This window comes from Pseudomonas sp. MF5691, from assembly GCF_016405645.1.
Taxonomy (GTDB): domain Bacteria; phylum Pseudomonadota; class Gammaproteobacteria; order Pseudomonadales; family Pseudomonadaceae; genus Aquipseudomonas; species Aquipseudomonas shahriarae.
In genome coordinates, this window is sequence record NZ_JAEKDC010000001.1 from 112838 (window position 1) to 168514 (window position 55677).

Genomic DNA, 55677 nt, shown 5'->3' on the forward strand with positions numbered 1-55677 from the left:
CAAAATTGCCCGGGTTGTCGAGTTGGTCGCGGGTGATCGACTATCGGCTGGATGCCCTGAGCCGCATGGACAGGGTGCAGATCTATCGTCAAAGCCCCCTGGAGGCTCAAGACGTACTGGACTTCGCCGCCGCGCACGTTTTTATTGCGACCGGCGCTCGCTGGCGTCGTGATGGCCTGGGCAGGGCGCTGCGTCAGGCCTTGCCCGGACTGGAAAGCCTGCCGATCCTGACCCCGGATGATGTGATGGGCGGTGCGCTTGCCTCTTCGCCAGTGCTGTTGTTCGACGACGATCATTACTACATGGGCAGCGTGCTGGCCGAGCGGTTGGTGGCCCAGGGCGTGGAGGTTGTCTTCGTCACCCCGGCAGCGGATGTTGCGGCCTGGACCCATAACACCCTTGAACAACATCGCATCCAGCGTCGCCTGCTAGAACTGGATGTCACCATCATCGCTTCCCACTCGCTGATGACGGTGACGTCTGATGGTGTGATTGCCAGCTGTGTCTATACCGGTCGGCCTCGTGTGATTGCTGTGGCCTCGCTGTTACTGGTGACGTCCCGCGAGCCCGAGCAGGCTTTGTTCCGGGCGCTCGACCGGCCTGACGAAGAGTTGCGAGAAGCCGGTATCCAGACTCTGCTCCCGATAGGTGACTGCCTGGCGCCGGGGACCATAGCGGCGGCGGTGTATGGCGGTCATCGCCAGGCGCGAGAATTTGACGCCCCTGCCGGCTCATTATTCATGCGTCGAGAAATTACATGTCTGGAGGTTATGTAGCGTTCTGTTGTTCTACAAATAACGAGGAATAAAACAATGAAAAAAATAGTCCTGATGTTATCGCTGTCTATTATTTTTTTATTCAATGGTTCGGTACTTGCCAAAAACTACGAAGTTATTCGCTTTGGCGTTGACCCCAACTACGCGCCCTTTGCCTATAAAGACAACACCGGTCAACTGGTCGGTTTTGAAGTTGATATCGGCAACGCTATCTGTGCACACCTGGATGTCCGTTGCCAGTGGGTCGAGATTGACTACGACGCTATGATCCCAAGCCTCAAGGCCGGGAAGATCGACGCCATACTGGCCTCGATGAGCATTACTGCCGCACGCCTGAAGGTGATTGATTTCACCTCCGAAGTGTTCTCCAGCCCGACTGCCATGGTGTACAGGCAAGGTACCCGCCTGGAGGCGCCCAGCGGTCAATCTGTCGGCTATTTGCAAGGCTCCATCCAGGAGGTCTATGCCAAGCAAGTGCTGGCCAAGGCGGGCATGAAGGTGGTGGCCTATCCCGACCAGGAGCAAGTCTATGCCGATCTGATAACGGGGCGTTTGCAGGCTTCGCTACAAGACGCACAGCAAGCCCGCAGCGGATTTTTACGCTCGCCCCGTGGTGCCGGTTTTGTCCTTGGTCCTGTGATTGAAAGCGAATTGATGCCAGCAAAAAGTGCCATCGGTCTCGCCAAGGGCAACGCCGCCTTGAAAGGCATGCTGGACCAGGGGTTGGCGGCGCTGCACACGGATGGCACCTATGCCCGCCTGCAAGACCAGTACTTCGACGGCATGGACATGTTCAGCGGCAATTGACCGCTCTTTATCAAGTAAGGAGCGGGCACTTATGTTTGAACCATTATTGCCGGTCGCCGCGCACTTCATGACGAGCCTGCTGGGCTATGGCCCCCTGTTACTGCAAGGCATCTGGCTCACACTCAAGCTGGCGTTGTTATCCCTGCTGCTGGGGCTGGTCTTTGGCTTGATCGGGGCGTGCGCGAAACTGTCCAGAGTGTGGGGCTGGCGCTTCTCGGCCCAGCTTTACACCACGCTTATCCGAGGGGTGCCGGATTTACTGCTGATGCTGCTGATTTTCTATGGTCTACAAACCGGGCTGAGTCGCCTGACAAACGCCTTGGAATGGGCCTACATAGAAATCGACCCGTTTAGCGCGGGGGTTATTACCCTGGGGTTTGTCTATGGGGCTTACTTTACCGAGACGTTCCGTGGGGCCTTGCTGGCGGTGCCCGGTGGGCAAGCGAATGCTGCCAAGGCATTGGGCCTGACTCCCTGGCAGGGCTTTGTGTATGTGGTGTTCCCGCAGATGATGCGGTTCGCTTTGCCAGGCCTTGGGAATAACTGGATGGTCTTGCTCAAGGCCACGGCGCTGGTATCGATCATTGGCTTGGCCGATCTGGTGAAGGTGGCGCAAATGGCGGGCAAGGGCAGTCATCAGCTCTTGGGTTTTCTGCTGTTTGCGGCGCTGATCTATCTCTTGCTGAGCAGTGTGTCCAACGCGCTGTTGCGTTGGCTTGAGCGCCGTTACAGCAGCGAGATCCGGCTATGATCGAGCTGATCCAGGAGTACTGGCGACCCTTTCTCTACTCCGACGGCGAACAGCTCACTGGGCTGGCGATGACCTTGTGGTTGACCAGCCTGTCGCTATGCCTGGGATTCATCGCGGCGCTGCCCTTGTCCATTGCCCGGGTTGCATGCCGGCGGCGGCTGCGCTGGCCGGTGCAATGCTTCACGTACCTGTTTCGTGGTTCGCCGCTCTATATCCAGTTATTGATCTGTTACACCGGCATTTACAGTATTGCTGCAGTACGCGAACAGCCATTACTGGATGCTTTTTTTCGCGACGCGCTCAATTGCACCGTACTGGCCTTTGCCCTCAATACCTGTGCCTACACCACCGAAATATTCGCCGGGGCCATTCGCGCCATGCCCCGTGGCGAAGTCGAGGCCGCTCGAGCCCTGGGGTTTGACGGCTGGAAGCTCTACGTTTACCTGGTCATGCCCGCCGTGGTGCGTCGTTCATTGCCCTACTACAGCAATGAAGTGATTTTCATGCTGCATTCTACGACGCTGGCCTTTACGGCCACGGTTGCGGACCTTCTGAAAGTGGCGCGGGATGCGAGTTCCACGACGTTCCTTACGTTTGAGTCCTTTGCCATTGCCGCGCTCCTTTACCTGTTGACCACGTTTGCCCTGGTGGGGCTGTTCCGCCTGGCGGAGCGGCGCTGGTTGAGCTTTTTGGGACCCGGCCGATAGGAGGTCGATATGCAAATAGAACGACATGAACTGTTGGCGGCGGTGCCGGGCATGTCCCGGCAGATTTACAGCTTTCATTACGGACCGCCGGCGTCCTGCGGAAAAATCTATATCCAATCTTCCCTGCACGCCGATGAGTTGCCGGGCATGTTGGTGCTCTGGCATCTCAAGCAACGGCTGGCCGCCCTTGAGGCATCGGGCGCGCTGCGTCGACACATTGTGTTGGTACCCGTCGCCAACCCGTTGGGTTTGGAGCAGGTGTTGATGGACGTGCCCCAGGGGCGCTTCGATAACGAAAGCCGGGAGAACTTCAATCGGTTTTTCCTCGACCTCAGTCAGCAGGTGGGCGATGAAGTGGGCGCGAAACTGACCGATGACCCTGTCCGCAACCTGCATCTGATCCGCGCAAGCCTGAAAGCCGTCCTGGCCCGTCAGGTCCCCACGACGCAACTGCAATCCCTGCGCCTGACCTTGCAAACCCTCGCCTGTGACGCGGATATGGTGCTGGACCTGCATTGCGACTTCGAAGCGGTGCAGCACCTGTACCTGGCGCCGGACTTCTGGCCACAAGTCGAGCCTCTGGCGCGCTACCTGGGTGCCGAAGCCTGTTTCATGGCGCACGAGGCGGGGGGGCAATCGTTCGACGAGTGTTTCACACTGTTCTGGAGGCAGATGCAGGCGCGCTTTGCCGGACGTATTCAGCCGCCGGGCTTCGCGGTAACCGTGGAGTTGCGCGGTGTGGCCGATGTGGATCACGGGCTGGCGCGCCGGGACAGCCAGGCGCTGATTGATTACCTGACCTATATAGGGGCCATTGAGGGCTTGGTACCGCAACTGCCCCCTCTGCTTAACCCACCCACACCACTGGCGGGGGTGGAGCCGATAGTGAGTCTGGCGCCTGGGCTGATCGTGTTTTGCGCCAGGGTTGGCGACGCCCTACAGGAGGGGCAACGGGTCGCCGAGATCATTGATCCGATCACCGACCGCTCGACACCGGTGGTCTGTGCTCATGGGGGGATGTTGTATGTGCGCTCGTTACGGCGGATGGCGACGGCGGGTATGACGATTGCCCATGTCGCGGGTGTCAGGGCCTATCGACAGGGCGACCTGTTATCGCCTTGACAGGTCAGGGCAGCGGCGAAAAGGGCGAACGCCCGTCCGCACTCTGCAATTCCTGCAGGTAATTGCGGAAAATCTGCCCCAGCACCTGGGTCGCCACTTCCAGCTCGTCGCGCTGCATGTGCTCGGCCACTTCGTCTGCGGTGTCGAGCGCATCTTCGGCGCCGTTGACCGCCGCCATCTTCAGCACGATATACGCCTGCACGTTGTTGGCCGGCACGCCTTCGCCATGGAAGAACATGCTGCCCAGCTTGAATTGCGCCTGGGCATGACCCTGCAGCGAGGCTTTTTCGAAGAAGCTCAAGGCTTTGTTCAGGTCGCGGGCAGGGTTTTTGTCGTCGTAGAAGAATTCGCCCAACTCGTATTGCGCCTGCGCATCCCCGCCATCGGCCAGGGTTTGGCAGGCGCTCAGCGCCTCGGCCTGGCTGTCGGACTGAGTATTGAGGGTGCAACGACCCATCGCTGGGATCAACAACGAGTTGCCGCCCGCTTGTGCATGTGCAAGCAGCGGTTGAAGGAGCAACAGGCAGCCCAGAACCAGGGTGCGGCCGGTGCGTTTCATGGGAATCGACTTACCTCTGACGGGGCGCGTGGAGCCACGTGGGGATCCAATAAGCGCGCATTATGAAATAAGCAGGCCTCTGCTTACAAAGTCTTTACTCGTTTTTCTGCTGCGTGGGCAAGTTATCTGCCGGATTGCAGGTGTTTTCTCGAAAAAACGAGGAAATTTCTGTAAGCAAGGTAACAAATCTGACGCCGCCAGGGGCGACGTCAGGTTGTGGCTGTCTTACTTCAGTGCGGCGAAGGCGCGCTCGGCAGCATCCAGGGTCAGTTTCAGCTCGGCGTCGCCATGGGCGATGGAGGTGAAGCCGGCTTCAAAGGCACTTGGTGCCAGGTACACGCCACCTTCGAGCATCAGGTGGAAGAAACGCTTGAATAGGTTGGCATCGCTGCCCATCACATCGTCAAAGGTCACGATGTCGTCGGCACCGCTGAAATACAGGCCGAACATGCCACCGGCCTGGGTCGTGACGAACGGGATACCCGCTGCATCGGCGCGTTGTTGCAGGCCGTCCAGCAAACGCGTGGTGTAGGCGCTCAGCTCGGCATGGAAGCCAGGGCGGCTGATCAGGCGCAGGGTGGTCAGGCCGGCGGCCATGGCCAGCGGGTTACCGGACAGGGTGCCGGCCTGGTAGACCGGGCCCAGCGGCGCGATGTGCTGCATGATCTCGCGCTTGCCGCCGAAGCAGCCTACCGGCATGCCGCCGCCGATGATTTTGCCGAAGGTGCTCAGGTCCGGCGTTACGCCGTAGTGAGCCTGGGCGCCGCCGAGGGCAACGCGAAAGCCGGTCATCACTTCGTCGAAGATCAATACCACACCGTGTTTGTCGCACTGCTCACGCAAGCCTTCGAGGAACCCCGGGGCCGGCGGTACACAGTTCATGTTGCCCGCCACCGGCTCGACGATGATGCACGCCACCTCCTGGCCGACTTCGCTGAGCATTTGCTCGACGGCGCCGATGTCGTTGAACGGCAAGGTCAGGGTGTGCTTGGCAAACGCAGCTGGCACGCCAGCCGAACTCGGAACGCCCTGGGTCAGCAGGCCGGAGCCGGCCTTGACCAGCAGGCTGTCGGAGTGGCCGTGGTAGCAGCCTTCGAACTTGATGATGCTGTCGCGGCCGGTGAACCCACGGGCCAGGCGAATCGCGCTCATGGTCGCTTCGGTGCCGGAGCTGACCATGCGCACCATCTCCATCGACGGCACGATCGAGCACACCAGGTCGGCCATTTCGGTTTCCATGGCGGTGGGCGCGCCGTAGGACAGGCCGTGTTCCAACTGCTTGCGCACTGCGTCCAGCACGTCGGGGTGGCTGTGGCCGAGGATCATCGGGCCCCAGGAACCCACGTAGTCCACATAGCGCTTGTCATCTTCGTCGGTGACGTAGGCGCCTTCGGCGTGCTTGAAGAACAACGGCGTGCCGCCGACGCTCTTGAACGCACGCACGGGGGAGTTCACACCGCCGGGGATGTGTTTCTGGGCATTGGCAAACAACGTTTCGGAACGAGACATGGGCAGGCTCTCTGAATTCAGGATTTGAGGAGTTCGTTGAAGGCGCGGGCGCGGCGCGTCACGTTCTGGGGGCTGTCGGCACCGAACAGGCCGTGGACCACTGCCAGCAGGTCGGCACCGTGCTCCACCAGGGGCGCGGCGTTTTCCAGGGTGATGCCGCCGATCACGCAGATCGGCACCTGCAGGCGCGCGCGGGCCTGGGCCAGCATTTCAACGGTGGCTGCGGGTGCACCGGGTTTGGTCGTGGAGTTGAAGAAGCGGCCAAAGGCAACATAGCTGGCACCTTCGCGCGCAGCCTGTTCGGCCAGTTCGATCTGACTGTGGCAGGTGGAGCCGATAATGGCATTGCGCCCGAGTAACGCCCGGGCCGGGGTCAGCGGGCCGTCGGTCTGCCCCAGGTGAACGCCGACGCCCAGGCGCGCGGCCAGTTCGGCATCGTCATTGATGATCAGGTGGGTCTTGTAGCGCGAGCACAGTTCACGCAGGGCCTCGGCTTCGCGCAGGCGACGGGCCTCGTCGCTGCTCTTGTCGCGGTATTGCAGCAAGGTCACGCCGCCTTCCAGCGCGGCCTCGACGTAGGACAGGAACTTACCGGCCAATAGTTGGCTGTCGGTAATGGCGTACAGGCCACGTAGTTTCATCGAGTAGGCCCCTTGATATTACGAACAGAAATCCAATGGCAGGCGACGCGGCACAAATTGCCCCTGGCCCAGTTGTTCGGCGTCCCGCAGGGTGCGCCAGGTGTAATTGAGTGCCGACTCCACGGCGCTGGCCAGGCTTTGACCCTGGGCCAGGCGGCCGGCCAGGGCGCTGGCCAGAGTGCAACCGGAGCCGTGATAGCTGCCGGGCAGGCGCTGGCAGGTAAACGTGTGGCGTGTGCCGTCGCGGCTGTAGAGGCGATTGTGCACCTCATGCTCGTCGCCATGGCCGCCGGTGATCAACAGGTGCTTGATAAACGGCAGCAGTTTCTCGGCGCATTCATCCGCCGTGCCGTTGGGCAGTTCGGCGAGGATGCGCGCCTCAGGCAGGTTGGGCGTGGCAATCAGCGACAAGGGCAAAAGCCGCTCGCGCATCGCATAGCCGACCTCGTCCTTGCCCAGGCTACCGCCGCCGCCGGCGCGCAGCACCGGGTCGCAGACCACCGGCAGGTGCGGGTGCTGCTGGAGCAGTTCGACCACGGTATCGACCATCACCGTGGACCCGAGCATGCCCAGCTTGACCGCCGCGACTTCGGAGTCACCGAGCACGGCGTTGGCCTGGGCCAATACCCACTCGCGGTCGAGCACGCGGAAATCGCTGACATTCACGGTGTTCTGCACGGTCAGCGCGGTCACGGCCGGGGCCGCATGACAGCCTTGGGCGAGCAGGGCTTCGATATCTGCCTGCAAGCCGGCGCCACCACTGGGATCATGGCCGGAGAGACAGAGGACAACGGGGCGAGAGCTGTAGATATTCATGGTGCGCGAGCTTACCACCAAACGCTTTTTGCGTGGCTGTTGGGCAGTGCTGGTATTTGACGCTGAAACACACCGGGAATGGCTATAAGCCATCATCCATTTCTAGCAATTAGTGCGCTGAAAGGCCCGGTCTAGAGCCTTTCAAAAAATTATTTCAATGGTGTCTTTTGGCCTTTACCGGCTATGCTAGAGTGGATCCAAACAACTTAAATGTATCGCCGGTGTACGTCATCTCAAAAGGAATGGGGGGCTTTTGACATAACCGGACAGGCCACGCTGGGGCTCTATGCGCTATTTGCTGATGTTTCTCTTGTGCGGGCTGCCCCTGTTGGCCGGCGCCGTCGAGTTCAATGAAACCACCCGAAGTCTTCCCCTGGGCCGGGTCATGCAAGTACTCGAAGATCCAAGCGGCAATCTCACCATCGCCGAGGCCCGTTCAGCGGCACTCGCCAGTCGCTACACCCCGCACGATAAAGACACCTTGAATGCCGGCTATTCGCGCTCGGCGTTCTGGCTCAAGGTCGACCTGCATTACCTGCCCAAGGATCCCGACGCCCTGCGCACCTGGCTGCTGGAGCTGGCCTATCCGCCCCTTGATCATCTTGAGTTGTACCTGCCCGAGGGTGACGGCGACTATCGCCTGGCCGGGCGTACCGGGGATGCATTGCCCTTTGCCAGCCGTGAGATTCGCCAGAACAATTACCTGTTCACCGTCGACTTCAGTGCGGGCGAGCAGAAAACCCTCTATCTGCGCCTGCAAAGCGAGGGTTCGATCCAGGCGCCGCTGACCCTGTTGTCGAGCACCGCCTACCTGGAAGATCAGCCGCTGCGCCTGTATGTGCTGGGCCTGATCTACGGTGTGCTGCTGGGCATGCTGGTGTACAACCTGTTTATCTACCTCAGCGTGCGCGATACCAGTTACCTCTACTACATCCTCTATATCGCCTCGTTCGGTATGTACCAGCTCTCGGTGAATGGCGCGGCCGTGGAGTATTTCTGGCCCGACAACCCCTGGTGGGCGAATGCGGCGACGCCGTTCCTGATCGGCGCCTCCGCGTTGTTCGGCAGCCTGTTTGCCCGCAGCTTCCTGCACACTGCTCTCTACAGCCGCTGGCTGGACCGGGTGCTGCTGGTGCTGGTGGGGACGGGGGCGGTGGTGATGGTGTTGTCGCTGATGACCAGCTACGCCCTGGCCCTGCGCCTGGCGACCGCGCTAGCCCTGGTTTTCACCGTGACCATCTTTGTCGCCGGGATCAAGGCCTGGTGCTGTGGCCAGCGTGTGGCGCGGTATTTCATCATCGCCTGGTCGGCGTTCCTGATCGGCGGGGTGATCAACACGCTGATGGTGCTGGGCTACCTGCCCAATGTGTTTCTCACCATGTACTCCAGCCAGATCGGCTCGGCCATTGAAGTCGCCCTGTTGTCCCTGGCCCTGGCCGACCGGATCAACGCGATGCGCGAACAGCAGGCGCAAATCCTGTTTGATGCCAGCCAGAAACTGGAAGTGCTCAACCAGCAACTGGCCCACAGCAACCAGTTGAAAGACGAATTCCTCGCGACCCTGACCCATGAACTGCGCACCCCGATGAACGGGGTGATTGGGTCGTTGGAACTGATGCAGACCGAGCCTCTGGCCGGCGACCTGGCGCAGTACCAGCAAACCGCCGCCGGCTCTGCGCGGGACATGATGCGCATGGTCAATGGCATCCTCACCCTCACCGAGTTGCAAGCCGGTCGCCTCAGTGTGCAACCGCAGGTGTTCAGCCTGCGCGGGGTACTTGATACCTTGCGTCAGCAGTTCCTGGGCAATGCCCAGAGCAAGGGGTTGGCGTTCTCCATCGACGTGGCGAGTGAGTTGCCGGATCGCCTGGACGGCGATGCAGGCAAACTGATGCAGTGCCTGGAATGCCTGCTGGATAACGCCTTCAAGTTCACCCACGACGGTGCGGTGCGCGTGCGCGTAGTGGGCCTGCCCCAGGCGGATGGCCATTTGCATCTGACGTTTATTGTTAGCGACTCCGGGATTGGCTTTGCGCAACTGGATGAGGCGACCCTGTATCAGCGCTTCTTCCAGGTGGACGGCTCGACCACCCGCGAATATGGCGGCCTGGGCATTGGCCTGGCGATCTGCCGGCAGTTGATTGAGTTGCTCGGCGGGCGCCTGACCCATCATTCCGAACCGCGTAAGGGCAGCCGATTCCAGCTGGAGGTGGCCGTTATCGCGGTGCCGCCGGAGCCGGCCCGGGCCGTGGACCTGCACCGCGCGCCACAAGACTGCACGGTATTGCTGGTGGAGGACAACTGCGTCACCCAGTTGGTCTTGCGTGGCATGTTGCTCAAGCTCGGTTACCGGGTGAAAGTCGCGGACAGTGGCCCCATGGCCCTGGCGATGCTGCAGGAGGGGGCGTTTGATGCGGTGTTGCTGGATGTGCCCGAAGATGGCTTCTCCCTGTGCTGCCAGATCCGGGCCTTGCCAGGGTGCGGCGAGCTGCCGGTGATCGCCCTGAGCGACGCCCTGCAAGGCAGCGCCCGCCAGCATTGTCACGGCGTCGGCCCGACCGAGCAGTTGCTCAAGCCGGTGCGTTTCGAGCTGTTGCAAGCCGTGTTGCAGCGCCGCCTGCTGTGCCCGTTAGAGGGTGAAAGCGCCGGAAGTTAGGCGCTTATGCCACTTTTTTAAGCGCAGTGACGATGCTTAACTGAATTCAAGGCCTCAATCAACGCGGCCTTTTATCAGGAGGCCCGTCATGAATCTGCACCAGTTCGCCGAAACCCACGACGTTACCAACCAGCCACCGTCACTCGATGGCGCCAATTTGTATCGCCTCGACCTGCCCTTGCAGGAGTGGTCGCTGCGCTTTGGGGCAGGCTGGGCCGAGGCCCGCATCGACGCCTATGGCGCCTTGGCGGGTGGGCCGCTGATGGCGGCGGGGTTCCTGGCGAATCAGAACAAGCCGGTGTTCAACAGCCATGATCGCTATGGTCACCGCATTGATCTGGTGGAGTTTCATCCGGCCTATCACGAACTGATGCGCACCGCCGTCGAGCATGGCCTGCCGTCGCTGCCCTGGGCCCATCCCCAGGCGGGCGCCCATGTCGCCCGCGCGGCCATGACCTACCTGCATAGCCAGGCCGAAGCCGGCACGGGGTGCCCGCTGACCATGACCTTCGCCTGCGTGCCGGCCCTGCGCCTGCAGCCGGATCTGGCTGACACCTGGCTGCCGAAAATCCTCAACACTGAATACGACCCGCGCAATGTCGGCATCGCCCATAAAGCCGGCGCAACCATCGGCATGGCCATGACCGAGAAACAGGGCGGCACCGATGTCCGGGCCAATACCACCCGCGCCTACCCCGTGGGCGCCGGCGGCCCAGGTCAACCCTATGAGCTGGTGGGCCATAAGTGGTTCTGTTCGGCGCCGATGTGCGACGCCTTCCTGACCCTGGCCCAGACTGACAAGGGTTTGACCTGTTTCCTACTGCCCCGGCAGCGCCCGGACGATACGCGTAACCAGTTCTATATCCAGCGCCTGAAAAACAAGCTCGGCAACTGCTCCAACGCTTCCAGCGAAGTCGAATTCCGTGGCGCCCTGGCGTGGATGGTCGGCGAAGAAGGCCGTGGCGTACCGACCATTATCGAGATGGTGGCCATGACCCGTTTCGACTGCATGGTTGGCTCCAGTTCCTTGATGCGTCAGGCGCTGACCCAGGCCAGCCATCATTGCGCCCATCGTTTGGTCGGTGGCCGCGTGCTCAGTGAACAGCCGTTGATGCAGAACGTGCTGGCGGACCTGGCCCTGGAAAGTGAAGCGGCCCTGGCCTTGAGCCTGCGCATGGGCCGGGCGCTGGACCATCTGGCCGATGAGCAGGAAGCCAAGTTCGCGCGGCTGGTGACGGCGGTGGGCAAGTATTGGATCTGCAAGCGTGCGCCGGCGATGATCAACGAAGCCGCCGAATGCATGGGCGGCGCCGGCTATGTCGAGGACAGCATCCTGCCGCGCCTGTACCGTGAGGCGCCGGTCAATTCGACGTGGGAAGGTTCCGGCAACGTGCAATGCCTGGACGTGCTGCGGGCCTTGTCGAAAGAGCCCGGTGTGCTGGAGACATTGTTTGTCGAACTGGGCGATGGGCATGGCGATAAACGCCTGGCCCGACATATCGAGCAATTGAAGTCGGCGTTTATGGACACCCAGGATATCCAGTACCGGGCGCGGCAGTTGACCGAGGATATTGCCGTGGCCCTGCAGGCCAAATTGCTGCTGGAGGCGGGCAATGCCAGTGTCAGCGATGGGTTTATAGCCAGCCGCTTGGGCGAGTCGTCGGGGCGGGTATATGGCACCTTGCCACGAGGCGTGGATGTGCAGGCCATCGTCACCCGCTCAACTCCGTCTCTCTGAATAAACCCTGTAAAAAATGTGGGAGCTGGTTTGCCTGCGATAGCGGTGGGTCAGCTACCTCTATATTGGCTGATCCGCCGCCATCGCAGGCAAGCCAGCTCCCACAGCGGTTGCATTGATCTTCAGTGGGCATTCCAATTCAGAGTTTGCGTCTGGCAGCGATGCAGGCAAGATGACCTCCTGCATGTAAGAAAACAGGAAGCCTACCGTGACCGAAGCTTTTGTTGTCGTTCAAACCGCCGAAGAGGCCGTGGACCGGCTGGCGGCTCTGCATGAGCGTGCTACCGGAGCGCTCAACCAGGCCCTCAAGCAATACCTCAAGGATCGCGTCGAGCCCGACGCCGCACAGCGTGCTTTGTTTCGCTATCCGGAACTGCGCCTGACCTACCACTGCCACGGCGAAGTCCCACAGACCACCCGTGCGTATGCCAAGGTGCAGTTGCCGGGCACTTACAGCGTCACCGTCACCCATCCGTCAGCGTTTCGCAAATACCTGCTGGAACAACTGGTGCCGCTGATGCACGACTTCACCGTGACGGTGGAAGTGGGCGTCAGCCAGCAGAACATCCCTTATCCGTACGTGGTCGAGCAGGGCGATGAACTGGCCGGTTCCGGCGTAACGGCCGCGACCCTGGCACGGGTGTTCCCCAGCACCGACCTGTCTGCCGCCACCGATGGCATCGCCGATGGCCTTTATGACTGGGAAAACACCGACCCACTGCCCCTGGCACTGTTCGATGCGGCCCGCGTGGACTTTTCCCTGCGTCGCCTGGTGCACTACACCGGCAGCGACTGGCGCCATGTGCAGCCGTGGATTCTGCTGACCAACTACCACCGCTACGTCGACCAGTTCATCGTCCATGGCCTGGAACAGTTGCGCAGCGACCCACGCTTTATCCGCATGGTGTTGCCGGGCAATGTGATCATCGAAAAAGGCATGGACCATGGCGAAGCGTCTGCCATTGCCGCAGGCGTGGTCTGGCACCGTTATCAGATGCCGGCCTACCACTTACAGGCCAGTGACGGCCACGGCGTGACCCTGGTCAACATCGGTGTCGGCCCGTCTAACGCCAAGAACATCACCGACCACCTGGCGGTGCTGCGTCCCCATTGCTGGCTGATGATTGGCCACTGTGGTGGCCTGCGCCAATCCCAGACCATCGGCGACTACGTGCTGGCCCACGCTTATATGCGGCGCGACGGCATTCTCGACCGCGTGGTGCCGCCGAACATTCCGATCCCAGCCCTGGCCGAAGTGCAGATGGCATTGCAACAAGCGGCGGCTAACGTCACGGGCGAGAAGGGCGAGCAGCTGAAAAAGCGCCTGCGCACCGGTACCGTGTTGACCTACGACGACCGCAACTGGGAACTGCGCTGGGCCCAGGAGCGGCCGCTGATCAACCTGTCCCGCGCCGTGGCCGTGGATATGGAGAGCGGCACCATCGCCGCGCAAGGCTACCGTTTGCGGGTGCCTTACGGCACATTGCTGTGCGTGTCGGATAAGCCGTTGCACAGTGAAATCAAGTTGCCAGGTTCGGCCAACGCGTTCTATGAACGGGCCGTGAGCCAGCACTTGAAGATCGGTATCGAGGCGGTGGACTTGTTGCGCACCGAGCTCAACTCGTTGCACTCGCGCAAACTGCGCAGCTTTGACGAGCCGCCGTTCCGCTAAATAGCGGGGTGGTTATTTAACGGTCAGGCCACTAGCATGGTCGGTCCTGACCGTTAGATGTTCCATTGCCATGTCCCGTCCTGCAAGCCCTGACTCGCGCCGCCCTGGCGTGAAACCTCCCCATGCCGCTGCTCGCCGTGTCGCCAAGGCACCGCCGGCCGAGCCGAAGCTGATCCTGTTCAATAAACCTTTTGATGTGCTGACCCAGTTCAGTGACGAAGGCGGTCGCGCCACGCTCAAGGATTTTATTGATATCCCGGGCATCTACCCGGCTGGGCGCCTGGACCGGGACAGTGAAGGCCTGCTGCTGCTGACCAACGATGGCCAGTTACAGGCGCGGATTGCCGACCCCAAGCACAAACTGGCGAAAACCTATTGGGTGCAGGTAGAGGGCGAGCCCACCGAGGAGCATCTGCAACGTCTGCGCACCGGTGTGGAGTTGAACGATGGCATGACCTTGCCGGCTGAAGCCCGGCGACTGGACGAGCCGGCACTCTGGCCCCGCAACCCGCCGGTACGTTTTCGTAAAAACATCCCGACCTATTGGCTGGAGCTGGTGATTCGCGAGGGGCGCAACCGTCAGGTACGGCGCATGACCGCCGCCGTGGGCTTGCCGACCTTGCGTCTGGTGCGGGTGAAAATCGGCGACTGGTCGATTGAAGGCCTGGGCCAAGGCCAGTACCGCGAAGTGCCGGCGCGCTTATAAAGCCCCGGACTCGATCAGGCCGATCACCACGCTCTTGATGATAAACGCGGCCACGCCCAGGCCCAGCACGAAGAACAGAATCAGCGAGCCAAAGCGCCCGGCCTTGGATTTCTTCGCCAGGTCCCAGACGATAAAGCCCATGAAAATGATCAGGATGGTGACCAGGCCGGTCATCATCCATTCTTCAAACAGCACGGGGTCAATCGAATTCATTGGGCAGTTTCCGACAAAGGCAGGCGCGGAGTATAAGGCAAGGGGGCAGGTTCAAAGTTGACCTGCGTCGGTGCGTCGCACCCTGATGTCATTGCCTGAACATGGGCAAAAAGTGGCAGCTGGCTTGCCTGCGATAGCGGTGTGCCTGCAAGACCGCTATCGCGGGCAAGCCCGCTCCCACATGGGATGGGTGGGGCGTCTTAGGTCCGCAGGTGAGTCAACGGCAACTCCGTGCTGTTGAGCACCTGGTTCAGCACAAAGCTGGAGCGCACGCTGGTCACGCCCTCAATCCGGGTCAGGTGCCCCAGCAGCAGTTTTTGATAGTGATCCATATCCGGCACCACCACCTTCAGCTGATAGTCGGCATCCATCCCGGTGACCAGGCTGCATTCCAGCACTTGCGGCAAGGTGCGGATCGCCGCTTCAAAGTTCTCGAAACGTTCGGGCGTGTGTCGGTCCATGCCGATCAACACGTAGGCCGTGAGGCTCAGGCCAAGCATCTTGCGGTCGAGCAGGGCGACCTGGCGTGAGATGTAGCCGTCGTCCTCCAATTGCTTGACCCGGCGTGAGCAGGGTGACGGTGACAGGCCGATCCGCTCGGCCAGCTCCTGGTTGGAGATCCTCGCGTCGCGCTGTAATTCCGCCAAAATACTCAGGTCGTATCGGTCAAGTTTGCTCATGGGGCTGGCCTTTGTCGTAACTATTGCTGCGAATTATCTATCCAGGGTTAAAAATTGCGCAAGCACTGTTTATTGACGCAATCTTCGCAATCATCTGTCGGGCCCTCACGCCTATGATTACCAACAGAATCACTGCCCGGACATAGAGTCCACAGCAGCCCGCCCGATCAGGCCGGCTGCGGCCCGCCAACCCCACCGGGTTGTGCCGGCCCCCGGGCTGCACACTGTCCACAAGACGGCGTGAGGTGAGCCAACGTCATAAGCGTTGAGCCAGGACGAAGTTCTCAAGGGGCGACCGACGGGTCGCCCCTTTTCTTTTGCCGGCGAAAATTGTGCTGGTGACTGATAACCTGTCGCAGAACCGGGCCCGGCTTTTCCAGTCTCATGCACAGGCCCTAATCCGCAGTGAGGAATAGCATGAAGCGCATCTGGCGTTTGGCAGGTGTAGGTGTGTTGATGGTCACCTTGGGCACGCAGGTGATGGCCGACGAACGAGACAACGCACCCCGCCAGGGGCAAGGCCCGCAGGGCGGTGGTGGACCGCGTGAGCGGGGGCCGGAACACAGCCAGCCGCGCCCGCAAAACCAACCGGTAGAGCGCGCCGGCCAGAACGGCCAGTGGCAGGCTCGCCCTCAAGGTAATGAAGCGCCGCGCCCGGCACCGCAGGCGGGGAGCAATCTGCCGATCCAGGGCCGGCCCGATTCCGTGGGCCAGACCCAGGAGCCGCGCCAGGGCAACTACCGTGACATTCCCCGGCGCAATGATGGCAACCCGCATTGGCAAACCGGTGGCCCTGGCTCGCGGCCTGGCTACAACGGCCACCCCAATGATAACCGCTGGCCAGGCCGCCCCGACGGCCATGGCAACGGCTGGGGCCCCGGCCCGCAGTATCGGCCCGGCTACACGGTGGACCGCTTCCCCGACCGCAATTACCGTGTGCCCTATCGCGGCCAGGATTACTTTTTCTCGGGCGGCTATTGGTACCGGCCCCAGGGCCCGCGCTACGTCGTAGTCACGCCACCCTATGGGATCCGCGTGCATTACCTGCCGGACTATGCGCGGGAAGTGTGGGTCGGCAGTGCGCTGTTTTTCCTCGCCGCTGGCGCCTATTACAGCTACGAGACCAGCACCCAGCAGTACGTGGTGGTGCAACCGCCGGTGGCCATGCCGCCGCAGCCGACGCCCCAGGGCAACGGGTATGACGTAGTGGCCTATCCCGCCAATGGCCAATCTCCCGCCCAGGTGCAGCAGGACGGTTACGATTGCTATCGCTGGGCGGTGCAGCAAAGTGGCTTCGACCCCCAGACCGTCACCTACGCGCCTGCGCCGGCGGTGGTGCAAACCTACCGCCAGGCCCAGGGCAACTGCCTGAGCAGTCGCGGGTACCAGGTGACCTACTAGGCCTTGCTGCCCGTGACCACTTCCTGCGGGTCGGCGTGCACCAGCACCTCGGCCCGTGGGTAGGCCTGATGGATGGCATCGGCGGCCTGGTCGCTGATGCCATGGGCTACCGACAAGCTCAACTCCCCCGGCAACTCCAGATGCAACTGCACAAACCAGTGGTTGCCGGAAATCCGCGTGCGCAAATCATGGGCACCCAGTACGCCGGGCACGCTACAGGCCAGTTCCAGCATGTGCTGGCTGACGTCTGCCGGCAGTTCTTCGTCCATCAGCACGGCAAAGCTTTCCCGGGCGATCTGGATCGCGCTCCACAAGATGTACAGGGCGATCGCCAGGCCAAACCAGGCATCGACCTGATGCCAGCCGAAGGCCGCCAGCACCAGCGCCAATAGAATGCTGCCATTGAGCAGCAAGTCGGAACGGTAGTGCAGCGAGTCGGCGCGCACCGCGTTCGAGCCGGTTTCGCGGATCACCCGGTGTTGCACGGCCAGCAGCGCCACGGTCAGCACCAGCGACATCACAATCACTGCAATACTCAGCCAGGGCGCGCCCACGGGTTCCGGGTGCTGCAGGCGTTGGTACGCCTGGAAGGCGATCAATACCGCGCTGCCGGCGATAAACAGCGCCTGGGCCATGCCCGCCAGGGATTCCGCCTTGCCATGTCCGTAGCGGTGATCATCATCCGCCGGGCGCAGCGCGTAGTGCACCGCCAGCAGGTTGAGCAGTGACGTCACGCCGTCGAGCAGCGAATCGGTCAGCCCGGCCAACATGCTCACCGAACCACTGAACCACCAGGCGATGGCTTTGCCGATAATCAGAATACTGGCCACGCCGACCGAGGCGCGGGTGGCCAGGCGCAATAGCCGGGCGTGTTCGGTGCTGGTGTTCATGGGGCAATCAGGTCCTTACGCAGCAGGTTGCAGGCCGAGGGACGCGAGTTGTTGCACGCTGCCCTTGAACTGGATCAGGCGCGGGTCGTCCAGCGGCAGGTTGCGGCCGGTTTCGTGCTCGATGATGGTTTGCAGCTTGGTGTTATCCACCTTGCCGTCGGCGCCGATGGCTTCTTGCAGTTTTTCGGGGGCCACTTGTGCGGTTTTGCCGGGCTCGAAGTAAATTGCGCCGGTGGCGAAGTCCACGCCAAAGGCGATCAGGCCGGGGATCACATAAAACAGCAGGCCGACCGCGTCGAGCACGGCAATTGCCGGGTCGATCTTGCCGTCGATCTGGCCACGGCGATCAGGATAGAAAATCGAACCGCAGGCCGTCAGCTGGCTCAACAGGGTGACGGCCAGAACACCGCCGATGACACGGGAAGCAATACGCATGAGACTCTCCTGAACACTTGTAGGGTGTGACTATAAAGCAGATCTACCAGGTGCCACCCCTCTAATGTGGGAGCCCTTCCAAAGGGACATGGCCGCGCCTGAGAGAGCACCGATATCCAGCCGTTCGCCGTTATACTCGCCGCTCTGCTTTGGAGCCAGTATGAATTCGTTGCCAATCGATGATGTTTTACCCGCCTTGCGTGAAGCCTTGGCGACGCGCCATGAAGCCGTGCTCGAAGCACCGCCCGGCGCCGGTAAGACCACGCGGGTGCCGTTGGCGCTGTTGCACGAAACCTGGCTGGCCGGGCAAACCATCCTGATGCTTGAGCCCCGCCGGCTCGCCGCCCGCGCCGCAGCCGAACGCCTGGCCAGTGAGCTGGGGGAAAAGGTCGGGGAAACCGTCGGCTACCGGATCCGCCTGGACAGCAAGGTCGGCCCCAACACCCGTATTGAAGTGGTCACCGAAGGCATCCTCACCCGGCGCCTGCAGGATGACCCGGCACTGGATGGCGTGGGTCTGCTGATCTTCGACGAATTCCACGAGCGTAGCCTCGACGCCGACCTGGCGCTGGCCCTGAGCCTCAATGGCCGCGAGCTGTTTCGCGATGAACAACCGCTGAAAATCCTGCTGATGTCCGCCACCCTTGAAGGTGAACGCCTGTCGGGGCTGCTCGACGACGCGCCGATCCTGCGCAGTGAAGGGCGCATGTACCCGGTGCAGATGCGCTGGGGGCGGCCGTTCCAGCCTGGGGAATTTATCGAGCCGCGGTTGGTGCAGACCATTCTTGAAGCCCTGCACGACGAAACCGGCAGCGTGCTGGTGTTCCTGCCGGGGCAGGCGGAGATTCGCCGGGTCCATCAACAGTTGGCGGATGCCCTCGGTGAGCGCGGCGATGTGCTGCTGTGCCCGCTGCATGGCGAGCTTGACCTGGCAGCGCAGCGAGCGGCCATCGACCCGGCGCCGGCGGGCAAGCGCAAGGTGGTACTGGCCACTAACATTGCCGAGACCAGCCTGACCATCAATGGCGTGCGGGTGGTGATCGACGCCGGGCTGGCGCGGGTTCCGCGTTTCGACCCCGGCAGCGGCATGAGCCGTCTCGACACCCAGCGCATCTCCCGCGCCAGCGCCACCCAGCGTGCCGGCCGGGCCGGGCGGCTGGAGCCGGGCGTGTGCTATCGGTTGTGGTCCGAGGACCAGCATGAAGGGCTGGCGGCCTATGGCAGCGCGGAAATTCTCTCGGCAGACCTGGCCGGCCTGGCCCTGCAACTGGCGCGCTGGGGCGTGACGCCAGCACAATTGGTGTGGCTCGATGTGCCACCCACTGCCGCTTATGCCCAGGCCCAGGACTTGCTCGAACGCCTGGGGGCGCTCAAGGACGCGACCTTGACCCCCCACGGACAGAAAATGGCCAGCCTGCCGGCGCACCCGCGTATCGCCCATTTGTTGTTGCGCGGCCAGGACTTGGGGCTGGCGAACATGGCGTGTGATGTCGCCGCGCTGCTGGGCGAGCGCGACATCTTGCGCGGTGCCGGTGCGGATGTGCACAGTCGCCTGGCCTTGTTGTCCGGCGAGGAACGCGCCCGTGGTACTCAAGGCGGCGTACAGCGGGCCCGGCAATTGGCCCGGCAATATCGCGGCTATCTAAGAGGCAAGGCCGAACAGCCGGTGGCTGATCCCGATCACCCGCGCTGGCTGGGGGCGCTGCTGGCGCTGGCCTACCCGGACCGGGTGGCCCAACAACGCCGTGCGGGCGGTGCCGAATATCGTCTGGCCAATGGGCGCGCCGCGCTGTTTGCCGAAGCTGACAGCCTGATGAAGCAGCCGTGGCTGGTCATCGCCGACCTGGGCAGCCGCCAGGGCCAGCGTGAAGAGCGGATTTACCTGGCTGCAGACTTCGACCCGACGCTGTTCGACTCGGTATTGGCCGAACAGGTGCGCTCTTTCGACCAGCTGGATTGGGACGAGCGCGAAGGCGTGTTGCGTGCCGAACGCCAGCGCAAGGTCGGTGAACTGGTACTCAGCCGCGAGCCGCTGACCGGCCTGGACGAGTCCGCCCGCAGCCAGGCGCTGGTCAACCTGGTGCGGCGCAAAGGCCTGGAACTGCTGCCCTGGACCCCGGAGCTGCGCCAGTGGCAGGCCCGTGTCATGCTGCTGCGCCAACTGGACTCCGGCAAGCCCGGCGAATGGCCCGACGTCAGTGACAGCGCGTTGCTCGCCAGCCTGGAACATTGGCTGATGCCGTACCTGGGCAAGGTCTCGCGCTTGAGCCATTTCGCCAACCTGGATCTTTCCAGCTTCCTGCATAACCTGCTGCCCTGGCCGCTGCCCCAGCGCCTGGATGAACTGGCGCCCCATCATTTTAAGGTGCCTTCGGGCTCATCGGTACGCCTGGACTATAGCGAGCATCCGCCGATTCTCGCGGTGCGCCTGCAGGAACTGTTTGGCCTGGCCGATACCCCGCGCATCGCCGGTGGACGGCAGGTGGTGAAGTTGCACTTGTTATCGCCAGCGCGGCGTCCGGTGCAGGTGACCCAGGATCTGGCGAACTTCTGGCGCAGTACTTACGCCGAGGTGAAGAAGGATCTGAAGGGGCGGTATCCCAAGCATTACTGGCCCGATGACCCGTTGGTGGCAGAAGCGACCGCGCGGATCAAGCCGCGCAAGTAATCATGCTTAATATCTGAATGTGGGAGCTGGCCTGCGATAGCGATCTGTCCGCCAGAACCTGGCCAACTGACCCAGCGCTATCACAGGCAAGCCAGCTCCTACACCAACCCTATTCCACATCGGGTTGTGTGCTGTGGGCTATTGCGCGGCGGGCAGCAGGAACCGTGCAATCACCGGCAAATGATTGGAAATACGCAATGTATCGTCCTGCCGCACCCGCGCTTCAACCTTCTTCAGCCTCGGGCTATAGAACAGATAATCCACCGTACGGTCCGGCCCATCGAGGCCCGGGTCATTGGGGAAGTGGGTCAGCCACTGGGCGCGGTCGATCCCGCTGGATTGACTGTTGCTGGGGACCATCGGGTATTTATCCCACAACAGATGCAGCTCACTGTCCGGCGAATACTGCCCGCGTCTGTCGGCGTCCAGGCGCAGGAACTGCCCCAGGGGCAACAGATTGAAATCCCCGCCAATCAGCCACGGCGTGCCCCGGCTTTCGAATTTATCCAGCAGCTTGATGGTCGCCTCGACCTGCTCGCGCACCGCGCTGTGGCCGGGTGCGGCGTTGTCCAGGCGGGTGTTGAGCACCGCCAGTTGGCCGCCGTCGCTCAACGGCAGGTAACTGAGCAGCAGCGCGGGCTTGGGTTGGAACTGACGGCTGATCAGGTTGGCCGGGGCCACCGGCAGTTGCAGGCGTTCGGCATGTTCGATCTGGTAGCGGCTGAGGGTCACCAGCTTGCGGCCGACACTGCCGAAGATATGCCGGTCGGGCACAAAGTCGGCTTTCCAGTCGAAGGCCTCGACGCTGCACGGGTAGAGGTCCACCAGTCGCTCCTGAAGCAGCGCCAGTTGGTCCTGGTAGTGGGATGGCTTGGCGCCTTCGTCCAGTTCCTGCAGCAACAGTACGTCTGGTTGCTCGTCACGGATCACCCGCGCCACTTCGTCCAGGCTGGAGGCCATGTCTTCAGGGGTGGGGCGCTCGTCCGGGCCACTGCCGTCGGGGGTGTCGTACCAGAACACATAGTTCTTGCCCGCCAGGTATTGCACGTTCCAGGTCATCACCTTGAGTGCCTGGCCGGGCAGCAGCGTCGGCGCACGCGGGGCCACGCAGCTGACGGGTAGGGTCTGTTTGTCGGCGGGGCGCCAGGTCAGGCTGTAGATCAGGGCCGTCAGCAAGCCTGCGAGGATCAGCAGGCCTACCAGGGTTTTACGCAGTAAACGGGTCATCGGCTCGCCTTATGGCGCTGCGGGACAGGCCCCGAGCATACCCGACCGGTGGCCGGGAGCCCAGGGAGCACGTTAGCGAGCGTCGGCATCACCGGCGATCAGCATGAACAGGCGGAACAGCACTACGCTGGTAAACAGCTGCAAGAAGCTATGGGCACTGTCGATCAGCACCGCCAGCAGCGGGTTCTGCGGGTCGGGCCAGGCTGCGACGCTGGCACCCTTGAGCAGCCACAGTGGGGTCATCACGCACAACAGGCAGATCAGGATGCGCAGAAAATGCCCACGGGTCAGACGGAAACTTTCCTTCATCGCCGCCAGCGCGGGCATTCCGCGCAGCACCAGCAAGTACTCGGCGAAGGCCAGGGTGACCATCAGCCACAGCCCCGGCAGGAAGTACAACGACAGCCCCAGCAGGATCAGCAGGGTGCTCATGGCCGTCAGCAACGCGTAGCGTGGCCACAAGGTCAGCGCCATGGCCAGCACGGCGGCGGTGCGCGGCGACTCGCCACGGCTGCGGGCGTCGAGAAACAGGATCAGGGCGGCGGTGTACAGCGGATACACCAGCAAACCCACGATCATGCTGTAGCCGGTAAACGCCTCCGGGCCCAGGGTGCGATCAAGCACTTGTTGCAGCACGGCCTCCAGGATCACCAAGGGCAGGCACAACTGCACGATGGCGCCCAGGTTGCGCTGGAAAAAGTAGAAAGAGTCGCGCAGAACGGTCAACGGATTCATCAAAGTCATCACAGGCGGAAAAAGCAGCGGACACTTTAACCGATCACCGACAAACGTAAACCTTGGGTAAAGATCATTGAAACGCTGCGGGCCAGCCCCATTACTGGTGGCGTACCTTGCCCATTGCGGGCGGGACGCAGATTTTTACCGGCAATCTAACGAGGTCGCCATGAACAGCGAAGAGCAAACCCTGATCGACGGACTGTTTTCACGGTTGCAGCAAGCCGAAACGGACTCAGCCCCCCGCGACGCCCAGGCAGAAGCGCGGATCAAGGAGCACATCACTCGCCAACCGGCCGCCGGGTATTTCATGACCCAGGCGATTCTGGTGCAGGAAGCCGCGATCAAAAGCCTGGATGCGCAGAACAAGCAGCAGGCGCAACAGATCCAGCAATTGCAGGATGAACTGCAACGGGCCAAGACAACGCAGCCGGCCACCAGCGGTGGTGGGTTCCTGTCGAGCATCTTTGGCGGCAGCTCCCGCGAGCCGCAGCCTGCGCCGAGCGCGCCGGCCTCTGGCGCGGGTGGTTGGCGCGAGCCGACTCGGCCCGGCTTCAACAGCGCGCCGACGCCGCAACAGAGCTTTGGCACCCAGCAACAGAACTATCAGCAACCCCAGCAGGCGGCGCCCGCAGGTGGTGGTTTTCTTGGTGGCGCCCTGAAAACCGCCGCCGGGGTGGCCGGGGGGGTGATGCTGGCCCAAGGCATCAGCAGCCTGTTCAGCCACAACCAGCAGCCGCAGGTGGTGGAAGAGATCGTTCGCGAAGAGCCGGCGCCTGCCAGTGACAACGGCGGCTGGGGCAATGACGAGCAGCGTTTCGCTGACAATGACAGCGCCGACAGCGGTTATGCCGACGATTCTTCCTTCTTTGGCGACGACGACTCCTTCGTCTGACACCCACTGAACCGGGGCGCGCTGTCGCCCCGGTCTGATTTTTCTCGGAAACCTCCTCTTGGCTGGCATACTGGCGACCTTTGCGGGCCATCACGTCCGCCAGTGCGATGAGGATATACGGTGAAAAAAATTGCAGTGTTCGCCGATGTGCAGAACCTCTATTACACCGTGCGCCAGGCCTATGGCTGCCACTTCAACTACGCCGCCCTGTGGGCCGATATCAGCCAGCGCGGGCAGATCGTCGAGGCGTACGCCTATGCCATCGACCGTGGCGACAGCAAGCAGCAGCAATTCCAGCAGATCCTGCGCAACCTGGGCTTTACCGTGAAGCTCAAGCCGTACATCCAGCGCAGCGATGGCTCGGCCAAGGGCGACTGGGACGTGGGCATCACCATCGACATCATGGACGCCGCCGCCCATGTCGACGAAGTGGTGCTGGCCTCGGGTGATGGCGATTTCGATATGTTGCTCGACCGCATCATCCATAAACATGGCGTCGAAGCCGTGGCCTACGGCGTGCCGGGGCTGACGGCCAATTCGTTGATCCGCGCGGCCAGTCGCTACGTGCCTATCGAAGGCGCGTTGTTGCTCAAATAGATTTTCAGATGGGGTTGGAACAGGTTTGGAACGTATAGCGGTCATCGACTTTGAAACCACCGGCATCTCGCCGAGCAGCAGTTGCCGGGCCACGGAAATCGCCGTGGTCATCCTGGAGCAGGGCCAGATCGTGGACCGCTACCAGAGCCTGATGAACGCCGGTGTGCGCGTGCCGGGGTTTATCGAGCAGCTGACCGGCATCAGCAATGCCATGCTGCGCAGCGCGCCGCCGGCCGAGCGGGTGATGAACGAGGTCAATGAATTTGTTGGCACCACGCCGCTACTGGCGCACAACGCCGCGTTCGACCAGAAGTTCTGGGACTTCGAACTGGGCCTGATCCGCCGCACCCGCCTGCAAAAATTCGCCTGCTCGCTGCTCCTGGCCCGCCGGCTGATGCCCACGGCGCCCAACCACAAACTCGGCACCCTGACGTCTTATGCGCAATTGCCCCACACCGGCAAGGCTCACCGGGCGATGGCGGATGCTGAAATGGCGGCCAACCTCACCGCCCACCTGGCCCAGGAACTGCGCCGCACCCACGGCTTGCGCGAGTTGACCCATGATCTGCTGTGCAGCCTGCAAAAAGTGCCGGCAGCGAAGATCAATGACCATCTGAAGAAACATCGCGGGTTCTGATCCCGATTCTCAGAACGATAAAGAGCAAAATGTGGGCGTCGGGTGTGGGTAGGCCAGTTGGTGTATTCGTGGCTGATACACCGCTATCGCAGGCAAGCCAGCTCCCACATGGGATCGCATCCAGCCCAAGCAATCGGGTTAGCTGTGGGGCCGGGTGTGCTCGCGATGGTGGTGTGTCAGTTGAGATATTTTGGCCTGATACACCGCTATCGCAGGCAAGCCAGCTCCCACATGGGATCGCATCCAGCCCGGGCAATCGGGTTAGCTGTGGGGCCGGGTGTGCTCGCGATGGTGGTGTGTCAGTTGAGATATTTTGGCCTGATACACCGCTATCGCAGGCAAGCCAGCTCCCACATGGGATCGCATCCAGTCCGGGCAATCGGGTCAACTGTGGGAGCCGGGCTTGCCCGCGATAGCGCTCGCTCAGGCGCCGCCATTCTTTCCCTCCAAATACCCCAACGGCAACCGCCGCTCTACGGCGCTCGACAAGATGATCGAGGTTTTGCTGAACCCGAATTTCGCCACCCTGTTGATCAGGCTTTCCAGTTCCGGCATCGAACCCACCGCCGCCTGCATGATCACGCACGGGTCGCCGGTGACCCGATGGCATTCGGTCAGTTCGGGGATTTCTGCCAGCGCGTCGTAGACTTTCTGGCTGCCGTTTTTGGTCAAGCGCAGTTCAATCGTGCACTGGATCGGCAGGCCGATCTTGGACAGGTCGACCTTGGCCTGGTAACCGGTGATCACTCCGCTGGCCTCCAGCTTGGCCACGCGTTCAGCCACGGCGGGGGCGGAGAGGTTTACGGTGCGGGCCAGTTGCGCGTAAGTGGCGCGCCCATCCTTGAGCAGGGCGCTGAGAAGCATGCGATCGTATTTGTCCATGAATAAGGCTCTGGCAATGGCGGGCTTTCGAATACAAGGCTTATAGCCCTGATAACCATGATTTGAAAAGTGTATGGGCGCTTTAAACAGGTTTTGTAACTTATGTTTACTGGTGTGGATTTCTAAAATAACGATCCCTTGTCCTGCTGCAGAGCTGCCCATGCCTGGCCCACGTCGTTTTCCCTTACCGTTGATCGCAGCTTTTTTTGCGCTGTATGTGATTTGGGGGTCTACCTACCTGGTGATCCGTATTGGCGTGGAGTACTGGCCGCCGCTGATGTTGGCGGGGATTCGCTTCTGTACTGCGGGGGCGCTGATGTATGGCTACCTGCGCTGGCGCGGGGTGCCGGCACCGACCTGGGCGCAGTGGAAGGCCGCGGGCATGATCGGCATCTTGCTGCTGACCTTCGGTAATGGCGCAGTGAGTGTGGCTGAACACAGCGGCGTGACTTCCGGTGTCGCTGCGCTGGCCGTGGCGACGGTGCCGTTGTTTACCTTGCTCTGTGGATATTTCTGGGGCGCGCGTAATACCCGTCTGGAGTGGGCCGGGGTGATTCTGGGGATGATCGGCATTGCCATGCTCAATATGGGCTCCAACCTGCAATCGAGCCCGTTGGGCGCTGGGCTGCTGTTGTTTGCCGCCGCTTCCTGGGCTTTTGGTTCGGTATGGAGCCGGCACTTGCCGTTGCCCCAGGGCGCCATGGCCAGCGCCGCCGAAATGCTGATCGCCGGGGTGGTGCTGTTGATCGGCAGTGCACTCAAGGGCGAGCACCTGCAAGCGATGCCCCCGGTGGAAGGCTGGCTGGCCCTGGCTTACCTGACCGTCTTTGGCTCGATCATCGCCTTCAACGCTTATATGTACCTGCTCAAGCACGTGCGTCCGGCAGCGGCCACCAGCTATGCCTACGTCAACCCGGCGGTGGCGGTGTTGCTGGGCATCGTGTTTGTCGGCGAGACCATTGGCCTGGAAGAAGCCCTGGCGATGTTGGTGATTATCAGCGCCGTGTTGTTGATCAGCCTGCCCCAGTGGCGCAAGCCGAAGCCGGAAATAAGGTAAACTGCCGCGCATTACGCCCTTGCGCTGAATTTTTCCTACGGTAAACACATGACTTTCGCCACACTTGGCCTGATCGAACCCTTGCTGCGCGCCCTTGAGGCGCTTGGCTACCAGACCCCGACGCCGGTGCAGGCGCAAGCCATTCCGGCGGTGCTGGCCGGTCGCGACCTGATGGCTGCGGCCCAGACCGGCACCGGCAAGACTGCCGGCTTCGCCGTGCCGCTCCTGCAACGGTTGACCATGGAAGGGCCAAAAGTCACCGCCAACTCGGTGCGTGCGCTGATCCTGTGCCCGACCCGCGAGCTGGCCGAGCAGGTTCACGCCAGCGTCGCCCAGTACGCCGAGCACCTGCCGTTGACCACCTACGCGGTGTATGGCGGCGTCAGCATCAACCCGCAAATGATGAAGCTGCGCAAGGGGGTCGACGTGCTGGTGGCCACCCCTGGTCGCCTGATCGACCTGTTCCGCCAGAACGCGCTGAAACTCAATCAGCTGCAAACCCTGGTGCTGGATGAAGCCGACCGCATGCTCGACCTGGGTTTTTCCGAAGAGCTGGCGAACATTTACCGCATGCTGCCGAAAAAGCGTCAGACCCTGCTGTTTTCTGCGACCTTCTCCGATGACATCCGCCTGCTGGCCGGGCAGATGCTTATTGACCCGCTGAGCATCGAAGTCAGCCCGCGCAACGTCGCTGCCAACACCGTCAAGCAATGGGTGGTGCCGGTGGACAAGAAGCGCAAGGCGGAGCTGTTTGTGCATCTGATGCGCAAGGGCAAGTGGAAGCAGGTGCTGGTGTTCGCCAAGACCCGCAACGGTGTGGATGCATTGGTAGACAAGCTACAAGGCCTGGGGATCAATGCCGACGGCATCCACGGCGACAAGCCACAAGCCACGCGCCAGCGGGCACTGGACCGTTTCAAGGCCAGCGAGGTGCAGATCCTGGTGGCCACTGATGTGGCGGCCCGTGGCCTGGATATCGAAGATTTGCCGATGGTGGTCAACTTTGACCTGCCCATCGTTGCCGAGGACTACATCCACCGTATCGGCCGTACCGGCCGGGCCGGCAATACCGGCGAGGCGATTTCCCTGGTGTGTGCCGACGAAGTGAACATGCTCTCGGCCATCGAAATGCTGACCCGCCAGACCCTGACCCGCAAAATGGAACAGGACTTCGAACCGGAGCACCGCGTACCCGACACCGATGCCAGCGGGCAGGTGGTGAAGAAGCCGAAAAAACCGAAGAAGCCTAAGACGTCTGGTGGTGGCGGTAAGCGCAACCTGGGCAAGTGGGTGGAAAGCGGGGAAGTGGCGGCGGAACCGTCGATCAAGCCGGTGCGCAAAGTGCCTGTGTTTAATACCGGGCCGCGTAAGAAGAAGTAACTTCTTTGGCGTCTGTCAGGGCCTCATCGTAGGCAAGCAGCTCCCACATTTGAATGTGTTCACAGATCAAAATGTGGGAGCTGGCTTGCCTGCGAAGGCGGACCTGAGCTGCCCGCAACTATCGGCGCTGGAGCCACTCCAGCATGCCACGCCCCGCCATCCGCCCACTGGCAAAACACCCCGTCAGTAAATACCCACCTGTCGGTGCCTCCCAGTCCAGCATCTCCCCGGCACAAAATACCCCCGGTAGCTGCGAGAGCATCAAGCGCTCATCCAGCGCTTCAAACGGTACGCCGCCGGCGGTACTGATGGCTTCATCCATCGGCCGGGTTTTTACCAGCGTCAGTGGCAGTGCCTTGATATCCACAGCCAACTGCGCCGGATCATTGAAGTGACCTGTGGGCGCCAACTCGCGTAACAGCGCAGCCTTTACCCCATCCAGGCCCAACTGGCTGTGCAAATGCTTGCTCATCGAGCGTGAGCCACGGGGCTTGGCCAATGCGGCCTGCACCTTGTCCAGCGGCTTGCCCGGCAGCAGGTCGATGTGCACGGTGGCTGAACCGTCGCGGTGGATCGCTTCGCGAATCGGCGCCGACAGCGCGTAGATCAGACTGCCTTCGATACCGGTCGCGGTGATCACGCATTCGCCCAGGCGGGGTTTGTCATCCGCCAACCCTATGGCGACGTTTTTCAGCGGCGCGCCGGCGAATTTGCTCACCATTAATTCGCTCCAGGCTGACACCTCGAAGCCGCAGTTGCTGGGCTGCAGCGGGGTGCAGGGCACGCCTTGGTCTTCCAGCAACTTGAGCCAGGCGCCGTCCGAGCCCAGGCGCGACCAACTGCCACCACCGAGGGCCAGCAGTACGGCATCGCTGTGGACAGTCTTGTCGCCCTCCGGGCTGTGGATAATTAAGCCGCCGTCGGCATTCCAGCCCTGCCAGCGATGCCGGGTGTGGATAACTACCCCCTGGTCGCGCAGGCGCTTGAGCCAGGCGCGCAGCAGGGGGGCGGCTTTCATGTCGGTAGGAAACACACGGCCGGAGCTGCCGACAAAGGTTTCGATGCCCAAGCCATGAATCCATTCGCATAACGCCTCGGCACCAAACTGGCGCAGCAAGGGGGCAATGTCCGACGCGCGTTCGGCGTAGCGTGAAAGAAATGCCGGGTAGGCTTCGGAGTGGGTGATATTCATGCCGCCCACGCCCGCCAGCAGGAACTTGCGCCCCACCGATGGCATGCCGTCATACAGGTCCACCCGGACCCCGGCCTGGCTCAGGACTTCGGCAGCCATCAGCCCGGCGGGGCCGCCGCCGATGATCGTGACGTGAAAAGGCTGGGCTGGGATCTGAGGCATGGGGGTGACTGCGGTTCGGCGAAGTAGGGCGAGCATTCTACCCGAGGACCGCGAAACTGCCTGATCAAAAAACGTACACCTTCCTACATGCTATGTGGTGCCTGCCTTACAGGCGGTTACGCTCAAGTTATCCACAGGCCGTTCCACAGGCATTGTGGGTAACGCCCAGGTTTCAATGACAACCTGATGACGTCCACACCCGCTGCGCACTGTGGTGCAGGATGCCGTGGCGCCGGGCCAGGGCGTGGCGGTCCTTGCTGTAGCCGCCACCGATCACGCCCACCACCGGGATATCGCGGCCCAGGCAATGGCGCATCACGCTTTCGTCACGGGCGGTGACGCCTGCGTCTGTCAGCTTGAGGTAGCCGAGGGCGTCGTCCTTATGCACATCGACGCCCGCGTCATACAGCACCAGGTCGGGCTGATACAGCGGCAGCAGGTAGTTGAGGGCATCGTCCACCACCGTGAGGTAGTCGGCGTCGCCCATGCCCATGGGCAGCGGGATATCCCAGTCGCTGGCGGCCTTGCGCGCCGGGAAGTTCTTTTCGCAGTGCAGGGACACGGTAATGGCGTCCGGTGTGTCATGGAGGATACGCGCGGTGCCATCGCCTTGGTGCACGTCACAGTCGAAGATCAGCACCCGGTTGACTCGCCCACTGGCCAGTAGGAAATGGCTGATCACCGCCAGGTCATTGAAGATGCAAAAGCCCGCCGGGTAATCGTAATGGGCGTGGTGGGTGCCCCCCGCCAGGTGGCAGGCCAGGCCATGTTCCAGGGCCTGCTCGGCCGCCAGCAACGAGCCACCGACCGCGCGCACGGTGCGTCGGGCCAGGGCTTCGCTCCAGGGCAGGCCCAGGCGCCGCTGGTCTTCGCGGGACAACTCACCGCTCATATAACGTTCGATATAGCCAGGGTCATGGGCCAGGGCGAGCACTTGGGCCGGGCACAATTCGGGGCGCAGCAGTTGGCTGTCCTGGGTCAGGCCGCTGTCGACCAGGTGATCGCGCAGCAGCCGGAATTTATCCATGGGGAAGCGATGATCCGCCGGGAACTCGGGGCTGTAGTCGTCGTGGTAGATCAATGGCAAAGGCATGGCAATTTCTGACAGGAACCAACGACGGATCTTAACAGCGCTGTACACTCACGCACATGGCAAGGGAGGGGAACGATGGAGCCGATACTGCAGTTGGAAAGCGCGCGCCTGGTGTTGCGCCAATGGCGCGACAGCGATTTGCCGGAGTTTGCCCGGATGTGCGCCGACCCGCAGGTGATGCGCTATTTCCCGGCACCCCTGGACCGCCTGGAAAGCGCGGCATTGATCGGGCGAATACGTGGGCATTTTGCCGAGTATGGGTTTGGTGCGTGGGCCCTGGAGCGTAAGGACAGCGGCGAATTTATCGGCCTGACGGGGTTGATGAATGTCGGCTTTGACGCCGACTTCACCCCGGCGGTGGAGATTGGCTGGCGCCTTGCCCGCGAGCACTGGGGCCTGGGTTTTGCCAGTGAAGCGGCCTGGACTGCATTGCGTTGTGGTTTTGACCGTTTGCAGTTGGAAGAAATAGTGGCCTTCACCACCGAGGCCAACCTGCCGTCGCAGAAAGTCATGCAGGCCATCGGTATGCATTACGATCCGGCGGCAGATTTTCAGCATCCCAGGCTCGCGGCGGACGATCCGCTGCGCCATCATGTGTTGTACCGCATCACCCGCGCCCAATGGTTGGATACGCTGCACGGATAGGCAGGCCGCCCGATGTTATTACCCGCCGCAGCCAAGACTGCGCGGTTTTGCTTTGTGTGAGGAGAGTTTGAATGAGCCAAGTGTTGGAAGATCTGGTCGACTTGCTGACCCTGGAACCGATTGAAGAAAACCTCTTCCGCGGCCGCAGCCAGGACTTGGGTTTTCGCCAACTGTTCGGCGGCCAGGTTTTGGGCCAGTCGCTGTCGGCAGCCAGCCAGACCGTCGAAGAAGCGCGGCATGTGCATTCGTTGCACGGCTATTTCCTGCGCCCAGGCGACGCTGGGCTGCCAGTGGTCTATCAAGTGGACCGGGTGCGCGATGGTGGCAGCTTCAGCACGCGCCGGGTGACGGCGATCCAGAAGGGCAACCCGATCTTCACCTGCAGCGCCTCGTTCCAGTACGACGAAGAAGGCTTCGAGCACCAGACCACCATGCCGGTGGTGGTGGGCCCGGAGAACCTGCCGTCGGAGCTGGAACTGACCCGGCAGCGTGCGCACCTGATCCCCGAGACCATGCGCGAAAAACTGCTGTGCCCCAAGCCGATTGAAGTGCGCCCGGTGACCGAAAAAGATCCGTACAACCCGCAGCCGTCCGACCCGGTCAAGTATGTGTGGTTTCGCGCCGATGGCGCCCTGGCCGATTTGCCGGCGCTGCATAAATACCTGCTGGCCTACGCCTCGGACTTCGGCCTGCTGACCACCTCGTTGCTGCCCCATGGCAAGACCGTGTGGCAGAAGGACATGCAAGTGGCCAGTCTTGACCATGCGCTGTGGTTCCACGCTGACCTGCGGGCCGATGACTGGTTGCTGTACGCCATGGACAGCCCATGGGCCGGCAATTCCCGCGGGTTCTCCCGTGGCAGCGTGTATAACCGCGCGGGCCAACTGGTGGCCTCGGTGACCCAGGAAGGCCTGATTCGCCATCGCAAGGATTGGGCATGAGCCTCACGGACGTAAAACACTGGGTGTTCGACATGGACGGCACCCTCACGGTGGCCGTGCATGATTTTGCGGCGATCCGCGTGGCCCTGGATATTCCGCCTGCCGATGACATTCTCACCCACCTGGCTGCGTTGCCAGCAGCGGAGGCGGCGGCCAAGCATGCCTGGTTGCTGGAGCATGAGCGCGAACTGGCGCTGGGCTCGGTAGCGGCCACGGGCGCGGTGGAGTTGGTGCGCGACCTGGCAGCACGGGGCTGTCGCCTGGGGATCCTGACGCGCAACGCCCAGGAGCTGGCGCACATCACCTTGAAAGCCATCGGCCTGGCGGACTGTTTTGCCGTGGAAGATGTGCTGGGCCGCGACGACGCCCCGCCCAAGCCTGATCCCGGTGGCCTGTTGAAACTGGCCCAGGCCTGGGATGTGGCGCCGGCCGAGATGGTCATGGTGGGCGACTATCGCTTCGACCTGGATTGCGGCCGGGCGGCGGGGACGCGGACGGTGCTGGTCAACCTGCCCGAAAACCCATGGCCGGAACTGGCAGATTGGCATGCGCAAGACTGCGCAGCACTGCGCCAGATGATCTAGCCCAGGCACCACGCATCACCGGTAGGAGCTGGCTTGGGTTTTCCCTGGGGGATTAGTGGAACAAGGCCTTCTGCCCCAGCGGCGAGGTAAACATCTTGTCGCCGTCATGCCCAACCCCAGGCACTTCAATCAACCTCTGGCTCAACTGCGGATGCCGCTGCTTGAGGTAGTCAAAGTAGTTATGCCCGCGAATCAGCCGATACGCGCCTTGGGTCTCGGCCGCGCAGCTCTTGTCCAGGGCCGGGTGGTTGGGGTCGGTGTCCTGCTGGCCCAGCAGGTAGGTGATATCCCGTGCGGCGTAGGCCTTTTCCATTTGCTGGGGGCTTTGGCCGTTGGCGTAGGCCGGCAGTTTTTGCATGCCGTACTTCCAGTCATTGAACTGCGGGCAACTGCCCGGCGCTAACTGCACTGGGCGCTGCGGGCTGAAGTAGGCGTAGGACGATGGGTTGGCGATCACATAGCGCAGGCTGATGCCGGCGGCTTGCAGGGCCGGGTGATCATGGCCGGTCAGGGCAAAGCGCTGTACCACCTGGCCGCCACCGGAATGCCCGGCGACCACTATTTCCTTGAGGGCCGGGAACAGTTGGCGGTTGCCCAGGTGCTTGATGATCTGGTCCAGGGCGCCGTAGGAACTGATCTGGCCATGACCGATTGACGAATCGCCCGCCATCCATCCATTGCCGTGCCAGCGCAGTACGCTGTCGCCCAGGTGATGGCGCTGGATATCGGCATCGTTGAGAAACTGCGGTGCGATCACCAGGGTGTTGGCGCCTTGCCCCGCGTGGGCGGCGGCATCTTCGGCGCTTTTGAGGTAAGTCTGGGCGTTGCGCAGGCGCCCATGCACGATGATCAGCGCCCGAGTGATCTGCGGCAGTGGCTGGCGCCAGTCCTGGCTAAGGCCCAGGCTCAGGTCGCCGGCTTGCAGGGAGAAACGCTCGGGGCTGACAACCTTGACCGCCTGCCCGGCGGCGAAGGGGGTGGTGGCGCAACCGATCATCAACCCCAGCAGCCATCCGGCTCGTTTACTCATTTACAGACTCTTGGCCGAAAAGGTATCGCATTGGCTGATCTGGCCCTGGGCAAACCCGGTCTTGAACCAGCGAACCCGCTGTTGCGACGTGCCGTGGGTGAACGAGTCGGGAACCACACGGCCCTGGCCCTGTTGCTGCAAGCGGTCGTCGCCGATGGCGTTGGCGGCGTTCAGCGCTTCTTCGATATCGCCCGGTTCCAGCCAGTTCAGGCGCTTTTGCGCGCGGTTGGCCCAGACCCCGGCGAAACAGTCGGCTTGCAGTTCCTGGCGGACCAGCAGGCCACCATCGCCCTGCATCTGCCGGCCTTGCTGGCGTGCGACCTGGATTTTCGAGGAAATGCCCAGCAGGGTTTGCACGTGGTGGCCGACTTCGTGGGCGATCACATAGGCCTGGGCAAAGTCGCCGGCCGCCTGGAAGCGCTGGGACATTTCGCGGAAGAAATCCAGGTCCAGGTAGACCTGCTGGTCGGCCGGGCAATAGAACGGGCCGCTGGCGGAGGTCGCGCCACCGCAGGCAGAATTCACCCGGCCACGGAACAGGATCAGCTTGGGGTTCTTGTAAGTCAGGCCGTTTTCCTGGAACACCTGGCCAAAGGTGTCTTCGGTGTCGCCCAGCACGGCGCGTACGAAATCTGCCTGCTCATCATTGGCGGGCGGCGCCTGGCGTGTTTGCGGGCTGACCGAAGGGGCCTGTTCAGTCATCTGGCCGCTCAGTTGCCCGAGGATCTGCATCGGGTCCTGGCCGGTGAGCAGGCCGATGCCGACGATCAGCACAATGGCGGTCAGGCTCAGGCCCTTGCCACCCCCAAAACGCATGCCGCCGCCACCGCCGCCGCCGTCATTGCGCGCGTCGACCACGTTGTCGCTGCGTCGACCCTTTTTCCATAGCATGGGGCAATCCTCTTGATGATCGTGTTGTTAGCGCCGTGATTGAGTATGGCCGTTATTCGCGGCAATACCCTTCGCCCGTATTGACCACCAGGCAATCTTTTTTATCAGCCAGCCATTTCAAACCGGTGGCGGCGCCGTCGCCGGCACGCAGTATTTGCGGGCCGTCCGGGCGGTTGAAGGTGATGCCGTCTTCGCTGGCCTGGCCCTTGAAGGTGCCGGAGGCGTCGGCATCGAGGCCGTACTGCATGCTCAGCAAGTAATGCCCGCGGCCGATGCTGTCGTCCTTGCTGACGGTCAGGTGCAGGCCTTCGACGCCGACCCACTTGCCGACCCATTTGTCGGTGGGCAGGGTCTCCGGGACCAGGGTCGCTTGTACGGAAGGCGGCGCCGGCTTGGGCGGCTCGGGTGTTTTATCGCAGGCACTGAGCAGGGCGAGGGTCGAGAGAATAAACAGTGTTTTTTTCATAATGGATTGGCCTTGATTAAAAAAAGCGCAATGGCTGGCTGGCGTGCAGCGTTGGACTGGGTTTAGGCGATTTAGTGCGCTGATCGCCCGCTGTTTGGTTATGCTCTTGAGACCGATGCACCACCCGCTCTAGATTAGCGCGTTGAGTGCCACTGCTTGCGGCGGTCATTTCAGCCTGTCACGCACGAGAATTCAATGACCCTCAGCACTCCTCTTTCCGGCGTCAACCATCCCTTCAAGGGCATCGTGCTGATTGTGCTGGCGACGTTTCTGTTTTCCAGCCATGACGCGTTGTCCAAATACCTCGCCGGCTTTTACCCCATCGTGATGGTGGTATGGGCCCGGTACATGGTGCATACGTTGCTGATGGCGGGGATTTTCCTGCCGCAATCGGGCTTGCGTGTACTGCGCAGCAAGCGCCCGTTGTTGCAGGTGGCCAGGGCGTTGTGCCTGCTGGGCACCAGCCTGTTTTTTACCGCTGCCCTGCATTACATCCCGCTGGCCGAAGCCACCGCAGTGAACTTCCTCGCGCCGATCCTGGTGACGGCCCTGTCGGTGCCGCTGCTGGGCGAGCATGTGACGCGGGGCCAGTGGCTGGCGGTGATCTGCGGGTTTGTCGGGGTGATCATCATTGTGCACCCGGGCGGTGAGCTGTTCACCCCGGCGGTGTTGTTGCCATTGGTCTCGGCGTTGTTCTTCTGTTTCTACCAACTGCTGACCCGCATCCTCAGCCAGTACGACAGCCCGACCACCAGCAACTTCTTCGCCGGCCTGTGCAACACCCTGGTGATGAGCGCGCTGGTGCCGTTCTTCTGGCAGGTACCGACCCTGGGCCATGGCCTGTTGATGCTGGCACTGGGCACCTGTGGGATGACCGCGCACTTGATGCTGACCCAGGCCTTCCGCTTCGCTGCACCGGCGTTACTGGCACCGTTCGGCTATTGCCAGATCGTGTTTGCGGGGCTGTTGGGCTGGCTGGTGTTCAATCACACCCCGGACCTGACCACGGTGGTCGGGATCGGGGTGATCTGCCTGAGTGGCTTGGCCGCTGCCTGGCAGCAGCGGCGGCGTTGAGTCACACCGCGACGGTGGGGATCTTGCGCGGCGCCATGAAGTACATCCAGGTCAGGGCGATGAAGTACATCGCCGGGATCAGGGTGAACAGCACGGTGTAGTTGTTATTGGTCACGGTCAGGATATGGCCGACGATCTGCGTCATAAACATCCCGCCGATAGCCGCGCACATCCCGCCAAAGCCAAATACCGTGCTCATCATGTGCTTGGGGGTGTAGTCCATCACCAGGCTCCAGATATTGGCGGTCCAGGCCTGGTGCGCGCCGATGGCCAGGGAGATGGCAAACACTGCGACCCACAGCTGGCTGGAGCCGGCGGCCATGATCACGCCGACGATGCAGCAGGCAAACAGCAGCATCGACAGCAGGCGCGCCTTGATCGGCTGCATGCCGCGTCCGATCAGGAACGAGGACAGAATCCCGCCGCCCACACTGCCGAAGTCTGCCGTCAGGTAAATGATGATCAGCGGGATACCCATCTGGGTCACGTTGATCCCCAGGCTGTATTGCTGGTTGAGGAACGGCGGCAGCCAGTAGAGGTAGAACCAGAACACCGGGGCGGTCAGGGCGTAGGCAATGGCGAAGGCCCAGGTGCCACGCATGCGCAGGATACGGCTGAAGGGCACGCGGGGTTGTTCGGGCTCGACTTCCTGTTGCACGTAGTCCAGTTCCGACTGTTTTACGCTCGGATGGTCTTCGGGGTTGTAGTACTTCAGGCCCCAGAACACCAGCCAGATCCCACCCAGGGCAGCCATGCATAAAAATGCAGCCTGCCAGCCCCACACATGCAGCACCAGTGGCAACAGCATTGGCGTGAGCATGGCGCCGACGTTGGTGCCGGCGTTGAAGATCCCGGTAGCCACCGCGCGCTCGCCGGCGGGGAACCACAGGCGGGTAGTCTTGACGCAGGCGGGGTAGTTGGCCGCTTCGGTGAGGCCGAGGATAAAGCGGCAGACCATAAAGCCCACCGCCGAAGTCGCCAGGCCGTGGGCGCCGGTGGCGATGCTCCACAGCAGCACCGCGCAGAAGAACACACGCTTGACGCCGACGCGGTCGATCAGCCGGCCTTGCAGCACAAAACCAATGGCATAACCGACCTGGAACCAGAAGTTGATGTTGGCGTAGTCCATCGCCGTCCAGCTCATCTCTTTGGCCAGGATCGGTTGCATCACGCCCAGAGCGGCGCGGTCGATGTAGTTCAAGGTGGTGGCGAAAAACACCAGGGCCAACATGCCCCAGCGGGTTTTGCCGACGGCGAGGGCGCCGCGAATCTTGTCGCCAATGGCCGCTTGCGGGTTGCCGGGGCGCGGGGCCACGGCGGAATTTTGCGAAGGCATGAGAGGTACCCGTTTTTTGAAATTTTTATGGTGTGTTCTGGGTCTTGATCACAGGTTTGCGCCTTAAAAAAAGCGGCCCTGGATGCGCATTCGATGGTGCGCAGTGGCTAAAAAATCGTCAATTCGCCAATCGCCATTGTGTTCGATAATCGCCCGAAAAACTAACTGATTGGTACATTTTGAATTGCTGCTTTATCGCGCGCGGCCAATAATTTGCCGCAAACAAGACCACCCATCATTGCCGGGAGTCACCCCATGCAACGTTCCATCGCCACTGTTTCCCTGAGCGGCACCCTGCCGGAAAAGCTCGAAGCCATTGCTGCGGCCGGGTTCGATGGGGTGGAAATCTTCGAGAACGACTTGCTGTATTACGACGGCAGCCCGCGTGAAGTGCGGCAGATGTGTGCCGATCTGGGCATTGCCATCACGTTGTTCCAGCCGTTTCGTGATTTTGAAGGATGTCGCCGCGACCGCCTGGCGCGCAACCTGGAACGGGCCGAACGCAAATTCGACCTGATGCAGGAACTGGGCACCGACCTGGTGCTGGTGTGCAGCAATGCTTCTGCCGATTCCACGGGCGAACATTCGATCCTGCGCGATGACCTCAGCCTGTTGGCCGAACACGCCGGGCGCCGTGGCTTGCGCATTGGCTATGAAGCCCTGGCCTGGGGGCGGCACGTCAACACCTGGCAACAGGTCTGGCAACTGGTGCGCGAGATTGACCACCCCAGCCTCGGGGTGTTGCTAGACAGTTTTCATACATTGTCGCTCAAGGGCGATCCGACGGCTATCGCCCAGATCCCTGGCGACAAGATCTTCTTTGTGCAAATGGCCGACGCGCCGCTGCTGGCCATGGACGTGCTGGAGTGGAGCCGGCACTTTCGCTGCTTCCCCGGCCAGGGCGAGTTCGACCTGCCGGGTTTTCTCGCGCCGATCATCCAGAGTGGCTACACCGGGCCGCTGTCCCTGGAGATTTTCAACGATGGCTTTCGCGCCGCACCCACCCGGGCCAACGCGGCGGATGGTTTGCGCTCGTTGCTGTACCTGGAAGAGAAGACCCGCCAACGCCTGCAGCAACAGGCCGCGCCGCTGGATATCCTGTTTGAGACCCCGGCTGCCAGCGAGTACGACGGCATCGAATTCCTCGAGTTTGCGGTGGATGAAAACCTCGGCGCCCGCCTGACCCAATGGCTGCAACGCCTGGGCTTCGTCAAGGCCGGGCAGCACCGTTCCAAGAGCGTGAGCCTGCTGCGCCAGGGCGATATCAACCTGATCCTCAACTGCGAGCCGTACTCCTTTGCCCACAATTTTTTCGAGGCCCATGGCCCGTCGTTGTGCGCCACGGCGATTCGCGTCAAGGACAGCGCCAAGGCCCTGGAACGGGCGGTGGCCTACAAGGGCCAACCCTATCGCGGGCTGGTCGGGCCCAATGAGCTGGAGCTGGCGGCGGTACGCGCGCCGGATGGCAGCCTGATCTACCTGGTGGACCAGCACGCCGGCGGGATCTACCACACTGATTTCAACCTGCAGGCCGCCAGCACCGGTGGCGGCGGGCTGCTGCGCATCGACCATATGGCCATGGCCCTGCCGGCCGACAGCCTCGACAGTTGGGTGCTGTTCTACAAGAGCCTGCTGGATTTCGAGGCCGACGATGAGGTGGTGTTGCCGGACCCCTACGGCCTGGTCAAGAGCCGGGCGCTGCGCAGCCGTTGCAGTTCGATCCGCTTGCCGCTGAATATTTCCGAGAACCGCAACACGGCGATTTCCCACGCGTTATCCAGCTACCGTGGCTCCGGCGTGCATCACATTGCCTTTGATTGCGCGGATATTTTCGCCGAGGTCAGCCGGGCCAAGGAGGCGGGCGTGCCGCTGCTGGATATCCCACTCAATTACTACGATGACCTGGCGGCGCGTTTTGATTTCGACGATCAGTTCCTCAGCGAGCTGGCGTACTACAACGTGTTGTACGACCGTGATGCCCAGGGCGGTGAGCTGTTTCACGTGTACACCGAACCCTTTGAAGGGCGGTTTTTCTTCGAGATTATCCAGCGCAAGAACGGTTACGCCGGCTATGGCGCCGCGAATGTGGCGGTACGCCTGGCGGCGATGGCCAAGTCGCGCAGTGGGGCAGTGCGCCAGGCCAGGCTGTAGGGCGTTGACGCTTCCTTCGTACAGCGTGGCAGCCCATAATCACGGCCTGCATAAATGGCCGTGAGCGCACCATGACCCCGACCTCCGAACTGCCCGACGTCTCCCTGGCGCCGCGCAAGAGCCGCAAGAACAACCCGGAAAAGACCCGCGAGAACATTCTGCAAGAAGCCATTGTCGAGTTCGTGCAGCAGGGGCTTTCGGGGGCGCGGGTGGATGCCATCGCTGAGCGCATCCACACCTCCAAGCGCATGATCTATTACTACTTCGGCAGTAAGGAACAGCTGTACGTCGAGGTCCTGGAAAAGCTCTACGGGGATATCCGCAACACCGAAACCCGGATGAACCTCACTGAACTGGAACCCCGTGAAGCAATCCGGCGCCTGGTGGAATTCACCTTCGACCACCACGACCAGAATGTGGATTTTGTGCGGATTGTCAGCATCGAGAACATTCACAACGCCGAGTATGTGAAGCAGTCGGACGCGATCAAGGCGATGAACAGCAATATCCTTGAAGCACTGGGCGCGACCTTGCGCCGGGGCGCGGAGCTGGGGGTGTTCCGCGCTGGGCTGGAGCCGCTGGATGTGCATTTGCTGATCAACTCGTTCAGCTTTTACCGGGTATCCAACCGGCATACCTTCAGTGAGATTTTTCAGATCGAATTGTCGGATGAAGCAATCAAGCAGCGGCATCGGGCGATGATCTGCGAGTCGGTGCTGCGTTACCTGCAGGCCTGATCCACCGCCGAATTCAATTGTGTGGGAGCAGGCAAGCCAGCTCCCACATTAGGATCCGGTTTCTACAGTGAAGTATTCATGCTCTGGAAATGAGCGAGCATCCTTTGTGCATCTGCTTTCTCACCACTGAACAATTCAAACGCCTTCACCGCCTGGAACACCGCCATATTCCCCCCATCCAGGGTGCGGCAACCCAGCGCCCGGGCGTTGCGTAGCAGCTCGGTTTCCAGCGGGAAATAGACGATCTCCGCGACCCACAAATCCGCGCGCAACAATGCTGCTGGCACGGGCATGCCCGGTAGCTTGGCCATGCCCATGGGCGTGGTGTTGACCAGGCCGTCAGCCGCCGCCATCGCGTGACCCAGGTCGCTGCCGGCACACGCTCGGTCAGGGCCAAAGTGTTGGTTGAGGTTGGCGGCCAGGCTTTGGGCGCGGTCGTGATCCATATCGAAAATACTCAACTGGCCGACACCTTCGGCCAACAGCGCGTGGGCCACCGCCGCGCCTGCGCCACCGGCGCCCATCTGCACCACGCGTTGGCGCGCAGCGTCATGCAGGCCACGGCGAAACCCTTCGGCAAAACCCAGGCAGTCGGTGTTGTGACCGATGCGCTTGCCATCGCGCCAGACCACGGTGTTGACTGCGCCGATGCCCCGGGCTTCGGGCGACAGCTCATCGAGCAACGGCAGGATCGCTTGCTTGCATGGGTAGGTGATGTTCAATCCGGTGAAGTTCATCTGTTCGGCGGCCTTGAGCAGATCGGGCAGGGCGCTGCTGTCCAGTTGCAGCGGGTCCAGGTCGATCAGGCGATACAAGTAGCGCAGACCCTGGGCATCGCCTTCCTGCTCATGCAGGGCCGGCGTGCGGGACGCCTGGATGCCGGCGCCGATCAGCCCGGCAAGAATGCGCGGTTTCATTTGAGCTCCCGGCTGAAATGCTCGAGGGCCAGGTGATAACCGTGGCTGCCAAACCCGGCGAGCACGGCCTTGGCAATGGGCGAGACGAAAGAGTGATGACGGAACGGTTCGCGGGCATGCACGTTGGACAAATGCACTTCGATCACCGGCAGTTCACTGGCCACCAGGGCGTCGCGAATGGCCACCGAGGTATGGGTCCAGGCCGCCGGGTTGATCACAATGCCCGCACAACGAGCGCGGGCGCCATGGATCCAGTCCAGCAACTCGCCTTCGTGGTTGGTCTGGCGAAATTCCAGTTTCAGCCCGAACTGTTCGGCGCTACGCCCGCATAGGGCGGCGACGTCAGCCAGGGTCTCGTGGCCATAGGTGGCCGGTTCGCGGGTGCCGAGCAGGTTCAGGTTGGGGCCGTTGAGGACCAGCACAATAGGCGGCATGGGGGTGTCTCCACTGTTGTTTTTATGGATGGAGACAAAATGTACTGAATGGTTAATTTGGTCAATTGGCCAAGCGCGGTGCTGCAGATAACCGTTCGATTATCGAACGGTGAATGCAGCCTGTCGGGACTGTCCAAGAGTTGATGTCAATTGGAAACCATTCTCGACAAAACTTAAGATGCCCGCCTGTTTGCTTTACATTCCCCGGGATCCGCAGCACCGCGCTCAAGGGCCAGGTCACTGACCGGTCGCCCCCATGGCGGCAACTCGGCAGAGCGGGTGTTTCCCAGCCCGTATCTCAAGGCTGAAGAGTCGCGGGATTGGGAGATGGGCGTCAATGTGTTCAAGGAGGGGCTGTTTTTCAACGACGACCGCCTGGGCATCTGCGGTTACAACCCGGCATTTGAAGCGGTGCCAGTCGTTACTAGTCTGTGAGGCAGCTCTGGCAATTTGAAGAGGCCGGCTGTCGGCTGGGGCTGGATAAAGCATTGGTCGGCGACAAATAACCTAACGGATGGGTTACGATGAAAGTAGGCACTTACAAGGGATATGTGATTGCAGTGTTGCTCAGGGATGAGCATTGCCCGCCGCACGTACATGTCATGGGCAAGGACTGGGATGCGCGTTTTCGCTTCAGTTTCCTGGATGGGGACGTGGCGTTGTGGGATGTGTATCCCGAGCGGCGGCGACCAGCCACTAGCGTTCTGGAAGGCATTCGCCAGACCTTGATGCAGCCGCATTATCTGGCGCGGGCACAAAGGATCTGGTGGGAGAAGCTGCAAACAGTCTGCCTGGAGAACCATTCCTGGGATTGGGAGGCCGACGAGGTCGTGCCGGGGTTGGTCATCCGGCGAGGTGTCTACGTGATCGCCAGGGCCCGGCACGATGTGGCGGGGCGGCGAACCATCTTGAACCTGGTGAGGGCGCCAGGATCCGTGGAGATTGAGTTATGAAAACGGTAAAAGCCAAAGTCCGGCCTGATGCACCGATCACTGACGCCGATGTTGATAAGGCCGTGGCCCGTGGGCGCAAGCTCAAGCGGGTGTACGCCAATGCCAGCTCCGTGCACTACCAGGACGACTGCATTTCCATCGGCTTCGGCGACGGCAGCCGCATCCTGTTGCCGGTGGCCGGTCTCTCTGAATTCGAAGGTTTTTCTGCGCAGGACTTCCAGGCGCTGGAGGTCGGTTTTGGCGGCAAGGCACTGTGCTGTGAAGCTCGTGATCTGCATGTTTCCATCACTGGCCTGGTCGCTACGAGTCAGCCCCTGATGGACCTGGCGGCGAGCATGGTGGCATCGCGCAACGGCCGTAAAACCAGCGCCGCCAAGTCCGCAGCCGCCCGTGCTAATGGCAAGAAGGGCGGGCGGCCACGCAAGGAGGAGTGATGCACAGCCGGGGGAGTGGGCTTATGTGGGAGCGGGCAAGCCCACTCCCACATTTTTCTAGGTGTGCCGGGGCCGAGGGTTAGCGCCGGGTCAGCAGCACGCCTGATTCCATATGGTGGGTCCACGGGAACTGGTCAAACATTGCACACTGGGTAATGCGGTGCGTGTCGTGCAGTTGCGCGATGTTCGCCGCCAGCGTCTCCGGGTTGCAGGAGATGTACAGGATGTTTTCGAAGCGCCGGGTCAATTCGCAGGTGTCCGGGTCCATGCCTGCGCGGGGCGGGTCGACGAAGACGCTGCCGAACGCGTAGCTCTTGAGGTCGATACCGTGCAAGCGTCGGAACGGCCGTACTTCGTTCAGGGCTTGGGTCAGTTCTTCAGCGGACAGGCGCACCAGGGTGACGTTATCCACCGCGTTTTCATCGAGGTTGCTCAGGGCGGCGTTGACCGAGGTCTTGCTGATCTCGGTGGCCAGCACTTTGCGCACGCGGGTGGCCAGGGGCAGGGTGAAGTTGCCGTTGCCGCAATACAGCTCCAGCAGGTCATCGCTGCGATCGCCGAGGGCCCCATAGGCCCAGTTGAGCATCTTCTGGTTCACCGTGCCGTTGGGCTGGGTGAAGGCACCTTCGGGCTGACGATAGCTGAAGGTGCGACCGCCGACATCGAGTTTCTCGACCACGTAGTCGTGGCCGATCACATCGCGCTTGCCCTTGGAGCGGCCGATGATGCTGACGTTCAGATCGGCAGCCAGTTTGTTGGCCGCCGTGTGCCAATGCTCGTCCAGCGGGCGGTGATAGCACAGCGTGATCATCGCGTCGCCGGCCAGGGTGGTGAGGAACTCCACCTGGAACAGTTTGTGGCTCAGGGCAGCGCTGGCTTGCCAGGCGGCCTTGAGTTGCGGCATCAACTGGTTGATGCGCAGGCTGGCGATGGGGAATTCTTCGATCAGGATCGGCGTGCGCTTGTCATCCTGGGAGAACATCGCGTAATGGCGCTGACCCCCTTCGCGCCACAGGCGAAACTCGGCGCGCAGGCGGAAGTTCTGCAGGGGCGAATCGAACACCTGCGGCTCGGGCGCGTCGAACGGCGCGAGCAGGTCACGCAAGCGCGTGACCTTTTCTTGCAGTTGCAGGGCGTAACTTGCTGCGTCAAAAGTCATGCGGGGAACCAGCCTAGCTTGATCACGAACAGAATCGACAGGATCACCAGCGCTGGGTTGAGTTCACGGTAGCGGCCCGTAAGCAGCTTGATACCGGTCCAGGCGATGAAGCCGAAGGCGATGCCGTTGGCGATGGAGTAAGTGAAGGGCATCGCCAGGGCGGTGATTACCACGGGCGCTGCAACGGTGATGTCGTCCCAGTCGATTTCCGCCAGGCCCGAGGTCATCAGCACCGCGACAAACAGCAGCGCGGGGGCGGTGGCAAACGCCGGGACGCTGGCCGCCAGCGGCGAGAAGAACAGTGCCAGCAGGAACAGGATTGCCACGACGATGGCGGTCAGCCCGGTGCGGCCACCGGCACTCACGCCAGCAGCCGACTCGATGTAGCTGGTGGTGGTCGAGGTACCCAGCAGCGAGCCGGCCATGGCTGCGGTACTGTCGGCGATCAGGGCGCGGCCCATTTTCGGCATGTGACCGTCCTTGCCCATCAGGCCGGCGCGCTTGGCAACGCCGATCAGGGTGCCGGAGTTGTCGAACAGGTCCACGAACAGGAAGGCGAAGATCACGCTGATCAAGCCCACGTCCAGGGCGCCGGCGATATCCAGTTGCAGGAAGGTCGGGGCCAGGGAAGGTGGCATTGATACCACGCCGCCAAAGGGGGTGACGCCCAGCGCGATGGCGGCGATGGTCACCGCGAGGATGCCGATCAGTACTGCACCGCGCACTTTTAGCGCTTCCAGGGCCACGATCAGGAAGAAACCCAGGGTGGCGAGGATCGGTGCCGGCTTCGCCAGGTCGCCCATGCCCAGCATGGTCGCTGGGTTGCTGACCACGATCCCGGCGTTATGCAGGGCGATCAGCGCCAGGAACAGGCCGATACCGGCAGCAATCGCCGAACGCAGGGGCAGGGGGATGGCATTGATGATCCATTCGCGGATGCGGAAGATCGACAGCAGGAAAAACAGCACGGCAGAGATAAATACCGCACCCAGCGCCACCTGCCAGGTATGGCCCAGGTGCAGGACCACGGTGTAGGTAAAGAAGGCGTTCAGGCCCATGCCCGGTGCCAGGGCAATCGGGTAGTTGGCGATCAGACCCATGATCGTCGAGCCGATGGCCGCTGCCAGGCAGGTGGCGACAAACAGCGCGCCCTTGTCCATGCCGGTCTCGCCGAGAATGCTCGGGTTGACGAACAGGATGTAGGCCATGGCCAGGAATGTCGTGATACCGGCCAGAATCTCGGTACGCACGTTAGTGTTGTGTGCCTTGAGTTGAAACAGCTTTTCCAGCATGCCTGCTCCCTGTGGCGCATTCGGCGCCGTGATTTGTTGACCTCAAAGTCAAAGCACAAACTGCGCCAAGCGCCGCGTGTTTTCTACAGAGGATCGGAAAAAGCGGCGCATCATACCAGCAGGTCGACGACCTGTGGCGCCCGGCCTCGGTTTTGTTGAGTGTGGCCTTGAGGCATACTCCGTCGACGTTCAGTCCAGGGTCATCCAGAGCATGAAAAAAGCCATCGCGTGGAGTCTAGCTCCGTTCGCCTGTCTCGGCCTGTGGCTGGCGGTGGCACCGGCGTGGGGCGCGCCTGCACCGGCCTTGAGCGAAGTGCGGGTGTTCCAGGTGCAGTCCCAGGGCTGCAGCGAGTCCATCGCCGAGGGCGCCGACCGTACCCGGCAGTGCCAGCACCGTGGGGCGACGCGGGTCTCGGTGATGGAAGTGGGGCTGGGCAACAATTCCATCGCGACCTTTGATGGGGCGCGGCTTGCGGGACAAAAGACGGCGATTTGCCAGGTCGGCTCCGTCAGCCAGGCCTGCAATGGCGCTGGTACATTGATGGGCTACATCTATGTATTTGACGTGGATATCCGCGCCGCAGGCTGGTTCGAGTACAGCAACACGTCGATCAACGCGCCCCGCAATACCCTGGTGACTCAGTTACGCATCCAGTGATGGCTCCTGCAGGTTCAGGGCGCTTCGGCCGGCATATGCATGCGGTCCCGATTGGCCAGGGTCGGGAACAGCTTGATCCACACCCCGGTCACCACCAGCGTCCCGACCCCGCCCAGCACCACGGCGGGTACCGTGCCCAGCCAGTGGGCCGTGACGCCGGACTCAAATTCGCCCAACTGATTGGACGCGCCAATAAACAGCCCATTGACCGCGCTGACCCGCCCGCGCATTTCATCGGGGGTTTCCAGCTGTACGAATGAGGCACGGATCACCATGCTGATCATGTCCGCCGCCCCCAGCACCACCAGCACCGCCAGGGAGAACCAGAACGAGGTGGACAGGCCAAAGGCAATGGTCGCCACGCCAAACACGCCGACCGCGGTAAACATCACCCGGCCCACGTGCCGGTCCACGGCAAACCGTGCCAGCCACAATGACATCAACAGCGCGCCGACTGCCGGAGCCGAGCGCAGCAGCCCCAGGCCCCAGGGGCCGGTCAACAGGATGTCCTTGGCAAACACCGGCAGCAACGCCGTGGCGCCGCCCAACAACACGGCAAACAGGTCCAGGGAAATTGCCCCGAGGATGTCCGGCCGGCTGCGGATAAAACGAATCCCGGCGAGCAGCGAGTCGAGGGTGGCCTTGCCCTTGTTCAGCGGGGTCTGCCGCGCGGGGAGGTTGAGGGTCAGCATGCAGGCAATCAGGTACAGCAGCACCGTCGGGCCATACACCCAGGCGCTGCCGAAGGCATAAAGCAGGCCGCCCAGGGCCGGCGCGACGATGGTTGCCGATTGCTGGGCCGACTGCGCCGCCGCCACTGCCCGAGGGAACAGGGCGCTGGGCACGATGCTCGGCAGCAGGGCCTGGGTTGTGGGCATTTCGAAGGAGCGGGCAGAGCCCAGCAGGAAGGCGAGGATAAAAATCATCTCGCGGGTGACATTGTCCGTCAGGCTGCCAATCACCAGCGCCAGAGCAATCAATGCTTGCAACGTCTGGCAAATGGCAGCGACTTTACGCCGTTCATAACGGTCCGCCACATGCCCGGTGTGCAGCATAAACAGCACCCGCGGCACAAATTCCACCAGGCCCACCAGCCCCAGGTCCAGCACATTGCCAGTCAGTTGGTAGAGGTTCCAGCCGATGGCCACGGTGAGCATCTGGAAGCCGCTGGCGGTAAAAATCCGCGCCAGCCAGAACGCGATGAAAGGGCGGTGATGACGTAACAGCAGCGGGGTTTCACTGGGCATCGGCAAGGACTGGACTGAACCTGGGAAGCGCCGAGATTAGCATCAAGCTGTAACAAATAGTTGCTGGAAAAGAAATATCCTTAGCAAGACATCTATTTCGCTGAGTCAACCTGTCACGCGGCAAAAGACCACACAGTCCAACCTGGAAAATGGGACTACTCTTTCATCGATGCTTGATCCAGATCAATGCTGATTGCAGCGCTGGTGTGGCGGCCAACAGGCCAGAATCCCTACGTGGTTGGTAAAAACAGAACGAATTGCAATTCGCCACACTCCATATCCGTGGGGGCAGTGGGTGCAGGCCCCCAGCCAGCAGCCGGTATTACCTGACAGAGGAAGACTTATGTTCGGTTTGGAGGCGCTAGATCTCGCCCGAATTCAATTCGCATTCACCATCTCGTTCCATATCCTGTTCCCGGCCATCACCATTGGCCTGGCCAGTTACCTTGCGGTGCTGGAAGGTCTGTGGCTCAAGACCCACAACGATACCTACCGTGACCTCTACCATTTCTGGTCGAAGATCTTTGCCGTCAACTTCGGCATGGGGGTGGTCTCGGGCCTGGTCATGGCCTATCAGTTCGGTACCAACTGGAGTCGTTTCTCGGACTTCGCCGGCTCCGTCACGGGGCCCTTGCTGACCTATGAAGTACTCACCGCGTTCTTCCTCGAAGCCGGCTTTCTTGGGGTGATGCTGTTCGGCTGGAATAAGGTCGGGCGCAAGCTGCACTTCTTTGCCACGGTGATGGTGGCCGTCGGTACGTTGATCTCGACCTTCTGGATCCTCGCCTCCAACAGTTGGATGCAGACCCCCCAAGGTTTTGAAATCGTCAATGGTCAGGTGATTCCAACCGACTGGATGGCGGTGATTTTCAACCCTTCGTTCCCCTATCGCCTGGCCCACATGGCCACGGCAGCGTTTGTCGCCACCGCGTTCTTCGTCGGCTCCTCGGCGGCCTGGCACCTGCTGCGGGGCAAGGACAACCCGGCGATCCGCACCATGTTGTCGATGGCGATGTGGATGGCCTTGATCGTTGCGCCGATCCAGGCGGTGATCGGTGACTTCCACGGCCTCAACACCCTCAAGCACCAGCCGGCGAAAATTGCGGCGATTGAAGGCCACTGGGAAAACGTCGGTAACGAGCCGACCCCGCTGATCCTGTTCGGCTGGCCGGACATGAAGGAAGAGCGCACCAAGTACAAAGTGGAAATCCCCTACCTGGGCAGCCTGATCCTTACCCACTCCCTGGACAAGCAAGTGCCGGCCCTCAAGGAGTTCCCGCCTGAGGATCGCGCCAACTCGACCATCGTGTTCTGGTCGTTCCGCATCATGGTCGGCCTGGGCCTGTTGATGATCTTCACCGGCCTGTTCAGCCTCTGGCTGCGCAAGGGCGACAGGCTGTACACCAACAAACCGTTCCTGTACCTGGCGCTGTGGATGGGCCCGTCGGGGTTGATTGCGATCCTGGCCGGCTGGTTCACCACCGAAATCGGGCGCCAGCCCTGGGTGGTCTACGGCTTGATGCGCACGGCGGACGCGTCCTCCAACCACAGTGTGATGCAGATGAGCATCACCCTGGTGCTGTTTGTGGTGGTGTACTTCGCCCTGTTTGGCGCCGGCCTGGGCTACATGATGCGCCTGGTGCGCAAAGGCCCGGTCACCCACGAAAGTACCGAACCGGCCCACGGCGGCCCCGGGCAGAAACGCACCCCGGCGCGTCCATTGTCGGCGGCCGATGACAGCGGCGACGCCGATCACGGCGACACTCTGAACAAGGGGAATTGAGTCATGGGTATTGATCTTCCGCTGATCTGGGCCGTGATCATCATCTTCGGCATCATGATGTACGTGGTCATGGACGGTTTTGACCTGGGGATCGGCATTCTCTTCCCGTTTATCCCGGGCAAGACCGACCGTGACGTAATGATGAACACCGTCGCCCCGGTGTGGGACGGCAACGAGACCTGGCTGGTGCTGGGGGGCGCGGCGTTGTTCGGCGCGTTCCCGCTGGCCTACTCGGTGGTGCTCTCGGCGCTGTACCTGCCGCTGATCCTGATGCTGATCGGCCTGATCTTCCGTGGTGTGGCTTTTGAGTTCCGTTTCAAGGCCAAGGATGACAAACGCCACCTGTGGGACAAGGCGTTTATCGGCGGCTCGCTGGCGGCGACTTTCTTTCAGGGCGTGGCGCTGGGGGCATTCATTGAAGGCATCCCGGTGGTTGACCGCCAGTTCGCCGGCGGCTCACTGGACTGGCTCTCGCCGTTTGCCCTGTTCTGCGGCGTGGCCCTGATCGTGGCGTATGCGCTGCTGGGCTGCACCTGGCTGATCATGAAGACCGAAGGCAAGTTGCAGGAGCAGATGCACAACCTGGCGCGGCCCCTGGCGTTCGTGGTGTTGGCGGTAATTGGCATTGTCAGCATCTGGACGCCCCTGGCCCACCCGGATATCGCCTCGCGCTGGTTCACCCTGCCGAACCTGTTCTGGTTCCTGCCGGTGCCGATCCTGGTGTTGGTGACCATGTATGCGCTGGTGCGTGCCGTGGCCCGCAATGCCCATTACGCGCCGTTCCTGTTGACGCTGGTGTTGATCTTCCTGGGCTACAGCGGCCTGGGCATCAGCCTGTGGCCGAACATCATCCCGCCGTCGGTCTCGATCTGGGAGGCTGCCGCGCCGCCACAGAGCCAGGGCTTTATGCTGGTGGGCACGCTGTTCATCATCCCGTTCATCCTGGGTTACACCTTCTGGAGCTACTACGTGTTCCGCGGCAAGGTGACCCATGAAGACGGCTATCACTAGGAGGCTTGGACCATGACCGGTAAACCTTCACTGGACGAGATCGAACAGGCCGAGAAAAAGCCGCTGTGGCAGCGCCTGGGCTGGCTGGCGATGATCTGGACCGGCAGCGTCCTGGCCCTGTTCGTGGTGGCCAGCCTGATGCGCATGTTCATGAACGCCGCGGGCCTGAGCACCCACTGAAATCCCGCACCTTTATGACCCTCCTTGCGGAGGGTTTTTTTTGCCTGGGTTTACTTGCGTGCCTTGAGGATCACGAACTTGGGCGTCGCCGCGACCTGCTCCACACCACGGAACAGCCGCGCCAGCTTGCTGTGATAACCCAGGTGACGGTTGCCGACGATATACAAGGCGCCGCCCACCACCAGTGCCTCGCGGGCCTGCTGGAACATGCGCCAGGCGAGGAAGTCCCCCACCACCTGTTGCTGGTGGAACGGTGGGTTGCACAGCACCACGTCCAACGATTGCGGCTCCTGGTCCGCCAGGCCGTCGCCGGGGCGAATCGTCACTGGCCGCTCACCCAGCGCCGCGCGCCAGTTCTCGGCGGCCGATTGCACAGCCATATAGGATTCGTCCACCAAGGTGTACTGCGCCTCGGGGTTTTGCAGGGCACTCGTGATGGCCAGGACCCCATTGCCGCAACCCAGGTCCGCCACGCGGGCGCTGCCCAGGTTGGAGGGCAGGTGCGGCAGAAAGGCACGGGTGCCGATGTCCAGGCCTTCACGGCAGAACACATTGGCGTGGTTGAGCAGCTCGATGGCCGGCGCGTCGAGGCGATAACGCGTGGGGTAGGGCGAGACCACCCGGGGCCGATCAGCCAGGGTGGCAATCAGCAACCGGGCCTTTTTCACTGCCAGCGACGCGTGCATCGGCCCGATGTAGCGCTCCAGCAGTTCACCGGCGGCGCGGGGCAGATGCTTGACCATGGCGCCTGCGATCACTTCGGCACCGGGCGCCAGTTGGCCTTGCAGGCGGATCAGTTGTTCTTCCAGTAGCGCCAGGGTTTTCGGCACTCGGATCAGTACGCGGTCGAAGGGCCCGCTCGGCACTTGGCTGGCAGGCACGAACGACACGGCATCGAAGGTCTTGTGGTTGCGCACCAGGTTTTTTTGCAACGCCTGGGTGCCTAGAAACGAATCACCACTGGTGGTGACACGCATCTGCCCTTCAAGGCTGGCCGCCAGCGCGCCAAAGCTGTCATTGAGCACCAGCACGCGGGTGCTGCTGGCCGGTTGCTGCTCGGCCAGGTAGGCGAGCAGATACTCGTCAGCCGCATCGAAGGCTTGCAGCGGTTCGTTTGGCTGCTCGGGCTGGCGGATCAGGTCGAGTTGGGCGAAGGGGCTATCGAGCAGGGGCATGGCGGGGGAAACTCTGGATAATCGACGGGTGTTCCAGGCTAGGCGAGGAACCTTCTGAGTGGACTGCGACGCGGGCTTTGACGAGCGGCGTCATCACTCAGAACTGGCCGTAAATGTTACGTTTTTTTCTCCGGGATTACATTCGGTGTTTTCAAGAGGATTTGAGCCGGTTGCGCTTAAAAAAGACCGTTTCTCACGGCGCTGATCACGGCGGCGATTTTATTGCTGACCCCCAGCTTTCTCATCGCACTGCTGATGTGAAAACCGACGGTACGTTCCGATAGGCAGAGAATTGTGGCGATATCAGCCGCAGTTTTGCCCAGTGCCGACCATTGCAGGATCTCTGTCTCGCGGCTGGTGAGTTTGGCGGGGCACTGGAAAGTCGGCCCCTGGCTGTAGGTTTGCGCCGCCACCGTATGCAAGGCATGGCATATCCACAGAACCTGGCCCGCTTTTTCATAGAGCTCATGGGCCTGCACCGGCCCCTTGCGTCGTCCCAGGTTGATCATACTGAAGAAGCCCCGGAAGTCGTGCACCGACTGGGCCCAGCCGAAATTCAGGCCTTGGGCATGTACGTGAGCCCACATGTCAGGTACTGCGGAAAAGGTTTTCTCTTCCCATACAAGCGGTAGCACATCGCGCTTACAGTGAATAACCAAAGGGTCCATTTCAAAGTAGTTTTCTGTTTTGTAGATTTTGTTCCATTCATCCGGATAGTTGTTGAGATGGATGCTTCTGTTAGGGCGGTAGAGAGCATTGGAACCCATTATAAAACCGCAGTATTCGAAGCCTAGCTCATAGGTAATGTTCAGAGCGGCTTCAAACATCGTTGTTACCTCATCTTCACCTTCAAGTTTGGGTAACCGTGTGTTTCGCCAGTTGACCATCGGTAACACTCCCTGAGTTTTACGCTGATTGTTTGCGACGCACGTCCTCATAGCGCCAACGAATCGAGTGTAGGACAGCATGCAAAACTGGGGTGGGAATTTTCGCACTTAGCAGGGCGTTTCTTATTGTTAATAATCTTCCTCGCGCCTTGTAAGACGTGGCGGGTGGTGGCCGTGATTCAGATTTAATACTTATTTTTCATTGGCTTGCCGAAAAGCCTGGTGGCGTGGCACCGATGATTGTTAATGGGAAGCAGCGCCTGTGGGGAGAAGGTAATAGCTAAATGTTTTTAGTTGAAATCATATTGCTATTACTCTGTTTTTTCATAATCAAGCGTAGGGCTTTCGGCTTTTCTGCGTGGATAAATCACCTGGATGGATGTCACTACAAACCAGCGGTGTTTCCAGGCTCCGCTTTGGGCCACACTAGGGGTTACCTGTAGACCGGAGCCCCCCATGACGGCCAGTGCGGAAAAATTCACACGCCAGACCTTGCTTGATGTGCAGTCGTTGACCCCCAGCCTGTTTACCCTGCGGACCACTCGCGACGCGGGTTTTCGCTTTGTCGCCGGGCAGTTTGTGCGCCTGGGTGTGACCAAGCCCGATGGAAGCCTGGTGTGGCGCGCCTATTCGGTGGTGTCGTCGCCCTTCGACGAGTTCCTCGAGTTTTTCTCGATTGTGGTGCCGGGCGGTGAGTTCACCAGTGAGTTGAGCCGCCTGCGGGTGGGTGATGAGCTGCTGGTGGAGCGACAGGCCACGGGTTTCTTGACCCTGAACCGCTTTGTCGATGGCCGCGACTTGTGGCTGCTGGGCACGGGCACCGGGATTGCGCCGTTTCTGTCGATCCTGCAGGACTTTGAAGTCTGGGAAAAATTCGAGCGCATCATCCTGGTCTATAGCGCCAGGGAAGCCAGGGAGCTGGCTTACCAGACCCTTATCAAGGAACTGGCTGAGCGTGAGTACCTGAGCGAGCACGCCCATAAGCTCACCTACCTGCCCATCGTCACCCGGGAGCAGCACCCAGGGGCATTGAATGGGCGTATCACCACCCTGATCGAAAATGGCGAATTGGAACGCGCGGCGGGCGTGGCGCTGACACCGGAACATTCGCGGGTGATGATTTGCGGCAACCCGCAGATGATTGATGACACCCGGCAATTGCTCAAGCAACGCGATATGCAGTTAAGCCTGACGCGTCGGCCAGGGCAGGTGGCGGTAGAAAACTACTGGTAAAAAAAGGCGCCCGGTGAGAGGCGCCTTTTTAGTAGCTGACAGGTATTGCGGATCGGCTACAGCGGCTTGTTGTTCTGGGCCTTGAGCAGATCGCGGATCTCCCCCAGCAATTCCTCTTCCTTGGTGGGCACCGGTGGCAGGCTTGGCGCAGCCGCTTCTTCACGCTTGAGGCGGTTGATGGCCTTGACGCCCATGAAGATCGCGAACGCGACGATCACGAAGTCGATGATGCTCTGGATGAATTTGCCGTAGGCCAGGACCACCGCCGGAATATCGCCCTGGGCCGCCTTGAGCGTTACTGCCAGATCACCGAAGTCCACACCGCCGATCAGCAGACCGATAGGCGGCATCACCACGTCGCCTACAAAGGACGAAACAATTTTGCCGAAGGCGGCGCCGATGATAATACCGACCGCCATGTCGACCACATTACCTTTGACCGCGAAGGCCTTGAACTCACTGATCACGCCCATAGGTTATTCCTTGTTACAGTTGAGAGGAGAGGAACTCAGTGTAAATCAGTCTGCAAGAGCTTGCTCGACACAACGGTTAACACTGTTCGTTGTAATCGACACATTAAAACGCAAATAGTTTGCAAAGTGCCATCAGTCGCGCGCGAAATACCCGTTATTTCAGGGCCTTACCACACTATTTTTTTAATCGTGATGGTGTGGGTTTTCTATTTATCTTCTGGCGTCAGCATCACTAGCCTCTGGCAAGCACCCATAAAAGTGCATTAAAAAAACCAGAGGATTGCATGATGAAAAACCTTATTAGTCGCAGGTCTATTGCTGCGCGCAATGTGCTTTTGATTGCCAGTACCAGCCTGTTGTCGTTAGCCGTCAGTGCCGCCAACCTGACCCGCGATAATGGTGCAGCGGTGGGTGATAACCAGAACTCGCAGACCGCCGGCGCAAACGGCCCGGTCTTGCTGCAGGATGTGCAACTGATCCAGAAGCTGCAGCGTTTTGATCGTGAGCGTATCCCCGAGCGCGTGGTGCATGCCCGCGGCACCGGCGCCCACGGCACCTTCACCGTCACCGACAACCTCAGCGACCTGACCAAGGCCAAAGTGTTTGCCGCCGGTGAGGCCACGCCGGTGTTTGTGCGTTTCTCTGCCGTCGTCCACGGCAACCACTCCCCGGAAACCCTGCGCGACCCGCGCGGCTTCGCCACCAAGTTCTATACCGCCGAAGGTAACTGGGACCTGGTCGGCAACAACTTCCCGACGTTCTTTATCCGCGATGCCATCAAGTTCCCGGACATGGTGCATGCCTTCAAGCCCGACCCGCGCACTAACCTGGATGACGACTCCCGTCGTTTCGACTTCTTCTCCCATGTTCCAGAGTCCACCCGCACGCTCACCGAGTTGTACTCGGACTCCGGCACACCGGCCAGTTACCGGGAGATGGACGGCAATGGCGTACATGCCTACAAGTTGATCAATGCCAAGGGTGAAGTGCACTACGTCAAGTTTCACTGGAAGAGCCTGCAAGGCATCAAGAACCTGGACCCCAAGGAGGTCGTGCAAGTGCAAGGGCGTGATTACAGCCATATGACCAACGACTTGGTTACTCACATCAACAAGGGCGACTTCCCCAAGTGGGACTTGTATGTGCAAGTGCTCAAGCCTGAAGAACTGGCCAAGTTTGATTTCGATCCCCTGGATGCCACTAAGATCTGGCCCGATGTTCCCGAGCGCAAAGTCGGGCAAATGGTGCTGAACCGCAATCCGGCCAATGTCTTCCAGGAAACCGAGCAAGTGGCCATGGCCCCGGCCAACCTGGTACCAGGTATCGAACCGTCGGAGGACCGTTTGTTACAAGGTCGGGTGTTCTCCTATGCCGATACGCAA

At 61.5% G+C, this 55677-nt stretch carries 56 protein-coding genes (2 of these 56 only partly in view); 31 read left to right on the top strand and 25 right to left on the bottom strand.

Features of this window, described 5'->3' with window-relative positions:
- The 5 genes in view from JFT44_RS00540 to JFT44_RS00560 are tightly spaced (at most 36 nt apart) and all read left to right on the top strand, a layout consistent with a single transcriptional unit that may run on beyond the window.
- Positions 1-776: the end of an FAD-dependent oxidoreductase gene (locus JFT44_RS00540; protein WP_198830277.1), read on the top strand. Its footprint begins 1282 nt before the window's first position; 776 of the gene's 2058 nt are visible here — the last part of the coding sequence; the start codon falls outside the window, past its left edge; its stop codon occupies positions 774-776.
- Positions 777-812: 36 nt separating this feature from the next.
- A complete protein-coding gene (locus JFT44_RS00545; RefSeq protein ID WP_057960688.1) occupies positions 813-1583 on the top strand; it encodes a transporter substrate-binding domain-containing protein in 771 nt (256 codons plus the stop codon).
- 31 nt (positions 1584-1614) lie between these two features.
- Positions 1615-2334: an ABC transporter permease subunit gene (locus tag JFT44_RS00550; protein ID WP_198830278.1), complete on the top strand. Its 720-nt coding sequence runs from the start codon at positions 1615-1617 to the stop codon at positions 2332-2334.
- A complete protein-coding gene (locus tag JFT44_RS00555; RefSeq protein ID WP_057960686.1) occupies positions 2331-3041 on the top strand; it encodes an ABC transporter permease in 711 nt (236 codons plus the stop codon). Before JFT44_RS00550 ends, JFT44_RS00555 begins: the two co-directional genes overlap by 4 nt.
- Before the next feature lie 9 nt (positions 3042-3050).
- A complete protein-coding gene (locus JFT44_RS00560; protein WP_198817854.1) occupies positions 3051-4163 on the top strand; it encodes a succinylglutamate desuccinylase/aspartoacylase family protein in 1113 nt (370 codons plus the stop codon).
- 4 nt (positions 4164-4167) lie between these two features.
- On the opposite strand, the gene JFT44_RS00565 is transcribed toward JFT44_RS00560, so the two are convergent.
- From JFT44_RS00565 to JFT44_RS00580, 4 genes are all read right to left on the bottom strand, one after another.
- Positions 4168-4722, bottom strand: coding sequence for a tetratricopeptide repeat protein (locus tag JFT44_RS00565; protein ID WP_057439017.1), 555 nt, complete (start codon positions 4720-4722; stop codon positions 4168-4170).
- 225 nt (positions 4723-4947) lie between these two features.
- Positions 4948-6231 carry a glutamate-1-semialdehyde 2,1-aminomutase gene (gene hemL / locus JFT44_RS00570; protein WP_057439018.1) on the bottom strand — a complete coding sequence of 428 codons (1284 nt, stop codon included), beginning with the start codon at positions 6229-6231 and terminating at the stop codon, positions 4948-4950.
- A gap of 17 nt (positions 6232-6248) precedes the next feature.
- A complete protein-coding gene (thiE, locus tag JFT44_RS00575; RefSeq protein ID WP_128592775.1) occupies positions 6249-6872 on the bottom strand; it encodes a thiamine phosphate synthase in 624 nt (207 codons plus the stop codon).
- Between the two features lie 18 nt (positions 6873-6890).
- Positions 6891-7688 (bottom strand): hydroxymethylpyrimidine/phosphomethylpyrimidine kinase, encoded by a 798-nt coding sequence (locus tag JFT44_RS00580; RefSeq protein ID WP_120734190.1) that lies wholly within the window; start codon positions 7686-7688, stop codon positions 6891-6893.
- 286 nt (positions 7689-7974) lie between these two features.
- Here JFT44_RS00580 and JFT44_RS00585 point away from each other — a divergent pair, with 286 nt between their 5' ends.
- From JFT44_RS00585 to JFT44_RS00600, 4 genes are all read left to right on the top strand, one after another.
- Complete coding sequence (locus tag JFT44_RS00585; protein ID WP_198830279.1) at positions 7975-10344, top strand: 7TM diverse intracellular signaling domain-containing protein; 2370 nt, start codon at positions 7975-7977, stop codon at positions 10342-10344.
- Positions 10345-10432: 88 nt separating this feature from the next.
- Entirely contained in the window at positions 10433-12082 is a 1650-nt protein-coding gene (locus JFT44_RS00590) for an acyl-CoA dehydrogenase family protein (protein ID WP_120734188.1), read from the top strand.
- Positions 12083-12290: 208 nt separating this feature from the next.
- Positions 12291-13754: an AMP nucleosidase gene (gene amn / locus JFT44_RS00595; RefSeq protein WP_057960680.1), complete on the top strand. Its 1464-nt coding sequence runs from the start codon at positions 12291-12293 to the stop codon at positions 13752-13754.
- Between the two features lie 70 nt (positions 13755-13824).
- Positions 13825-14460 carry a pseudouridine synthase gene (locus tag JFT44_RS00600; protein ID WP_233098268.1) on the top strand — a complete coding sequence of 212 codons (636 nt, stop codon included), beginning with the start codon at positions 13825-13827 and terminating at the stop codon, positions 14458-14460.
- On the opposite strand, the gene JFT44_RS00605 is transcribed toward JFT44_RS00600, so the two are convergent.
- Positions 14455-14664, bottom strand: a complete 210-nt coding sequence (locus JFT44_RS00605) for a DUF2788 domain-containing protein (protein WP_057439039.1) — start codon at positions 14662-14664, stop codon at positions 14455-14457. The genes JFT44_RS00600 and JFT44_RS00605 overlap by 6 nt on opposite strands.
- A gap of 209 nt (positions 14665-14873) precedes the next feature.
- Positions 14874-15353 (bottom strand): Lrp/AsnC family transcriptional regulator, encoded by a 480-nt coding sequence (locus JFT44_RS00610; RefSeq protein ID WP_003176264.1) that lies wholly within the window; start codon positions 15351-15353, stop codon positions 14874-14876.
- Positions 15354-15770: 417 nt separating this feature from the next.
- Between JFT44_RS00610 and JFT44_RS00615 the strand changes: the two genes are divergently transcribed.
- Positions 15771-16754 (top strand): DUF6515 family protein, encoded by a 984-nt coding sequence (locus JFT44_RS00615; protein ID WP_170044019.1) that lies wholly within the window; start codon positions 15771-15773, stop codon positions 16752-16754.
- Here the strand turns inward: JFT44_RS00615 and JFT44_RS00620 are convergent.
- Both JFT44_RS00620 and JFT44_RS00625 read right to left on the bottom strand, forming a co-directional pair.
- Positions 16751-17644 (bottom strand): cation diffusion facilitator family transporter, encoded by an 894-nt coding sequence (locus tag JFT44_RS00620; protein ID WP_057439024.1) that lies wholly within the window; start codon positions 17642-17644, stop codon positions 16751-16753. The two genes, JFT44_RS00615 and JFT44_RS00620, sit on opposite strands and share 4 nt — an antisense overlap.
- A gap of 15 nt (positions 17645-17659) precedes the next feature.
- Complete coding sequence (locus JFT44_RS00625; protein ID WP_057439025.1) at positions 17660-18079, bottom strand: hypothetical protein; 420 nt, start codon at positions 18077-18079, stop codon at positions 17660-17662.
- Positions 18080-18239: 160 nt separating this feature from the next.
- On the opposite strand from JFT44_RS00625, the gene hrpB reads away from it, so the two are divergent.
- Positions 18240-20747 (top strand): ATP-dependent helicase HrpB, encoded by a 2508-nt coding sequence (gene hrpB / locus JFT44_RS00630; RefSeq protein ID WP_198830280.1) that lies wholly within the window; start codon positions 18240-18242, stop codon positions 20745-20747.
- A 138-nt stretch (positions 20748-20885) separates the two neighbouring features.
- Here the strand turns inward: hrpB and JFT44_RS00635 are convergent, their stop codons facing one another.
- Together JFT44_RS00635 and JFT44_RS00640 are read right to left on the bottom strand one after the other, a co-directional pair.
- Positions 20886-21974 (bottom strand): endonuclease/exonuclease/phosphatase family protein, encoded by a 1089-nt coding sequence (locus JFT44_RS00635; RefSeq protein ID WP_115129061.1) that lies wholly within the window; start codon positions 21972-21974, stop codon positions 20886-20888.
- A 72-nt stretch (positions 21975-22046) separates the two neighbouring features.
- Positions 22047-22709, bottom strand: coding sequence for a YciC family protein (locus tag JFT44_RS00640; protein ID WP_198830281.1), 663 nt, complete (start codon positions 22707-22709; stop codon positions 22047-22049).
- Between the two features lie 169 nt (positions 22710-22878).
- Between JFT44_RS00640 and JFT44_RS00645 the strand changes: the two genes are divergently transcribed.
- The 3 genes from JFT44_RS00645 to JFT44_RS00655 all read left to right on the top strand — a co-directional run bounded on the left by JFT44_RS00645 (position 22879) and on the right by JFT44_RS00655 (position 24838).
- Positions 22879-23604, top strand: a complete 726-nt coding sequence (locus JFT44_RS00645; RefSeq protein WP_198830282.1) for a DUF2076 domain-containing protein — start codon at positions 22879-22881, stop codon at positions 23602-23604.
- A gap of 120 nt (positions 23605-23724) precedes the next feature.
- On the top strand, positions 23725-24201 hold the full coding sequence (locus JFT44_RS00650) for an NYN domain-containing protein (protein WP_032861784.1): 477 nt from the start codon (positions 23725-23727) through the stop codon (positions 24199-24201).
- A 25-nt stretch (positions 24202-24226) separates the two neighbouring features.
- Positions 24227-24838, top strand: coding sequence for a PolC-type DNA polymerase III (locus tag JFT44_RS00655; protein WP_057441176.1), 612 nt, complete (start codon positions 24227-24229; stop codon positions 24836-24838).
- 423 nt (positions 24839-25261) lie between these two features.
- Here the strand turns inward: JFT44_RS00655 and JFT44_RS00660 are convergent, their stop codons facing one another.
- A complete protein-coding gene (locus JFT44_RS00660; RefSeq protein ID WP_057958359.1) occupies positions 25262-25720 on the bottom strand; it encodes an Lrp/AsnC family transcriptional regulator in 459 nt (152 codons plus the stop codon).
- A 160-nt stretch (positions 25721-25880) separates the two neighbouring features.
- Here JFT44_RS00660 and yedA point away from each other — a divergent pair, with 160 nt between their 5' ends.
- Both yedA and JFT44_RS00670 read left to right on the top strand, forming a co-directional pair.
- Positions 25881-26777 carry a drug/metabolite exporter YedA gene (gene yedA, locus JFT44_RS00665; protein WP_057958360.1) on the top strand — a complete coding sequence of 299 codons (897 nt, stop codon included), beginning with the start codon at positions 25881-25883 and terminating at the stop codon, positions 26775-26777.
- Between the two features lie 48 nt (positions 26778-26825).
- The gene (locus tag JFT44_RS00670) at positions 26826-28157 is read left to right on the top strand and encodes a DEAD/DEAH box helicase (RefSeq protein ID WP_057958361.1); all 1332 of its coding nucleotides are present in this window, start codon (positions 26826-26828) and stop codon (positions 28155-28157) included.
- Between the two features lie 118 nt (positions 28158-28275).
- On the opposite strand, the gene JFT44_RS00675 is transcribed toward JFT44_RS00670, so the two are convergent.
- Both JFT44_RS00675 and JFT44_RS00680 read right to left on the bottom strand, forming a co-directional pair.
- Positions 28276-29511 carry a TIGR03862 family flavoprotein gene (locus tag JFT44_RS00675; RefSeq protein ID WP_057958362.1) on the bottom strand — a complete coding sequence of 412 codons (1236 nt, stop codon included), beginning with the start codon at positions 29509-29511 and terminating at the stop codon, positions 28276-28278.
- 172 nt (positions 29512-29683) lie between these two features.
- Positions 29684-30604 (bottom strand): histone deacetylase, encoded by a 921-nt coding sequence (locus JFT44_RS00680; protein ID WP_198817583.1) that lies wholly within the window; start codon positions 30602-30604, stop codon positions 29684-29686.
- Between the two features lie 75 nt (positions 30605-30679).
- Between JFT44_RS00680 and JFT44_RS00685 the strand changes: the two genes are divergently transcribed.
- The 3 genes from JFT44_RS00685 to JFT44_RS00695 all read left to right on the top strand — a co-directional run bounded on the left by JFT44_RS00685 (position 30680) and on the right by JFT44_RS00695 (position 32774).
- Positions 30680-31249 (top strand): GNAT family N-acetyltransferase, encoded by a 570-nt coding sequence (locus tag JFT44_RS00685; protein ID WP_057958363.1) that lies wholly within the window; start codon positions 30680-30682, stop codon positions 31247-31249.
- Between the two features lie 71 nt (positions 31250-31320).
- Entirely contained in the window at positions 31321-32190 is an 870-nt protein-coding gene (tesB, locus tag JFT44_RS00690) for an acyl-CoA thioesterase II (protein WP_057441166.1), read from the top strand.
- Positions 32187-32774, top strand: a complete 588-nt coding sequence (locus JFT44_RS00695; RefSeq protein WP_057958364.1) for an HAD family hydrolase — start codon at positions 32187-32189, stop codon at positions 32772-32774. The genes tesB and JFT44_RS00695 overlap by 4 nt, the downstream gene beginning before the upstream one ends.
- Positions 32775-32826: 52 nt before the next feature.
- On the opposite strand, the gene JFT44_RS00700 is transcribed toward JFT44_RS00695, so the two are convergent.
- Genes JFT44_RS00700 through JFT44_RS00710 form a run of 3 tightly spaced genes read right to left on the bottom strand, consistent with a single transcriptional unit; the run spans position 32827 to position 35161 of the window.
- Positions 32827-33804, bottom strand: coding sequence for an alpha/beta hydrolase (locus JFT44_RS00700; protein WP_115129055.1), 978 nt, complete (start codon positions 33802-33804; stop codon positions 32827-32829).
- The gene (locus JFT44_RS00705) at positions 33805-34695 is read right to left on the bottom strand and encodes a neutral zinc metallopeptidase (protein WP_057441162.1); all 891 of its coding nucleotides are present in this window, start codon (positions 34693-34695) and stop codon (positions 33805-33807) included.
- A gap of 52 nt (positions 34696-34747) precedes the next feature.
- Complete coding sequence (locus tag JFT44_RS00710) at positions 34748-35161, bottom strand: hypothetical protein (protein ID WP_057958367.1); 414 nt, start codon at positions 35159-35161, stop codon at positions 34748-34750.
- Between the two features lie 195 nt (positions 35162-35356).
- Here JFT44_RS00710 and JFT44_RS00715 point away from each other — a divergent pair, with 195 nt between their 5' ends.
- A complete protein-coding gene (locus JFT44_RS00715) occupies positions 35357-36235 on the top strand; it encodes a DMT family transporter (protein ID WP_057441158.1) in 879 nt (292 codons plus the stop codon).
- Between the two features lies 1 nt (position 36236).
- Here the strand turns inward: JFT44_RS00715 and JFT44_RS00720 are convergent, their stop codons facing one another.
- Entirely contained in the window at positions 36237-37571 is a 1335-nt protein-coding gene (locus JFT44_RS00720) for an MFS transporter (RefSeq protein WP_057441156.1), read from the bottom strand.
- A gap of 255 nt (positions 37572-37826) precedes the next feature.
- On the opposite strand from JFT44_RS00720, the gene quiC reads away from it, so the two are divergent.
- Complete coding sequence (quiC, locus tag JFT44_RS00725) at positions 37827-39722, top strand: 3-dehydroshikimate dehydratase QuiC (protein WP_115129053.1); 1896 nt, start codon at positions 37827-37829, stop codon at positions 39720-39722.
- Positions 39723-39793: 71 nt separating this feature from the next.
- Entirely contained in the window at positions 39794-40459 is a 666-nt protein-coding gene (locus JFT44_RS00730) for a TetR/AcrR family transcriptional regulator (RefSeq protein WP_057444392.1), read from the top strand.
- Positions 40460-40521: 62 nt separating this feature from the next.
- Here the strand turns inward: JFT44_RS00730 and JFT44_RS00735 are convergent, their stop codons facing one another.
- Both JFT44_RS00735 and aroQ read right to left on the bottom strand, forming a co-directional pair.
- Positions 40522-41376: a shikimate dehydrogenase gene (locus JFT44_RS00735; RefSeq protein WP_169959801.1), complete on the bottom strand. Its 855-nt coding sequence runs from the start codon at positions 41374-41376 to the stop codon at positions 40522-40524.
- Positions 41373-41810: a type II 3-dehydroquinate dehydratase gene (gene aroQ, locus JFT44_RS00740; RefSeq protein ID WP_032861827.1), complete on the bottom strand. Its 438-nt coding sequence runs from the start codon at positions 41808-41810 to the stop codon at positions 41373-41375. Before aroQ ends, JFT44_RS00735 begins: the two co-directional genes overlap by 4 nt.
- Positions 41811-42089: 279 nt before the next feature.
- Between aroQ and JFT44_RS00745 the strand changes: the two genes are divergently transcribed.
- The 3 genes from JFT44_RS00745 (at position 42090) to JFT44_RS00755 (ending at position 43197) form a co-directional block, all read left to right on the top strand.
- Positions 42090-42245, top strand: coding sequence for a hypothetical protein (locus JFT44_RS00745; RefSeq protein ID WP_164844804.1), 156 nt, complete (start codon positions 42090-42092; stop codon positions 42243-42245).
- Positions 42246-42334: 89 nt separating this feature from the next.
- Positions 42335-42763 (top strand): hypothetical protein, encoded by a 429-nt coding sequence (locus JFT44_RS00750; protein ID WP_057958371.1) that lies wholly within the window; start codon positions 42335-42337, stop codon positions 42761-42763.
- Positions 42760-43197, top strand: coding sequence for a DUF2442 domain-containing protein (locus JFT44_RS00755; protein WP_057958372.1), 438 nt, complete (start codon positions 42760-42762; stop codon positions 43195-43197). Before JFT44_RS00750 ends, JFT44_RS00755 begins: the two co-directional genes overlap by 4 nt.
- Before the next feature lie 79 nt (positions 43198-43276).
- On the opposite strand, the gene trmA is transcribed toward JFT44_RS00755, so the two are convergent.
- Both trmA and JFT44_RS00765 read right to left on the bottom strand, forming a co-directional pair.
- The gene (gene trmA, locus JFT44_RS00760; protein ID WP_128592783.1) at positions 43277-44356 is read right to left on the bottom strand and encodes a tRNA (uridine(54)-C5)-methyltransferase TrmA; all 1080 of its coding nucleotides are present in this window, start codon (positions 44354-44356) and stop codon (positions 43277-43279) included.
- The gene (locus JFT44_RS00765) at positions 44353-45648 is read right to left on the bottom strand and encodes an NCS2 family permease (protein ID WP_032861840.1); all 1296 of its coding nucleotides are present in this window, start codon (positions 45646-45648) and stop codon (positions 44353-44355) included. Before JFT44_RS00765 ends, trmA begins: the two co-directional genes overlap by 4 nt.
- 211 nt (positions 45649-45859) lie before the next feature.
- Between JFT44_RS00765 and JFT44_RS00770 the strand changes: the two genes are divergently transcribed.
- Positions 45860-46306, top strand: a complete 447-nt coding sequence (locus JFT44_RS00770; protein WP_169990511.1) for a DUF4879 domain-containing protein — start codon at positions 45860-45862, stop codon at positions 46304-46306.
- A gap of 14 nt (positions 46307-46320) precedes the next feature.
- Here the strand turns inward: JFT44_RS00770 and JFT44_RS00775 are convergent, their stop codons facing one another.
- Positions 46321-47553 carry an MFS transporter gene (locus JFT44_RS00775; RefSeq protein ID WP_198830283.1) on the bottom strand — a complete coding sequence of 411 codons (1233 nt, stop codon included), beginning with the start codon at positions 47551-47553 and terminating at the stop codon, positions 46321-46323.
- Between the two features lie 343 nt (positions 47554-47896).
- On the opposite strand from JFT44_RS00775, the gene JFT44_RS00780 reads away from it, so the two are divergent.
- From JFT44_RS00780 to JFT44_RS00790, 3 genes are read left to right on the top strand one after another with little or no spacing between them, the layout of a single operon-like run.
- Positions 47897-49336: a cytochrome ubiquinol oxidase subunit I gene (locus tag JFT44_RS00780; RefSeq protein ID WP_057958375.1), complete on the top strand. Its 1440-nt coding sequence runs from the start codon at positions 47897-47899 to the stop codon at positions 49334-49336.
- Between the two features lie 3 nt (positions 49337-49339).
- Complete coding sequence (cydB, locus tag JFT44_RS00785; RefSeq protein ID WP_057958376.1) at positions 49340-50347, top strand: cytochrome d ubiquinol oxidase subunit II; 1008 nt, start codon at positions 49340-49342, stop codon at positions 50345-50347.
- Positions 50348-50359: 12 nt separating this feature from the next.
- Positions 50360-50527 carry a DUF2474 domain-containing protein gene (locus tag JFT44_RS00790; RefSeq protein WP_081044180.1) on the top strand — a complete coding sequence of 56 codons (168 nt, stop codon included), beginning with the start codon at positions 50360-50362 and terminating at the stop codon, positions 50525-50527.
- 50 nt (positions 50528-50577) lie between these two features.
- Here the strand turns inward: JFT44_RS00790 and JFT44_RS00795 are convergent, their stop codons facing one another.
- Together JFT44_RS00795 and JFT44_RS00800 are read right to left on the bottom strand one after the other, a co-directional pair.
- Positions 50578-51702 carry a class I SAM-dependent methyltransferase gene (locus JFT44_RS00795; protein WP_198830284.1) on the bottom strand — a complete coding sequence of 375 codons (1125 nt, stop codon included), beginning with the start codon at positions 51700-51702 and terminating at the stop codon, positions 50578-50580.
- Between the two features lie 176 nt (positions 51703-51878).
- Positions 51879-52589 (bottom strand): LuxR family transcriptional regulator, encoded by a 711-nt coding sequence (locus JFT44_RS00800; protein ID WP_128592784.1) that lies wholly within the window; start codon positions 52587-52589, stop codon positions 51879-51881.
- Between the two features lie 456 nt (positions 52590-53045).
- On the opposite strand from JFT44_RS00800, the gene JFT44_RS00805 reads away from it, so the two are divergent.
- Positions 53046-53822: a ferredoxin--NADP reductase gene (locus JFT44_RS00805; RefSeq protein ID WP_057441142.1), complete on the top strand. Its 777-nt coding sequence runs from the start codon at positions 53046-53048 to the stop codon at positions 53820-53822.
- A gap of 56 nt (positions 53823-53878) precedes the next feature.
- Here the strand turns inward: JFT44_RS00805 and mscL are convergent, their stop codons facing one another.
- Complete coding sequence (gene mscL, locus JFT44_RS00810; RefSeq protein WP_057441140.1) at positions 53879-54295, bottom strand: large-conductance mechanosensitive channel protein MscL; 417 nt, start codon at positions 54293-54295, stop codon at positions 53879-53881.
- 287 nt (positions 54296-54582) lie between these two features.
- On the opposite strand from mscL, the gene JFT44_RS00815 reads away from it, so the two are divergent.
- Positions 54583-55677, top strand: the 5' portion of a protein-coding gene (locus JFT44_RS00815; protein WP_120734177.1) for a catalase. 447 nt of this gene lie beyond the right edge of the window; only the first 1095 of its 1542 coding nucleotides appear in the window; the start codon lies at positions 54583-54585; its stop codon lies beyond the right edge, outside the window.

Coding starts and splice junctions, on each gene's coding strand:
- JFT44_RS00600 (WP_233098268.1), top strand. CDS start 13,825: ATGTCCCGTCCTGCAAGCCCTGACTCGCGCCGCCCTGGCGTGAAACCT.
- JFT44_RS00770 (WP_169990511.1), top strand. CDS start 45,860: ATGAAAAAAGCCATCGCGTGGAGTCTAGCTCCGTTCGCCTGTCTCGGC.
- JFT44_RS00805 (WP_057441142.1), top strand. CDS start 53,046: ATGACGGCCAGTGCGGAAAAATTCACACGCCAGACCTTGCTTGATGTG.
- JFT44_RS00645 (WP_198830282.1), top strand. CDS start 22,879: ATGAACAGCGAAGAGCAAACCCTGATCGACGGACTGTTTTCACGGTTG.
- JFT44_RS00775 (WP_198830283.1), bottom strand. CDS start 47,553: ATGCCCAGTGAAACCCCGCTGCTGTTACGTCATCACCGCCCTTTCATC.
- JFT44_RS00750 (WP_057958371.1), top strand. CDS start 42,335: ATGAAAGTAGGCACTTACAAGGGATATGTGATTGCAGTGTTGCTCAGG.
- JFT44_RS00705 (WP_057441162.1), bottom strand. CDS start 34,695: ATGCTATGGAAAAAGGGTCGACGCAGCGACAACGTGGTCGACGCGCGC.
- JFT44_RS00765 (WP_032861840.1), bottom strand. CDS start 45,648: ATGCTGGAAAAGCTGTTTCAACTCAAGGCACACAACACTAACGTGCGT.
- JFT44_RS00625 (WP_057439025.1), bottom strand. CDS start 18,079: ATGCGTATTGCTTCCCGTGTCATCGGCGGTGTTCTGGCCGTCACCCTG.
- JFT44_RS00590 (WP_120734188.1), top strand. CDS start 10,433: ATGAATCTGCACCAGTTCGCCGAAACCCACGACGTTACCAACCAGCCA.
- aroQ (WP_032861827.1), bottom strand. CDS start 41,810: ATGCCGCCTATTGTGCTGGTCCTCAACGGCCCCAACCTGAACCTGCTC.
- JFT44_RS00780 (WP_057958375.1), top strand. CDS start 47,897: ATGTTCGGTTTGGAGGCGCTAGATCTCGCCCGAATTCAATTCGCATTC.
- JFT44_RS00715 (WP_057441158.1), top strand. CDS start 35,357: ATGACCCTCAGCACTCCTCTTTCCGGCGTCAACCATCCCTTCAAGGGC.
- JFT44_RS00670 (WP_057958361.1), top strand. CDS start 26,826: ATGACTTTCGCCACACTTGGCCTGATCGAACCCTTGCTGCGCGCCCTT.
- JFT44_RS00800 (WP_128592784.1), bottom strand. CDS start 52,589: ATGGTCAACTGGCGAAACACACGGTTACCCAAACTTGAAGGTGAAGAT.
- JFT44_RS00640 (WP_198830281.1), bottom strand. CDS start 22,709: ATGAATCCGTTGACCGTTCTGCGCGACTCTTTCTACTTTTTCCAGCGC.
- JFT44_RS00545 (WP_057960688.1), top strand. CDS start 813: ATGAAAAAAATAGTCCTGATGTTATCGCTGTCTATTATTTTTTTATTC.
- quiC (WP_115129053.1), top strand. CDS start 37,827: ATGCAACGTTCCATCGCCACTGTTTCCCTGAGCGGCACCCTGCCGGAA.
- JFT44_RS00550 (WP_198830278.1), top strand. CDS start 1,615: ATGTTTGAACCATTATTGCCGGTCGCCGCGCACTTCATGACGAGCCTG.
- hrpB (WP_198830280.1), top strand. CDS start 18,240: ATGAATTCGTTGCCAATCGATGATGTTTTACCCGCCTTGCGTGAAGCC.
- JFT44_RS00790 (WP_081044180.1), top strand. CDS start 50,360: ATGACCGGTAAACCTTCACTGGACGAGATCGAACAGGCCGAGAAAAAG.
- JFT44_RS00585 (WP_198830279.1), top strand. CDS start 7,975: ATGCGCTATTTGCTGATGTTTCTCTTGTGCGGGCTGCCCCTGTTGGCC.
- thiE (WP_128592775.1), bottom strand. CDS start 6,872: ATGAAACTACGTGGCCTGTACGCCATTACCGACAGCCAACTATTGGCC.
- JFT44_RS00685 (WP_057958363.1), top strand. CDS start 30,680: ATGGAGCCGATACTGCAGTTGGAAAGCGCGCGCCTGGTGTTGCGCCAA.
- JFT44_RS00720 (WP_057441156.1), bottom strand. CDS start 37,571: ATGCCTTCGCAAAATTCCGCCGTGGCCCCGCGCCCCGGCAACCCGCAA.
- JFT44_RS00565 (WP_057439017.1), bottom strand. CDS start 4,722: ATGAAACGCACCGGCCGCACCCTGGTTCTGGGCTGCCTGTTGCTCCTT.
- mscL (WP_057441140.1), bottom strand. CDS start 54,295: ATGGGCGTGATCAGTGAGTTCAAGGCCTTCGCGGTCAAAGGTAATGTG.
- JFT44_RS00795 (WP_198830284.1), bottom strand. CDS start 51,702: ATGCCCCTGCTCGATAGCCCCTTCGCCCAACTCGACCTGATCCGCCAG.
- JFT44_RS00615 (WP_170044019.1), top strand. CDS start 15,771: ATGAAGCGCATCTGGCGTTTGGCAGGTGTAGGTGTGTTGATGGTCACC.
- JFT44_RS00700 (WP_115129055.1), bottom strand. CDS start 33,804: ATGAGTAAACGAGCCGGATGGCTGCTGGGGTTGATGATCGGTTGCGCC.
- yedA (WP_057958360.1), top strand. CDS start 25,881: ATGCCTGGCCCACGTCGTTTTCCCTTACCGTTGATCGCAGCTTTTTTT.
- hemL (WP_057439018.1), bottom strand. CDS start 6,231: ATGTCTCGTTCCGAAACGTTGTTTGCCAATGCCCAGAAACACATCCCC.
- JFT44_RS00755 (WP_057958372.1), top strand. CDS start 42,760: ATGAAAACGGTAAAAGCCAAAGTCCGGCCTGATGCACCGATCACTGAC.
- trmA (WP_128592783.1), bottom strand. CDS start 44,356: ATGACTTTTGACGCAGCAAGTTACGCCCTGCAACTGCAAGAAAAGGTC.
- JFT44_RS00710 (WP_057958367.1), bottom strand. CDS start 35,161: ATGAAAAAAACACTGTTTATTCTCTCGACCCTCGCCCTGCTCAGTGCC.
- JFT44_RS00560 (WP_198817854.1), top strand. CDS start 3,051: ATGCAAATAGAACGACATGAACTGTTGGCGGCGGTGCCGGGCATGTCC.
- JFT44_RS00695 (WP_057958364.1), top strand. CDS start 32,187: ATGAGCCTCACGGACGTAAAACACTGGGTGTTCGACATGGACGGCACC.
- JFT44_RS00635 (WP_115129061.1), bottom strand. CDS start 21,974: ATGACCCGTTTACTGCGTAAAACCCTGGTAGGCCTGCTGATCCTCGCA.
- JFT44_RS00675 (WP_057958362.1), bottom strand. CDS start 29,511: ATGCCTCAGATCCCAGCCCAGCCTTTTCACGTCACGATCATCGGCGGC.
- JFT44_RS00730 (WP_057444392.1), top strand. CDS start 39,794: ATGACCCCGACCTCCGAACTGCCCGACGTCTCCCTGGCGCCGCGCAAG.
- tesB (WP_057441166.1), top strand. CDS start 31,321: ATGAGCCAAGTGTTGGAAGATCTGGTCGACTTGCTGACCCTGGAACCG.
- JFT44_RS00610 (WP_003176264.1), bottom strand. CDS start 15,353: ATGAGCAAACTTGACCGATACGACCTGAGTATTTTGGCGGAATTACAG.
- JFT44_RS00555 (WP_057960686.1), top strand. CDS start 2,331: ATGATCGAGCTGATCCAGGAGTACTGGCGACCCTTTCTCTACTCCGAC.
- cydB (WP_057958376.1), top strand. CDS start 49,340: ATGGGTATTGATCTTCCGCTGATCTGGGCCGTGATCATCATCTTCGGC.
- JFT44_RS00680 (WP_198817583.1), bottom strand. CDS start 30,604: ATGCCTTTGCCATTGATCTACCACGACGACTACAGCCCCGAGTTCCCG.
- JFT44_RS00620 (WP_057439024.1), bottom strand. CDS start 17,644: ATGAACACCAGCACCGAACACGCCCGGCTATTGCGCCTGGCCACCCGC.
- JFT44_RS00580 (WP_120734190.1), bottom strand. CDS start 7,688: ATGAATATCTACAGCTCTCGCCCCGTTGTCCTCTGTCTCTCCGGCCAT.
- JFT44_RS00660 (WP_057958359.1), bottom strand. CDS start 25,720: ATGGACAAATACGATCGCATGCTTCTCAGCGCCCTGCTCAAGGATGGG.
- JFT44_RS00735 (WP_169959801.1), bottom strand. CDS start 41,376: ATGAAACCGCGCATTCTTGCCGGGCTGATCGGCGCCGGCATCCAGGCG.